General features: G+C 71.6%; 32 protein-coding genes and 1 pseudogene. 19 read left to right on the top strand and 14 right to left on the bottom strand.

Going from position 1 to position 42012, the window contains the following annotated elements; genetic code table 11:
- The 7 genes from JGS39_RS16395 to JGS39_RS16425 form a co-directional block, all read left to right on the top strand.
- Positions 1 to 1079, top strand: a 1079-nt coding sequence (locus JGS39_RS16395; protein ID WP_219569837.1) for a RidA family protein, incomplete at its 5' end; no start/stop codon positions are given.
- Positions 1076 to 1618, top strand: a complete 543-nt coding sequence (locus JGS39_RS16400) for an FAS1-like dehydratase domain-containing protein (RefSeq protein ID WP_219569838.1) — start codon at positions 1076 to 1078, stop codon at positions 1616 to 1618. The genes JGS39_RS16395 and JGS39_RS16400, both read left to right, overlap by 4 nt.
- Complete coding sequence (locus JGS39_RS16405; protein WP_219569839.1) at positions 1615 to 2061, top strand: MaoC/PaaZ C-terminal domain-containing protein; 447 nt, start codon at positions 1615 to 1617, stop codon at positions 2059 to 2061. The genes JGS39_RS16400 and JGS39_RS16405 overlap by 4 nt, the downstream gene beginning before the upstream one ends.
- A complete protein-coding gene (locus JGS39_RS16410; RefSeq protein ID WP_308120455.1) occupies positions 2058 to 3206 on the top strand; it encodes an acetyl-CoA acetyltransferase in 1149 nt (382 codons plus the stop codon). The genes JGS39_RS16405 and JGS39_RS16410 overlap by 4 nt, the downstream gene beginning before the upstream one ends.
- The gene (locus JGS39_RS16415) at positions 3203 to 3652 is read left to right on the top strand and encodes a Zn-ribbon domain-containing OB-fold protein (protein ID WP_219569840.1); all 450 of its coding nucleotides are present in this window, start codon (positions 3203 to 3205) and stop codon (positions 3650 to 3652) included. Before JGS39_RS16410 ends, JGS39_RS16415 begins: the two co-directional genes overlap by 4 nt.
- Before the next feature lie 3 nt (positions 3653 to 3655).
- On the top strand, positions 3656 to 4819 hold the full coding sequence (locus tag JGS39_RS16420) for an acyl-CoA dehydrogenase family protein (RefSeq protein ID WP_219569841.1): 1164 nt from the start codon (positions 3656 to 3658) through the stop codon (positions 4817 to 4819).
- A gap of 4 nt (positions 4820 to 4823) precedes the next feature.
- Entirely contained in the window at positions 4824 to 5675 is an 852-nt protein-coding gene (locus JGS39_RS16425; protein ID WP_308120457.1) for an HpcH/HpaI aldolase/citrate lyase family protein, read from the top strand.
- Between the two features lie 32 nt (positions 5676 to 5707).
- Here JGS39_RS16425 and JGS39_RS16430 read toward each other — a convergent pair whose 3' ends face one another.
- The 3 genes from JGS39_RS16430 to JGS39_RS16440 form a co-directional block, all read right to left on the bottom strand.
- On the bottom strand, positions 5708 to 7225 hold the full coding sequence (locus JGS39_RS16430) for an MmgE/PrpD family protein (protein WP_219569842.1): 1518 nt from the start codon (positions 7223 to 7225) through the stop codon (positions 5708 to 5710).
- Positions 7222 to 8064: a cyclase family protein gene (locus JGS39_RS16435; RefSeq protein ID WP_219569843.1), complete on the bottom strand. Its 843-nt coding sequence runs from the start codon at positions 8062 to 8064 to the stop codon at positions 7222 to 7224. Before JGS39_RS16435 ends, JGS39_RS16430 begins: the two co-directional genes overlap by 4 nt.
- Before the next feature lie 117 nt (positions 8065 to 8181).
- Positions 8182 to 9402 carry a CaiB/BaiF CoA transferase family protein gene (locus JGS39_RS16440; RefSeq protein WP_219569867.1) on the bottom strand — a complete coding sequence of 407 codons (1221 nt, stop codon included), beginning with the start codon at positions 9400 to 9402 and terminating at the stop codon, positions 8182 to 8184.
- Between the two features lie 148 nt (positions 9403 to 9550).
- Between JGS39_RS16440 and JGS39_RS16445 the strand changes: the two genes are divergently transcribed.
- Positions 9551 to 10999, top strand: coding sequence for a dihydroorotase (locus JGS39_RS16445; RefSeq protein WP_236062760.1), 1449 nt, complete (start codon positions 9551 to 9553; stop codon positions 10997 to 10999).
- A gap of 138 nt (positions 11000 to 11137) precedes the next feature.
- Here JGS39_RS16445 and JGS39_RS16450 read toward each other — a convergent pair whose 3' ends face one another.
- Complete coding sequence (locus tag JGS39_RS16450; RefSeq protein WP_219569845.1) at positions 11138 to 11980, bottom strand: DUF4437 domain-containing protein; 843 nt, start codon at positions 11978 to 11980, stop codon at positions 11138 to 11140.
- A 21-nt stretch (positions 11981 to 12001) separates the two neighbouring features.
- Positions 12002 to 13615: a class I adenylate-forming enzyme family protein gene (locus tag JGS39_RS16455; protein WP_219569846.1), complete on the bottom strand. Its 1614-nt coding sequence runs from the start codon at positions 13613 to 13615 to the stop codon at positions 12002 to 12004.
- A gap of 227 nt (positions 13616 to 13842) precedes the next feature.
- On the opposite strand from JGS39_RS16455, the gene JGS39_RS16460 reads away from it, so the two are divergent.
- A complete protein-coding gene (locus JGS39_RS16460) occupies positions 13843 to 14664 on the top strand; it encodes an NAD-binding protein (protein ID WP_219569847.1) in 822 nt (273 codons plus the stop codon).
- Between the two features lie 32 nt (positions 14665 to 14696).
- On the opposite strand, the gene JGS39_RS40905 is transcribed toward JGS39_RS16460, so the two are convergent.
- From JGS39_RS40905 to JGS39_RS16475, 4 genes and pseudogenes are all read right to left on the bottom strand, one after another.
- The gene (locus JGS39_RS40905; RefSeq protein ID WP_308120459.1) at positions 14697 to 15362 is read right to left on the bottom strand and encodes an FAD-binding protein; all 666 of its coding nucleotides are present in this window, start codon (positions 15360 to 15362) and stop codon (positions 14697 to 14699) included.
- Positions 15363 to 15438: 76 nt separating this feature from the next.
- Positions 15439 to 16134 (bottom strand): annotated as a pseudogene (locus tag JGS39_RS41915) (FAD-dependent oxidoreductase); the annotation flags it as partial.
- 435 nt (positions 16135 to 16569) lie between these two features.
- The gene (locus JGS39_RS16470; RefSeq protein WP_219569849.1) at positions 16570 to 17787 is read right to left on the bottom strand and encodes a cysteine desulfurase-like protein; all 1218 of its coding nucleotides are present in this window, start codon (positions 17785 to 17787) and stop codon (positions 16570 to 16572) included.
- 272 nt (positions 17788 to 18059) lie between these two features.
- A complete protein-coding gene (locus JGS39_RS16475; protein ID WP_219569850.1) occupies positions 18060 to 18473 on the bottom strand; it encodes a hypothetical protein in 414 nt (137 codons plus the stop codon).
- 660 nt (positions 18474 to 19133) lie between these two features.
- On the opposite strand from JGS39_RS16475, the gene JGS39_RS16480 reads away from it, so the two are divergent.
- Complete coding sequence (locus tag JGS39_RS16480) at positions 19134 to 20885, top strand: glycoside hydrolase family 35 protein (protein WP_219569851.1); 1752 nt, start codon at positions 19134 to 19136, stop codon at positions 20883 to 20885.
- Between the two features lie 68 nt (positions 20886 to 20953).
- Here the strand turns inward: JGS39_RS16480 and JGS39_RS16485 are convergent, their stop codons facing one another.
- Positions 20954 to 23392, bottom strand: a complete 2439-nt coding sequence (locus JGS39_RS16485; protein ID WP_219569852.1) for an RICIN domain-containing protein — start codon at positions 23390 to 23392, stop codon at positions 20954 to 20956.
- A 121-nt stretch (positions 23393 to 23513) separates the two neighbouring features.
- On the bottom strand, positions 23514 to 24950 hold the full coding sequence (locus JGS39_RS16490) for an RICIN domain-containing protein (protein ID WP_219569853.1): 1437 nt from the start codon (positions 24948 to 24950) through the stop codon (positions 23514 to 23516).
- A 366-nt stretch (positions 24951 to 25316) separates the two neighbouring features.
- On the opposite strand from JGS39_RS16490, the gene JGS39_RS16495 reads away from it, so the two are divergent.
- The 7 genes from JGS39_RS16495 (at position 25317) to JGS39_RS16525 (ending at position 34209) form a co-directional block, all read left to right on the top strand.
- Positions 25317 to 26300, top strand: a complete 984-nt coding sequence (locus JGS39_RS16495) for a LacI family DNA-binding transcriptional regulator (RefSeq protein ID WP_219569854.1) — start codon at positions 25317 to 25319, stop codon at positions 26298 to 26300.
- Positions 26301 to 26825: 525 nt separating this feature from the next.
- Entirely contained in the window at positions 26826 to 27752 is a 927-nt protein-coding gene (locus JGS39_RS16500; protein ID WP_219569855.1) for a carbohydrate ABC transporter permease, read from the top strand.
- Between the two features lie 4 nt (positions 27753 to 27756).
- A complete protein-coding gene (locus JGS39_RS16505; RefSeq protein ID WP_219569856.1) occupies positions 27757 to 28722 on the top strand; it encodes a carbohydrate ABC transporter permease in 966 nt (321 codons plus the stop codon).
- A 56-nt stretch (positions 28723 to 28778) separates the two neighbouring features.
- On the top strand, positions 28779 to 30116 hold the full coding sequence (locus tag JGS39_RS16510) for an ABC transporter substrate-binding protein (RefSeq protein WP_219569857.1): 1338 nt from the start codon (positions 28779 to 28781) through the stop codon (positions 30114 to 30116).
- A gap of 337 nt (positions 30117 to 30453) precedes the next feature.
- On the top strand, positions 30454 to 31494 hold the full coding sequence (locus JGS39_RS16515; protein WP_219569858.1) for a substrate-binding domain-containing protein: 1041 nt from the start codon (positions 30454 to 30456) through the stop codon (positions 31492 to 31494).
- Positions 31495 to 31582: 88 nt separating this feature from the next.
- Positions 31583 to 33175: a sugar ABC transporter ATP-binding protein gene (locus JGS39_RS16520; protein ID WP_219569859.1), complete on the top strand. Its 1593-nt coding sequence runs from the start codon at positions 31583 to 31585 to the stop codon at positions 33173 to 33175.
- The gene (locus tag JGS39_RS16525; protein ID WP_219569860.1) at positions 33172 to 34209 is read left to right on the top strand and encodes an ABC transporter permease; all 1038 of its coding nucleotides are present in this window, start codon (positions 33172 to 33174) and stop codon (positions 34207 to 34209) included. The genes JGS39_RS16520 and JGS39_RS16525 overlap by 4 nt, the downstream gene beginning before the upstream one ends.
- Before the next feature lie 77 nt (positions 34210 to 34286).
- Here the strand turns inward: JGS39_RS16525 and JGS39_RS16530 are convergent, their stop codons facing one another.
- Together JGS39_RS16530 and JGS39_RS16535 are read right to left on the bottom strand one after the other, a co-directional pair.
- The gene (locus tag JGS39_RS16530; protein WP_504740094.1) at positions 34287 to 37511 is read right to left on the bottom strand and encodes a TIM-barrel domain-containing protein; all 3225 of its coding nucleotides are present in this window, start codon (positions 37509 to 37511) and stop codon (positions 34287 to 34289) included.
- A 311-nt stretch (positions 37512 to 37822) separates the two neighbouring features.
- Positions 37823 to 38893 (bottom strand): PP2C family protein-serine/threonine phosphatase, encoded by a 1071-nt coding sequence (locus tag JGS39_RS16535; protein WP_219569862.1) that lies wholly within the window; start codon positions 38891 to 38893, stop codon positions 37823 to 37825.
- Between the two features lie 476 nt (positions 38894 to 39369).
- Between JGS39_RS16535 and JGS39_RS16540 the strand changes: the two genes are divergently transcribed.
- Both JGS39_RS16540 and JGS39_RS16545 read left to right on the top strand, forming a co-directional pair.
- Positions 39370 to 40095 (top strand): GntR family transcriptional regulator, encoded by a 726-nt coding sequence (locus JGS39_RS16540; protein WP_236062751.1) that lies wholly within the window; start codon positions 39370 to 39372, stop codon positions 40093 to 40095.
- A gap of 4 nt (positions 40096 to 40099) precedes the next feature.
- The gene (locus JGS39_RS16545) at positions 40100 to 40879 is read left to right on the top strand and encodes a sulfite exporter TauE/SafE family protein (protein WP_306083736.1); all 780 of its coding nucleotides are present in this window, start codon (positions 40100 to 40102) and stop codon (positions 40877 to 40879) included.
- 220 nt (positions 40880 to 41099) lie between these two features.
- On the opposite strand, the gene JGS39_RS16550 is transcribed toward JGS39_RS16545, so the two are convergent.
- Positions 41100 to 41939: a YhjD/YihY/BrkB family envelope integrity protein gene (locus JGS39_RS16550; protein WP_219569864.1), complete on the bottom strand. Its 840-nt coding sequence runs from the start codon at positions 41937 to 41939 to the stop codon at positions 41100 to 41102.
- Positions 41940 to 42012: the final 73 nt, after the last annotated feature.

Here is a 42012-nt window from a genome sequence, read left to right on the forward strand (position 1 = left end):
TCGCTCCCCTGTCCCCCTCCGGAGGCCCCGTTGACCGCCGCAACTCCCCGGCCGCCCGCCCGGCCGACGTGACCGTTCTCGGACGCGGGGCGGGACCTGCCGCCCAGGCCCGGGCCGCATACGGCGCGTTGAGCGCCCGGCTCACGGACCCGCACAACGCCCTGCTCACCGAGTTCGTCACCGTCGCCGCGCTCGACGCCCACCAGGAACTCGCGGCGGTCCGCGCCGCGCACTTCCCGGACGCGGCCGACTCCGCGCGCACCGTGGTGGTGGAGTCCCTCCCCGATCCCGACGCGCTGCTGGCGGTACGGGCGGGGTACCGCACCGCCGCCGGGGACGGCACCGTGCGCCTCCCCACCGTGCTGCCCGTCGACGACCACGGCGACGTCGCCCATCCGGACGACTTCCCCACCCAGTACGCGTACTGCCTGCGCAAGGCCGGACGGCTGCTGAAGAGCGCTGGACTGAGCCTCGACCACGCCGTGACGACGTTCGACTACACCACCCCCGCCACCCGCCGCGCCTATCCGTCCTGCTCCGGACCGCGCCGCGAACTGCTGGGCGGCGCCGGGGTGTTCCCGGGAGCCGGGGGCATCCTGATGAGCCGGCTGCACGCACCGGGCATCCTGGTGGCGCTCGACGTCACCGCGTCCCGGCACCCGCTGAGCTCCGTCAATCCCGGCTGGGGCCGCTACGACACACTCACCTACAGCCCCGGTGTGCTGGCCGGCCGCACCCTGTACATGTCGGGGTTCGCCGCGCTCGACATGGAGACCCAGCAGGCACTGCACCAGGGCGACGTGGTGGCGCAGACCGAGACGGTGCTGCGCGCCGTCCTGGAGGTGGTCGCGGCGGCCGGCGGCGGTCCGGAGCACCTGGTCTCCGTGGAGGAGTACCTCTGCCCGCCCGCCGTCGCGGACCGGGCCGCCGTCACCGCCGCCCGTACGCGGATCCTGGGGGCCGCGTCCCGGCCCGCCGTCACCTCCGTCGGCTGCGCCACCCTGCTGCGGCGTGAGTTCCTCACCGAGTTGTTCCCCACAGCTGTCCTGCCCGCTCCCGCAGAGGAAGGTACGAGGTGACCACACCCAAACTGCTCACCGAGGAACTGCGCGCCCAACTGACCGGACGCACCGCCGTCTACACCGCCCCCGAGGTCCTGGGGCGGGCCGCGATCCGCTACTTCGCGCTCGCCACCGGAAACGCCGACCCGCTCCACCTGGACCCCGACTACGCGCGCGCCCACGGCCACCCCGACGTGATCGCCCCGCCCACCCTGGTGTGCGAGACCAACCAGTACGCGGGCCTGCCCCCGGACGAGGACGGCTACCCGGGGCACACCTGGGGCATCTCCCTGCCCGGCACCCGGACCGTGCGTGGCGGCAACTCCTACACGTTCCACCGGCCGGTGGGGCCGGACGACCTGATCACCGCCACCTGGACGCTCACCTCCGTCACGGAGCGCACCACCGGCGACGGTCTGCCGATGCTCGTGGTGCGCTCGCACTGCGCCTACACGTCCGGCGACGAACTGCTGGCGGAGAACGAGGAGACCGTGCTGTACATCGCCCTCGCCCCGGCCGACGACGTGCCCGCCGCGGACGAGGGGAGCAGCCGATGACGGGCCCGCAGCTGATGCCCGGTGCCGTGGTCCCACCGTTGCGGCGCGACTTCCCGCTGTCCCGGATGGTCGCCTACGCGGGCGCCACCTGGGACTGGCACCGTCTGCACTACGACACCGAGTACGTGACGGCCCGCGGGCTGCCCGCACCGGTCGTCGACGGCCAGGTCCTGGGCGCTCTCCTGGCGGAACAGCTGCAGCGCTGGCTGGGACCGCAGTGTGTGCTGCGCACCCTGCACTTCCGGTTCGCACAGCCGGTGTTCTCCGGGGAGAGCGTGGTGTGCACCGGCCGGGTCACGGCGGTCGGCGACGACGGCCTCGTGACCGTCGAGCAGCGCGTCGAGGTCGCGGGGCCGAGAGCCCGCACGGCTGTGGCGACCGCCGGGGCGACGCTGACGCTCACCCCGCCGCCGGCCTCTCCGGTCGGCGGCGGCCCCTCGTGACAGCCGCGATCGTCGGGGCGGCCACGTCCGATCTGGGCGTGACCGGTCTGCCCGCCCTCGCCCTGCTCGCCCAGGGCGTCACCCGGGCACTGGCCGATGCCGGCCTCGCCCTGTCCGACGTGGACGGTCTGGCCACGGCCGGCACGGGCCGGTTCGCCGCCACTCAGGCCGCCGACTACCTCGGCATCCGGCCCGCCTGGACCGACTCCACGTTCGCGGGCGGCAGCGCCTTCGAGATGTACGTGGCGCGGGCCGCGCAGGCGCTGGCGTCCGGGCAGTGCCGCACCGTCGTCATCGCGTACGGCTCCGACCAGCGCTCGGCCCGCCGCCGTTCGCTGACCGGGCCCTACGACGCGGCGTCGCCGGAGGCTCAGTTCGAGGCGCCGGCCGGCCCGCTCTTCCCCGCCTCGCACTACGCGCTGGCCGCCCGGCGCTATCTGCATGTGCACGGCCTCGGCCGACGGGTGCTGGCCGAGGTGGCCGTGGCCGCCCGCGCGTGGGCCCTGCTCAACCCCGAGGCGTACCGACACACGGCCGGACCCCTGACGGTGGAGCAGGTGCTGGCCGCGCCGATGCTGTCCAGTCCGCTCACCACCGCCGACTGCTGCCTGGTCACCGACGGCGGCGGCGCCCTGGTCCTCACGACCGCCGAACGGGCCCGCGACCTGCCGCGTCCCGGCGTGCTGGTACTGGGCTACGGCGAGGCTACCTCCCACGCCGGGTCGGCCGGCCCCGCCGACCTCCTGGACACCGGCGCGCGGGCCGCCGCGGACCGGGCCTGGGCCGCTTCCGGCCTCGGCCCGCACGACATGGACGTCGTCCAGGTGTACGACTCCTTCACCATCACGACGCTGCTGTCGCTGGAAGCCCTCGGTCTCTGCCCGCCGGGCGGCGCCGGCGCGCTCGTCGCCGACGGGCGCATCGGCCCCGGCGGCGAGCTGCCGCTCAACACCTCGGGCGGCGGGCTGTCGTACGGGCATCCCGGCATGTTCGGACTGTTCCTGCTGATCGAGGCGGTACGGCAGTTGCGCGGGGAGTGCGGGGCCCGCCAGGTCCCGGGGGCTCGGACCGCTGTGGCACACGGAACCGGGGGAATCCTCTCGACCCACGCCACCGTGGTGCTCGCCCGGCAGGACACGCGATGAGTGGCACGACAGGGGCATCCTCCCTGCCCGGTCCTCCGCCCGCCCCCGCCGACGCCGTCACCGAGGCGTTCTGGCAGGCGACGCGGGAGGGGACGCTCAGCGTCCAGCACTGCCCGGCGTGCGGCGGCCACCAGCATCCGCCGCGGGTGCTGTGTGTGCACTGCGGCGGCATCGACGGCCTGCGCCAGGTGCCGGTGCGCGGTGCGGCGGTGCTGGACTCGTTCACGACCGTGCACCGCGCGCCGGACGGCCGCGCGGTGCCGTACACCGTGGGCCGGGTGCGGCTCGCCGCGGGGCCGGTGCTGCTGGTGCCGGTGCTCGGCGACCCCGACTCGTTCCGCTGCGACCAGCCCGTACGCCTCGTCTGGCTGTCCCTGCCCGACGGCCGGCGCCAGCCCGCCTTCACCCCGGCGCCCGACGCGCCCCCCGACGAACCGGAGCCGTGAACCGTGGACTTCGCCCTCAGCCCCGAGCAGGAACTGTTCCGCCGCACGCTGCGCGACTTCGTCACCCGGGAGATCGAGCCGGTCGCCACCGAATGGGAGGAGTCCGGCCGGCATCCCGCCGAGATCATCGAAACCATGCGCACGATGGGCCTGTTCGGGCTCACCGTGCCGGAGGTCCACGGCGGTCTGGAGGTCGATATGGTCTCCTTCGCGCTGGTCTTCGAGGAGATCTCCCGGGGCTGGATGGGCATCGCCGGCATCCTCGGCTCGCACTCGCTGGCCTGCCTGCTGATCGCCCGGAACGGCACCGAGGAGCAGCGCACGCGCTGGCTGCCCCGGATGGCGACCGGTGAGTGCCGCAGCGGGATCGCCCTGACGGAACCCGACGCCGGCACCGATCTTCAGGGCATCCGGACCACCGCCCGCCTCGAAGGCGGTCACTACGTGGTGAACGGCGCCAAGACCTGGATCACCAACGCCCGCCACGCCGGTGTGCTGCCCGTGCTGGTGAAGACGGACCCGCAGGCCCGGCCCGCTCACCGGGGCATGAGCATCCTGCTGGTGGACACGGCGACCGAGGGGTTCACCGTCACCCGTGACCTGCCCAAGCTGGGATACAAGGGCACCGAGACGTGCGAACTGCTGCTGGAGGACCTGCGGGTGCCGGCGGACTGCCTGCTCGGCGGGGTCGAGGGACGGGGCATGCAGCAGGCACTGTCCGCGCTGGAGACCGGCCGGATCAACGTGGCGGCGCGTTCGGTGGGCATCGCCCAGGCGGCACTGGACGCGGCGCTGTCGTACACGGCGGGACGGCACGCGTTCGGCAGCCCGATCCATGACTTCCAGGCCGTGCAGTTGCGGCTGGCCGATATCGCCACGCGGCTCCAGGCGTCGCGGCTTCTCGTGTACTGGGCGGCGTCCCGGGCGGACGGCGGGGAGCGGGTGGACACCGAGTCGGGGATGGCGAAGCTGTTCGCATCCGAGACGGCGATCACGGCGGCGCTGGACGCCATGCGGCTGCACGGGGGATACGGCTACTCGAAGGAGTTCGTGGTGGAACGGCTTTACCGGGACGCGGCGTTGATGAGCATCGGGGAAGGCACCAACGACATCCTGCGCACCGTGATCGCCCGCCGGCTGACCTCCGGCGCGACCAGGATCGGGTGACCCCGTGGCCCGTTCCTATCTCTATGTGCCGGCCGACCGGCCGGGGATGCTGGCCCGCGCCCTGGAGCGCGGCGCGGACGCGGTGATCGTCGATCTGGAGGACGCCGTCGCCCCGGACGCCAAGGACGCGGCGCGAAAGGCCGCCGCCGACTGGCTCGCCGGGATCTCGCCCGGGGGGCCGACCGAGGTGTGGGTCCGGGTCAACCCCGGTCCGACGGGGCTCGCGGACGCCGCCGCCGTCGTCTCACCCGCCCTGCACGGCCTGTGCCTCGCGAAGTGCGAGAGCCCGGCCGATGCGGCGGCCGTGGACGGGGTTGTGAGCGGGCGGGAGGCCGCGCTGGGTCTCGCGCCGGGGTCCGTCGCGCTGTCGCCGCTACTGGAGTCGGCCGGGGCGGTGCTGGCGGCGCCCGCGCTCGCGGCCTGCTCCAGGGTGGCGCACCTCCAGGCGGGCGAGGCAGATCTGAGGGCCGAGATCGGCATGGAACCCGGCCCGGACGAGCGTGAGTTGCTGCCGATCCGGGTCTCGCTCGTACTGGCCTGCGCGGCCGCCCGGGTGGGCCCTCCGGTCGGCCCGGTGAGCACCGACTACCGCGACACCGAGGCGCTGCGCAGGTCCACCACGGCGCTGCGCGCCCTCGGCTACCGGTCCCGGGCCTGCATCCATCCGGCGCAGATCCCGGTGGTGCACGAGGTGTTCACTCCGTCCGAGGCCGAACTCGGCGCCGCACGCGCCCTCGTGGACCGGTTCGACACCGCGCTGCGCGCCGGCCGGCCCGTCATCGTCGGCGCGGACGGCCGCATGATCGACGAGGCCGTGGTGCGCGCGGCCCGCCGCACCCTGGCGGCGGGCCGCTGAAGTGGCCGGCCCGGGGCTCGGACGCCTCCGGGTCAGCCCCGCGACGGCTCCGGAACCTCGGGCGGATCCGGAACCTCCGGCCGGCATCCGTCGACGAGCTCTCGGGCACACCCCTTGCCCGCTCCCGGCAACACACGTACGTAGGCGGCCAGTTGCTGCGCCCGCCCGGCCCCGAGTACCGGCTCGGCGCCCAGCCGGTACTTGGTCTCCAGCTCCTCCGGGGTGAGCGGGGCGGCCGGGCCTCCGCGCGAACCTGGCACCCGGTGCTCCCAGCGTGTGCCGTCCTGGGTGGTGACCCGCAGGACGGCACTGAAGGCGTGCGGGAACTCGTCGTCGCATACGGCGTCCCGGACGACCTCGACGCGCGCGGCGAGCGCCCGGCGCCGCGGGTCCTCGAACGCGCCGGGGCTGAAGTCGGCGAGGTGCAGGCCCAGTCCGGAGTTCTCACCGGCGAGCAGGGCAGCCGCGACGGTGTACGGGCCGGAGAACTTGGCGTGGTAAGGGGTGCGGGGGCGGACCTTCTCCTCGCGCGGTTCGCCGATGGTGCGGCGGGGCGCGCCGGCGACGCCGAGTTCGGCGGTGGCGATGGTGTCCGGGTCCAGGCCGCGGGCCCGCAGGGCGAGGGCGCAGTCGATGCCGGGATGGGTGAAGTGGTTGGACGGGTAGGGCTTGTAGACGGTGCGCAGGTACTGCCAGTTGGCGGTGTCGTGCATCGCGTCGAGGCCCTCGGTGAGGGGTTCGGCGTGCCACTGGTCACCGAGGAAGGCAGTGAGGAAGCCGAAGCGCCCCTCGATGACGGTGGGCGGGCCGGTGACACCTTCGGCGGCGAGCTGTGCGGCGGTGACGCCGCAGTGGGCCGCCCAGCCGCAGTGCACGCGCTTGACGCTGCCGCCCGTCCGGTTCGCCTCGATCACCCCGGCCCCCATGGAGCAGGCGATGCCGATGGCATCGGCGATGCCCTCGGCCGAGAGGCCGAGCAGCACGGCGGAGGCCACGGCGGCCCCGACGGTCCCGCAGATCGAGGTGGCGTGCAGCCCGCGTTCGAAGAACACCGAGTTGCGCAGCGCCGGATCGTAGGACGCCATGCCGAGCCGTACGCAGATCTCGCCGCCGGCCGCGAGCGCGGCGGTGAGGGCGGCGCCGTCCGCTCCCTCTGCCTCGGCGACGGCCAGGGCCGCGGGCAGTACGGCGGCCGTGGGGTGCAGGACGGAGGGCAGATGCGTGTCGTCGAAGTCGAGGGCGTGTGCGAGTGTCCCGTTGACCAGTGCGGCCCGGTCGGCCGGGAACCGGTCGCCGGTACCGATGACGCCGGCCTCGGGGTGTCCGCCGGACCGCCGGGCGGTGCGCAGAGCGGCCCGGTGAGGTGCCGCTTCGTCCCTCTCGCCGGTGTCCGGGCCGAGGGCGGCGAGGCAGTTGCCCAGGAAGTCGAGGATGCGACCGGTGGCGTCGGCGGTGACCTCCTCGGGCACACCGTCCCGGCAGCCGGCGGCGAACGCGGCCAGTCGGGCGGCCAGGCCGGGGGGTGCGGCCGGTGCGCTGGTGGCGTTCACTCGGCAGCGTCCTCGGGGAGCAGGGCGAGCGGGCGGGCGGGGGCGCCGGTCGCTCCGACGAACGGCAGCGGGGCGAGGACGAGCAGGAACTCGGCGGCTCCCGTGGCGGCGAGCGCGTCGAGCCGCATCGTCTCCACGATGTTGATCCCGGACTCCACCAGCAGCGTGCGGTGCACCGGCAGCGTGGCGTGACCCCGGCCGGGCGCGATGTGCTCGAACGCGATGGTCTCGCCGCCGACGAGGGCGGGGCGGCGGGCGGCCAGCCACTCCCCCGCCGCTGCGCCGGGCCCGGGGGCACCGCCGGTCTGGCCGGTGAAGACCGCCGTGTCCGCCCAGTGCCGCGACCAGCCGGTGCCGATCAGGACGGCCTCGCCGGCGGCGACGGTGACGCCCGCGGCGCTTTCGGCGGCGGCGAGGTCGTCCGGGGTGATCTCGTACCCGGCGGGCAGCACGGGCACCCCGTGCAGCCGGGCGACGTCCAGCAGGACGCACCGGCCGACGTACGGGGTGAATTCGTCGATACCGAGGCGGGCGAAGCCTTCGTGGCTCTGCTGCTCGGCGGCCGCGAGCCCCCCGTACAGCAGTCCGTCGTGGGAGACATGGGCGAGCGCGTCGACATGGGTGCCTACGTGTCCGCCGGTGATGACGATCTCGTTGGCCGCCGAACCGCCGTCCTCACGCACCATGTCGCCGTGGCGGCGCTCCAGCAGGAGGCGGAATGGCGGGTGGTTGGGCGACTGGGGCATGCCGCGCCGCATCGGCTGCGCGAGGTCGACGACGCGCGCTCCTGCGAGGGCGTGCCAGAGCGGTGTGGGCAGGACGCCGGGGGCGCCGGACATGGAGTTCCCTTCATCGGGCTTCTCGGTGGGTGCGCCGGCGGGGGCCGTATGCGCGGGTGGCTTGGCGAGGTGATGTCATCCGGAGCCGCTCATCCGGAGCCGCTCACTCGGAGCCGCTCATACGGCTCCCTCGTCGATGAGCACCTTGAGTTCGTCGGCCGTCAGGCCCAGCCGTCCGCCGTACACGGCTTCGTTGTCGGCGCCGTGCGGGCGTCCGGTCCAGCGGATCGAGCCAGGGGTGGCGGAGAGCCGGAAGAGGACGTTCTGCATGCGCAGCGGGCCGAGTTCGGGGTCCTGAACGGTGGTGATGGAGTCCAGCGCCCGGTACTGCGGGTCGGCGAACACGTCACGGATGTCGTAGACCGGGCAGACCGCCGCTTCGGCCTCGGTGAAGGCGGCCATGACGTCGTCCAGGTCACGCGCGGCGATCCAGCTCCCGACGTGGGCGTCGAGAAGGTCGGCGTGGGCGGCTCGGCCGGAACCGCCGGCGAACCAGGGTTCGTCGATGACCTCGGGGTGGCCGACGAGGCGCAGTACCCGTTCGGCGATGGACTGCGCGGAGGTGGAGACGGCCACCCAGCGGTCGTCACGGGTGCGGTAGGTGTTGCGCGGGGCGTTGTTGGCGGATCGGTTGCCCGTGCGGGTCGGTACGGTGCCGAGCTGGTCGTACGCGGATGCCTGGGGGCCCAGCAGCGTCAGCAGCGGTTCGATGATGGCGAGGTCGACGACCTGCCCCTGGCCGCCCTGGAGCGTCCGGTGCAGCAGCGCCGTCTGGACGGCTGACGCGGCGACCAGGGCGGCGATGCCGTCGGCCAGGCCGAACGGAGGCAGGGTGGGCGGGCCGCCGGGTTCCCCGGTCACGGCGGCGAAGCCGCTCATCGACTCGGCGAGGGTGCCGAAGCCGGGCCGGCGCGCGTACGGACCGAACTGGCCGAAGCCTGTGACCCGGGCGATCACGAGGCCGGGGTTGACCTCGTGCAGCCGCTCGGGGGCGAGGCCCCACCGCTCCAGCGTGCCGGGGCGGAAGTTCTCGATCAGGACGTCCGCATGCTCGACGAGGCGCAGCAGGAGTGCGGCGCCCGCCGGCCGGGAGAGGTCGAGGGTGGCGGTGTGCTTGTTGCGGCCGAGCATCTTCCACCACAGACCGGTGCCGTTGCGGGCGGGGCCGTGGGTGCGGGCAGGGTCGGGGCGCCGTGGGTGTTCGATCTTGATGACGTCGGCCCCGTAGTCGCCCAGGAGGGTGGCGGCGAGCGGTCCGGCGAACAAGGTGGCGCAGTCGAGCACGGTCAGTCCGGCGAGCGGACCCGGAGGGGGCACGGGGCCGGCTCCGGAAGGGATGCGGGACGGCACAGCGGCTCACACCTTTTCAGTCAAGCCTGTTTCTCCTTGCGGAACAGCGTTACCAAAAGCTAGCATGCGGCACGCTCGCACAGAAGAGAAACGATGTTTCCCCCAGGGGATCCGGGACCGGAAGGCGGCAGAGGACTTGGCACGCTACGACCTGCTCGTGAAGAACGGCACGCTGGTCCAGCCATGGACCGGCGAGATCCGCGCCGACCTCGCGGTCCGGGACGGGGTGGTGGCCGCGATCGGCGACGACCTCCCCGCATCGGACGCCGAGGAAGTGCTGGACGCACAGGGCAAGATGGTGTTCCCGGGCGCCGTGGACGCCCACTTCCACCTAGGCATCTACCGGCAGCTGGGCGTCGACGCCGCGGAGGAGACACGCTCCTCGCTGGTCGGCGGCGTCACCAGCGTGCTGTCGTACTTCCGTACCGGGGAGCACTACCTCAACCGGACCGGGCCGTACGCTGACATCCTGCCCGAGGTCCTCAAGGCGGTGGAGGGCCGGGCGCACACGGACTACGGCTTCCACCTCGCCCCCATGGACACCGCCCAGACGGGCGAGATCCCGGCGCTGGTGGCCGACGCAGGGGTGAGCTCTTTCAAGTACTACATGTTCTACAAGGGGTTCAACCTCTCCGCCGACTCCCGCGACGCCCGCGGCTTCCGGATGACCGGTGAGGGAGAGGAGTACGACCTCGGCCACCTCTACCAGCTGATGGAGGCGGTCGCGGCGGCCGACGCCGCCCGTCCGGACGGCCGGGTCTCGCTCTCGCTCCACTGCGAACAGGCCGAGCTCATGCGGCTGTTCATCGACCGGGTCCGCGCGGCGGGCGATCCGCAGACGCTGCGCGCCTACAGTGAGGCCCGTCCGCCACTCACCGAGCGCGTGGCCATCGGGGAGGCGGCCACACTCGCCCACGCCACCGGCTGCCCGGTCAACCTGCTGCACCTGTCCAGCGGGGAGGCACTCGACGCGGCACGTGCGGCCCGCGCCGCCGCACCCGGAGCGGACATCCGGGCGGAGGTGACCCTCCATCATCTGTGCCTGGACCACGAGAGTCTGGATGCGGCCGGCGCCGGTCTCGGCGGCAAGGTGAATCCGCCGATCCGTACGCCCGCGGACAACGAGGCGCTGTGGGCGGGTGTCGCGGACGGCACGGTCGACTGGGTGGCCTCCGACCACGCGTGCTGCATGGAGGAGAGCAAGGGCGACGCACTGTGGCCCGCCCTGCCGGGGTTCGGCGGGACCGCCCTGCTCTATCCCCTGCTGCTGTCGGAGGGTTACCACCGGCGGGGAGTGCCGCTGCGCCGGATAGCCGAGCTGGCCTCGGCCTCACCGGCCGCCGCCTACGGCCTGACCGGCCGCAAGGGCTCGTTGATGGTGGGGCACGACGCGGACCTGGTCGTCGTGGACCTGGACGCCGAGCACACCGTCACACCGGAGCTGTTGCTGTCCGGCCAGGACCACTGCCCCTTCGATGGGCGCACCGTGCGCGGCTGGCCGGCCGCGACGGTGCTGCGCGGGCAGATCGCCTACCGCGACGGCGAGGTCACCGGGGCGCCGCAGGGCCGGTACCTCTCCCGCTGACCCGGCGGACCGACACGGCCGACGCCCCTGTTCGGACCGGCACAACAGCCGGTCCGAACAGGGGCGTTCGCCGTGCGGGACGTACCACCTCCGGCGGGGCCGGCCGCGTCACCGCGATCCGCCCCGCCGGAGGGTCCGTCACATGCCGTCGCGGGTCCACTCACCCCGGGAACGGGAACGCAGCGGCATGGTGGAGGGCTGCGGTGCCTGGTGGGGCTCGTAGTTCTCCGCCTCACCGCCCCAGTTGATCCACTCCTCGGTGGTGTACCAGTTGATGAGTTCACCGTCCGAGCGGATGATCCAGGTGGTGTCCTCCTCCGCGACGAAGTGACCGTGTTTGACGAACGGCGGGCGGAAACAGTAGGTGCCCGGGTCGATGTCGCCGAAGTTGTAGGTCATCCGCCCGGCGAGTGTGTAGAACTCCTCGTAGCAGGGGTGGTGGGCCAGGCGGTGATCCGTCCAGCCCTTGGGAGCGAGGATCAGCCGGGTGTAGAAGCCGGTCTTCTCGTCACGGTGCAGCAGCTTGATGAACAGCGGCGAGATCGGCCCCACGGTCGGGGCGGCCACCCACTCCATGTCCTCCGGGTCCCGCACGGTGACCTCACCGTCGGCCTCCACCGCACGCTCACCGTCCAGGGCGAAGTCGGCGGGGCCGTACTCGCGCCAGTGCAGCACCCGGCTGCCCGCGTCGATCGACACGGCATCCATCGGCACCCCGGTGGGCACCTGGACGTACCCTCCCGGCCCCAGCGGTGTGTCGCCGTAGGTCAGCCGGCCCGACACGACGAAGAACTCGGTGTCGGCGGCGGGCACACCCGCTCCGCGTGACCAGTCGGTGTCGAACTCGAGGGAGAGCGCGCTGGAGCCGTCCTCCTCGTCGGTGCTGAGCCGCCGCTCGCGCACCTCGCCCGCACCTCCCGGCAATTCGGCCACGTGCCATACGTAGTCGTCCTCATGGATGAGTTCCACATGCGGGCGCACCGCGCCACCGCCTTTCGCTTCTCATGCCGTACTGGGATCTTGTTGCGGCCGCAACGGGGCTGCCCCGTCACGGAGTTCGCGTTTGAGCACTTTGCCCGCCGAGTTGCGCGGGAGCCGGTCCACGGCCTCCAGCCGACGCGGCAGCTTGTATCCGGCCAGCCGGGGACGCAGGAAGTCCGCGAGGTCCTCGACGGCGGCCGGGACGGCGCCGGGCGCCCACACCACGAAGGCCGTGACCCGTTCGCCCCACACCTGGTCGGCCGTTCCCGCCACCGCGCACTCGGCCACGGCCGGGTGGTGCAGGAGCGCCTCCTCCACCTCGCGCGGGTAGACGTTGAGGCCGCCGGAGACGATCAGGTCCTTCTTGCGGTCGACGATGGTCACGTACCCCTCGTCGTCCATGGTGGCGACGTCGCCCACCGACAGCGCGCCGTCCGGGGCGGTACAGGCGGCGGTCGCCTCGGGGTCGTCGAGGTACCCGGCCATCAGGAAGGGGGAGTTGCTGAACAGTTCGCCGGGCTCGCCGGGCGCCACGGCGCGGCCTTCGTCGTCGACCACGCGGACCTCGGTCAGATACCAGGCCCGACCGACCGAACCGGCCTTGCGGCGGGCGTCCACCGGACGCAGGTCGGTGACCACGCCACCCTCGGTCGATCCGTACAGTTCATGCACCCCGCAGAGCGGAAACGCGTCCAGCACCCACTCCTTCAACTGGACCGGCAGAGCGGCGGCGTTGAAGTACAGCGTGTCCAGGGCGTCGAGACGGTGCCGGGCGGGTGCGTCCTCGCCCAGCGCCCGGAGGGTCTGCGCATGCGTCGGCACGAGGAACACGGACTGGACCCGGTGCTCCTCGGCCAGGGAGAGCATGCGGGCGGGGTCCCAGCGGGGCAGCATCACGACGGTGCCACCGGTCAGGACCGGCGCGAAGCCGAACATGAACCCCGCCCCATGGCTCATCGGGGCGACCGCCAGGCTCGTCCGGCCGGCCCCCAGCCCCCACTCGTGCGCCGAGAGCAGCGCGGTCAGTGCCCGGCCCCGATGGGTGAGCAGCGCGCCCTTGGGACGGCCGGTGGTCCCGGAGGTGTACTGGATACAGAAGACGTCTTCGCCGCCGACCCGCACCAGCGGGTCACGGTCGGGTGCGGTGGCGAGCGCCTCCTCGTACGCACGCCCGGGGCCGGGCGCGCCCACAGTGAGCACCAGGGCGATCCGGTCGGCACTCGCCGAAAGGGCGTCGAGCATTTCCTCGGCCCGCTCGCCCTGGACGATCAGGGCGCGCGCCCCGCTGTGCCCGACGATCCAGGCAACCTCGGGGCCGGTCTGACGGATACCCAGGGGCACCATCGGCAGTCCGGCCTTGGCCAGGGCGGCGGCCACCTCGGGGTACTCCAGGCGGTTACCCAGCAGGACCGCGACCGGATCGCCCGGTACCAGGCCGGCACCGAGCAGCGCCTGGGCGAGCCGGTTCGACCGCGCGTGGACCGCGGCGAAGGTCAGAGTGCGTTCCCCGTCGACGACCGCGGTCCGGCCGGCGGAGTCGAGGGCGCGATCGCGCACGCCGTCCGCCATCGTGACGGTGACACCGCCGGCCATGATCCGCCGGACCGGGTCGGGCAAGGATGGTGCATCAGGCATGACGACGTCCTCCGCGGGCCCAGCGGTGATCGGAGATGAGCACCTCTCTTGTCTACTGCCACGGTTCCACCTACGTCAACATAGTTTCCCTGATGGAAACACGCTGCGCATGCACCGTACGACCCTGCGGCACAGGGCCGACGCAGCGGTCAACAGCCCTTCGGTACTGGCGCGTCGACGTTCCGTACGCCACAGTGGAACACTGTTTCCTTTTGGAGGTGTGTCGGGTGCGCTATGTCGTGATCGGCTGCGGCAATGTCGGCGGGGGCGTCGCGCGGCTGCTGCGCGCGGACGGGCACGAGGTGGTGGGCACCACCACCTCCGAGGAGCGACGGGCCGAGGTGGCCGAGGTGTGCGGTGCGGCGGTGGTGCTCTCCGGCCGGGACACCGAGGCGATCCGGCGGGTCGCCGAGGGGGCGGACGGGCTGGTCCTCACGGTCAGTCCCCGGCTGCGACGGGCCCTGGACCCGGCCGCCCGGGCAGCTGAGTACGCCGACGCGCTGGTGGCGACCGCATGGGCGGCCGCGACGGCCCACCCCCGGGTGGTGATGGCCGGATCGGTCTCCGTCTACGGCGACGCCGCCGGCCCGGTCGTCGACGAGAACACGGCGCCGACCACGAGCGAGGACGCATCCCCGCGGAGTTTCCTGGCGGCCGAGGCCGCCGTGCTGGCGCTGCCCGGTGGCGCGGTCGTACGGCTCCCCGACGTCACCGGGCATCCCGGAGACCTGGACGACACCGCGCGGGTGAGACTTGCCCACGAACACCTCGGTGGCACCGTCCCGTTCGCGGCCGGAGCCCTGCGCCACCGCATCGACCACCAGGACGCCGCGGGCGCGCTCGCCTTCGTCCTCACCGAGCAACTGAGCGGCCTCTACAACGCCGTGCCCGACACCACGGTGCCGCCCACCAACGCCGAGTCCTTCGGCAAGGTGTGCGCGGCCGCCGGCCTTCCCCCGCTCACCTTCGGGGAGCAGATCCGCACTCCGGCGCACCCGATCTCCTCGGCACTGCTGCGCCGAACCGGGTTCACGTTCCAGCACTCGTGAGACCACCGCCGGCGGCCGGACCCCGCCGGGGCTCAAGCCGTCGGCCCCGGGGTGGCGGGCCGGCCCGCCAGCGCACGTCCGAGAATGCGGCCGAAGGCCATGGCGGGAGTGAGACACATCCCGGAACAGAAGGAGTTGCCGTTGACCGCCGCCGACCCGATGACCTCGCCCACCGCGTAGAGCCCCAACAGCGCACGACCGTCCTCACGGAGCACCCGCAGGCGGGTGTCGACGTCCAGTCCCGCGAAGGTGATGACGGTGACCGGCCGGTTCTCCACCGCGTAGAACGGCGGCTCCACCAGAGGCGCGGGCAGGTGGGTCCGGCCGAATTCCGGGTCACGCCCGGCTGCGACGAAACCGTTGTAGCGGGCCACCTGCCAGGCCAGGCCGCCCGGTGCGATGCCGGCCAGGCGGGCGAGGCCGGGGACATCCGGCGCACGGTGCAGGCCGGGGCGCCGGCCGCAGACCGCGTCGAACTCCTCCGGGGTCCAGCCGTGCACCATGGGCCGAGACGTACGCAGCGCCCGGGCATCGAAGACCGTCCAGAAGGTCATCCGGTCCAGACGGGCCAGGGCGCGCTCCTTGCGGTCGATGGACGGATCGTCCTCCGCGGTCCAGCGCCGACCGTGCACATCCACGTACACCTCCCACGGCGGCCGTTCGGGGGCGACGAGCTGAGGGCGGTGCACCCAGTCCACGCGGAGCGTTCCGGGCTCGGGCGGCAGGCCGCCGAAGGTCGGCAGGTACTTCCCCCGGCCCTGGATACCGGCCCCCCACCGAGCGGCCCAGACGGATTCCGTCGCCGGTCGCGGTCGGCGCCGCCGACGTGGTCAGCGGAGCGTTGTCCAACTCGGCGAAGAGTTCGGGGTCATGGCCGAATCCTCCCGTCGCGAGGACGACGGCCGGCGCGCCGAAGATCCGGCCGCCCTCGGTCCGCACCCCGGCCACCCGGCCGTCCGGGTCAGCACAGAGCTCCGCCGCCCGGGCCCCGCAGAGGAGCCGGACGGCCCCGGAGGCGAGGTGCGGGGCGAGCAGCCGCCGCAGCACCGTCAACAGGGCCAGCCCACCTGGTACTTCGAGCGCGTGAACCGTGCGCGGGACGAGGTACTGCTCGTGTCCGTGGACGATGCGCGGCGTCGTCGGGTCGACGGCGAAACCCGCGTCGAGCAGCCACTCCAGCACGGACGGCTGCTCCGCGAGCGACAGCCGGGTCAGGTCCTCGCGCCCGGTTCCGCCACTGATCCTGGCGATGTCCTGCCAGTGCCGCTCGGGATCGTCCTCGATACCCCGCGCACGCTGGAGCGAGAAGCCACCGGCCGAGAGATGACCGCCCGACCACGGCAGGGCCCCGCCGATGTCGGCGGTCTTCTCCAGGAGTACGACGTGCGATCCGCCCTCGGCCGCCGCGATCGCACACGCGATCCCACCGGGGCCCGCACCGACCACCACGATGTCCGCTTCCCTGCCCACAGACAACCTCTCCCCGCTATCGGACCGGCGGCCGGCCAACCGAGAAGCGTTCCGCTCCAGGAGACACCGTTTCCGACCGGAGCGGATCGGTCAAGATGCCGACGAGAAGACGACGGACGCGGACGCGTGGCGACCGTCGGCCGGGCCACAACCCGCGGTGGATAGTGACGTCATGGCACCCGCTGCGGACGGCCCCTGACCGAGCGTGGACGCGGCACGGACACCGGCACTGATCGCCGCGGACCTCGCGCCTTCTGCCTGCTGCTGAAGGTGGTCAACTCGCAGGCGTACGGCCCCGATGTGGTCGAGCTGGTATCTGACGTGACCCGCGCCGCACAGGCCCCCGCACCGGCGCCCACGCCGCGGACCTCCCACCGCGCCTCGGGCTGAGGACCAGGGAGCCGGCGGCAGGGCGGAGCCCTGGTCCTTCCCGGGTCAGCCGCGCGGCGTCTGCGCGAGGAAAGCGGCCAGACTCTCCAGCAGCCGGTCGGCGTCCTCCTCGCTGTTGTACGGGGCCAGGCCGATCCGCAGCCCTCCCGCGTCACCCAGCCCCAGGTGGCGCGAGGCCTCCAGGGCGTAGAACGAGCCTGCCGGTGCGTCGACCCCGCGCTCCGCCAGGAACCGTGACGCGTCCGCCGCCGACCTCCCCGGGAAGGTCACAAGCAGCGTCGGGGTGCGCCGGACCGCGCGCGAGTGCACGACGATGCCGTCGAGAGCGGACAGGCCCTTCTCGATACGGTCCCGCAGGGCGTCCTCGTGGGCCTCGATCTCCTCGAAGGCCGCGGCCAGCCGCTCCGGGCGGGTGCCGTCGACTCCCGGTGCGAGCGAGGCGAGGAAGTCCACCGCGGCCCGGGCCGCGGCCAGGAACTCGTACGGCAGGGTGCCCAGCTCCAGCCGCTCCGGAACCGCGTCGGTCGACGGCAGCAGTTTGTCGGGCCGCAGGGTCTCCAGCAGTTCGGGGCGGCTCGCCAGCACGCCCATGTGCGGGCCGAGGAACTTGTACGGGGAGCAGACGAGGAAGTCGGCGCCGATCGTGTCCAGGCGGACGGAGCCGTGGGCCGCCAGGTGCACGGCGTCCACGTGCAGCAGCGCGCCCGCCCGGTGGACGAGCTCCGCGATCGCGGGCAGGTCGGGGCGGGTGCCGATGAGGTTGGACGCCCCGGTGACCGCGACCAGGCGGGTGCGCGCGGACAGTACCTCGGCGAACCGGGCGGGCGGCAGCTCCCCGCTGTCCGGCTCGAAGTCGACCCACCGGACCGTCGCGCCGACGGCCTCCGCCGCCTGTACCCAGGGGCGGATGTTGGCGTCGTGGTCGAGACGGCTGACCACCACCTCGTCCCCCGGCCCCCAGTCCTTGGCCAGGGTCCGCGCCAGGTCGTACGTGAGCTGGGTGGAACTGCGTCCGAACACGATGCCGCGCGGCTGTGCCCCGACCAGGTCCGCGAGCGCCGCCCGCGCCCCGGCCACGATCGCCTCCGCGTTCCGCTCGCCCTCGTTCTGCGTGCCCCGTACGGCGAGCGGACGGGACAGTGCCTCCACGACCGCGTCGATCACCGGCTGCGGGGTCTGGGTGCCACCGGGCGCGTCGAAACGGGCCGACCCCGCCGACAGGGCCGGAATCTGCGCGCGGAGTGCGGGGACATCGAGGGGCATGCGGTTCTCCTGGACATGAGCGGGGCGGGACCGGACCTCGACGGCCCAGGGGCGGCTCGCGGCAGCGGCTTCCGGGATTGATCCTGCCTTGTGTGTGTACGGGACACGCGCCCGGGTCGGCTACGCGTTGCGCGAGATCCCCGGGGGACGGCGACCCCGCACACGGCGAGCCCGGGAGAGTCCTGATCGGGCGTCCACCTCACGGGCGGGTCGCGTCCGCGCCGTACCCTCGCTTCGCATCGGTGGGGCTCATGAGCCGGTGGTTCGACCGATCACGCCCGGATCCACCGCCTCAGCGCCTCGACCGTGTTCTCCGGCGCCGTGTTGAAGCACAGCCGGATACCGGGCGCCGCCTCGGTGAGGACGTTGAGCAGTCGCTCGAACAGCAGGGTGTTCTCCGGCATCATGCGTACGCCACCGCCGACCATCGCCAACCCGAACGCATGCCGGCCCAGATACTCCCGGACGGTCGCCTCGGCGTGGTCCGCGGAGGTGTCGATCAGACACGCGACCACATCGAACCCCGACTCGCGCAGCGCCGCGTTCCCGGCCTCGACCCGGGCGGTGAACGCCGCCTCGTCGATGCCCTCGGGCATCCGGCTGTAGTCGAGCGCGCGCGGATGCACCCCGATGGACAGGACCTTCGTGTCTTTCGGCAGCGGCGCTGACGTCGTCGGCCGGCCCATGGGCGATGCCCTCCCTGTTCGCGTCACGTGATCTGCCCGGTCTACCACGGAAGCCGGACGGAGACCCCGCTCCGCCGGAAATCCCCGCCGGCACACCGGAGATGACGACCCCGGCCGCCGTTGGTGGCGGGCCGGCCGCTTTCCTCCGGGCTGTCAGCGCCGGACCGCTTCACGCCGCGGTCTTCAGGTCCGTGCGGGCAGGCCGGGTGGGGAAGGCACACGGGCGGCTGTCGAGCGGCGGCCCGGAACGTCGCGCCCCTGCCGGCCCGACCGTGGCTGAGAACGTAAACATACGAGCACGTACCACCCTGTCGATCCCGAGCCGGCGCGGCACGTCCAGCGACAGCGCGTCAATACGTGTGCATTCCTGTTAACTCTCGAAAAGTCGGGGGAGGCGCTCCCTCTCGATGGTCCGCGCACGCCGAAGTGGGCGTGACCTGGAACGTATGGACGCGTAGCATCATGGTTGCGTAAACACGTTCCAGATCCGAGTGGCGGTCGGTCTTCTGCCGCGCCACGCAGCGCGGCCGCCCCCGGCAGGGTGCCGCAGGGACGGATCAGACCCCGGTGAACACTTGCCACAGCAATCATGTTTACGCAAACATAGCGATGGCAGGCTTCTCGACAGCGCATCCCACCCCAGCACAGGAGCACCCGTACATGCCTCTTCTCCAGATCGACGGCGGCGGCTTCACCCTCGACGGCCAACCGTTCCGGCTCCTGTCCGGCGGGATGCACTACTTCCGTACGCACCCCGAGCAGTGGGCGGACCGGCTGCGCAAGGCCAGGCTCATGGGCCTCAACACCGTCGAGACCTACGTGCCCTGGAACCTGCACCAGCCACGGCCCGACAGCTTCAGCCTCGACGGTGGCCTCGACCTGCCCCGGTTCCTCGACCTCGCGGCCGCGGAGGGACTGCACGTGCTGCTCCGGCCCGGCCCGTACATCTGCGCCGAGTGGGAGGGCGGCGGCCTCCCGTCCTGGCTGCTCGCCGAACCGGACATACGGCTCCGTTCCCGCGATCCCCGGTTCCTCGCCGCGGTCGACGACTACTTCGACCGCCTGCTCACGCCGCTCCAGCCGTATCTGGCTTCCCGGGGCGGCCCCGTCCTGGCCGTGCAGGTGGAGAACGAGTACGGGGCCTACGGCGACGACACCGCCTATCTGGAGCACATCGCCGCCTCGCTGCGGCGCTCCGGGGCCGACGTTCCCCTGTTCACCTGTGACCAGCCCGCCGACCTGGAACGCGGCGCGCTGCCCGGCGTCCTCGCCACGGCCAACTTCGGCAGCCGCTCCGGTGACGGTCTGGCCGCCCTGAGGGCCCACCAGCCCAAGGGGCCGCTGATGTGCACCGAGTTCTGGATCGGCTGGTTCGACCGCTGGGGAACCCACCACGTGGTGCGCGACCCCGGCCACGCAGCGCGGGAGCTGGACGAACTCCTCTCCACCGGGGCCTCGGTGAACTTCTACATGTTCCATGGCGGGACGAACTTCGGCTTCACCAACGGCGCCAACGACAAGCACACCTACCGTCCCACCGTGACGTCGTACGACTACGACTCCCCGCTCGACGAAGCCGGCGACCCGACGGAGAAGTTCACCGCCTTTCGCGACGTGATCGCCAAGTACGCCTCCGTGCCGGACGCTTCCGTTCCGCCGCCCGGACCCAAGCTCGCCCGGCGGACCGTGTCCCTGACCGAGAGCGCCGCGCTGCTGCCGCAGGCCACGGTGTTCGGGACGGCCGTCGAGGCGCACCGGCCCCTCACGATGGAGGAGCTGGAGCAGGACTTCGGCTTCGTCCTGTACGAAACGACCCTGCCGCTCAAGGGCTCAGCCCTTCTCGAGATCGAACAGGTCCGCGACCGCGCCCAGGTATTCGTCGACGGGCAGCCCGTCGGTGTTCTGGAGCGCGAGAACCACGAACACGCCCTTGCCTTCACGGTTCCCCGGGCCGGCAGCACGCTCACCGTCCTCGTCGAGAACCAGGGACGGGTGAACTACGGAACGGGCATCCACGACCGCAAGGGCCTGCTCGGCAAGGTCCTCCTCGACGGCGCCGAACTCGCGGGCTGGACCAGCCGGCCCCTCCCCCTCTCGGACCTGGAGGGCCTCCCCTTCACTCCCGCGGCCGCCGCTCCCGTCGGGCCGGCCTTCCACCGGGGAGTCTTCGACGTGACCGACCCGGCCGACACCTTCCTCCACCTCGACGGCTGGACCAAGGGCAACGCCTGGGTCAACGGCTTCGCACTCGGGCGCTACTGGTCGCGCGGCCCGCAGCGGTCCCTGTACGTCCCGGCTCCGGTGCTGCGTCCGGGAACGAACGAGGTCGTCGTGCTGGAACTCCACGCGGCGCACCGGGCCCGCACGGCCGAGTTCCGTCCGACACCCGACCTGGGACCCACCGAGGAGTAGCCACCGACGGTACTCGGGCCGCAGGCGCGGGCCCGGTCCTTCGACCGGGCCCGCACTCTGTCCCGGCCTCAGCCCAGGCGCAGTTGCTGCGCCCCGGTGCCGTCGCAGGCGCGCTGCACGACCGCCGCACCGTCCGTCGTGGCGGCGCCGTCCACACCCAGGCACCTGGCGCTGTGCCGGGCTGTCAGTGTGAAGTACCCGTCGCTCGTGCCGCGTACGGCCCATTCCTGGTTCCGGCCGTTGTTGCACGTGTACTGGAGGACGACCGCGCCGTCGGCCGTGGAGACGTCGCTCACGTCCAGACACTTGCCGCTGTGGCGCGCCACGACGTTCACGTATCCGTTGCCGGTGGGACGGAGGGACCACTGCTGGTTCGTGCCGGCGTTGCAGCCGTACTGGACGACGGCCGCCCCGTCACCCGCGCTCGCGCCGCTGACGTCGAGACACCGGGAGCTGTGCCGGAAGGACAGGGGCTTCCAGGTGTCCGCCGCCGCGGACGGGAAGGTCCAGGACTGGTTGGCGCCGGTGGTCGGCCGGTAGACGCCGACCGGCGCCCCGTCGCCGGTGGAGGCGCCGGCGACGTCCAGGAGCGTGCCGCTCGCCGCGTTGATCAGGGTGTTGTGGCCGTCGCCCGTGGTCGAGCGGATCCACTGCTGTGCGGTGGACGAGCCGGGTGCGGCGAAGGTGAGTGTTCCGCCGGAGACGGCGAGCGCCTTGCCGGTCTTCGCGTTGGTGACGCGGTAGGCGGCGGTGCTGCCCCAGTCGGTGGCCGACAGTTTGGTGAAGGTCCACTGCTGCGCGGTGTCCGCGGGCGCGGACGTCCGCTGGACGGGCGTGCTCGTGCCGTTGACGGTGGCCACGGCCAGCGCCTTGCCGCTGTTGTCGTTGAGCAGCCGGCGCGGGGTGCCGCTGGGTGCGGTGGCCGTCGCCTCGTTCACGCCGGTGACCGTGGGCAGGACGAACGTGGTGACGGAACCCGGGCCCACGGTCACCTTGAGCGTCCTGCCGGTCACTGCCGCGTCACTGTCACGCTGGAGGTCGCGGGTGCCGTCGGTCGTCCACCGCTCGACGGGCCCGTTCGCCGCCGTACGGAAGCCGTCGAGGTTCAGGGTGAGTTCGCGCGGCTCGCCGGTCGAGTTGGTGTGGACCACCACCACGCCGTCCCCGCCCGGCCGCACCGCGGCCAGGGTCTGCGGGTCGTCGGTGTCGACGATGCGCGCGCCGGGGCGCACGAAACGGCTGTAGTTCGCCATCGCCCAGTACTTCTTGTTCTTGCGGAGGGGCTCCGTGGCCGCGTCCTCGGGGGTGAAGTCCGTCTGTATGAGGCCCCAGTTCGAGTTCTCGTGGGCGGGCGTCATGTTCTCGTAGTCCTCGACGGCCTGCCACAGGACCCAGGCGCTCGGCTCCAGCTCCCGGATGTCGTCGTTGATGTGCCGGGCGAGGTCGAGAGCGGGGCTCATGTCGGTGAAGCTCTGCGGGGCGCTGCCTCCCGTGTCCACCTCGGACATCCACAACGGCGTGGCCTCGCCCTTGGCCGTGTCCCGGGCCCCTGTGCGGCCGTTCGTCCCGTAGGTGTGCGCGTTGAGCCGGCCGACGGCCTCGCGGACGCCGGGGGCGTACGACTCCCAGTCGGAGCGGAACTTCTCCGGGTTCGTCTCGTCCATGGCGGCGATCGGGGTCTTCACGCCCTTGGCGTCGAGCGCGGCGCGCAGGGTCGTGATCATGCGGGCCTGCGAGGCCGGGTCCCAGTGCGAGCCCTCCTGGCGGCCGCCCGCGTGCCAGTAGTCCGTGTCGGGCTCGTTGACGGGTGAGACGGAGTCGAAGGTGACTCCGGAGGCGGACTGGGCACGTTGGAGAGCGCCGGTGAGATAGGCGGCGAAGCGGTCGTACTGGTCGGCCCGGAGGTTGTCCTGCCGGCCGTCGGCGGCACCGGAGACGAGCCCGCTGTTGGTCATGAAGTACGGCGCGGAGTTGGAGAACGCCTCGAAGGTCTCGGCCCCGCGTGCCTTGGCGGCGGTGAGCCACCAGCGCTGGTTGGCGTCGGCGCCGGGATTCCAGTGGTCGGCACGGTTCGGGTCCCACCAGCCGGGGGCCTCCGGGCCCGGCCGGTTCCAGTAGCCGGGGACGGCCGCGCCCGGCCGCATGTACGGGGTGGTCTCGGGGCTGTCGCCACCGCCGATGTTGTAGCGGGCGATCGTGAAGCCCAGTCCGTCGGCACCGTAGAGCGCGTCGGCGAGCGCGTTGCGCTGTGCGTCCGGCCAGCCTCCGGTCACGTTGGCGAACCAGGCGAGGGCGGTTCCCCATCCTTCGAAGGCCTGGTGCTGGTAGCTGGGATCGAGGCGCACGGTCAGCGCCGCGGCGGGGCCGTCCGCGGCGCTCGCCGGTGACGAACCGGTGCCGACGGCTGTGACGGCTGTCGCGACGAGGGCCGCGGCGGCCCCGAGGGCGGCCAGGCTCCTGGGTTTGCGGCTCCGACGCGACGCCGGTCGGCTGCGGATGCAGAACACGCGTACTCCTTCACGTGGGGGTGGGGTCGATCGAGTTCCGTCATTGCGCCTCCTGGCCCGGGGCCAGGAGGCGCAATGACGTGTGGGTCCGGGGCGGTGCCGGACCCGGAGGATGGCGCGGTCAGACTGCGGAACGCCGCCACTTCTGGTTGTCGCCCGCGTTGCAGGTCCACTGCTCCAGGGCTGTTCCGTCGGCCGTCGACTGGTTGACGACATCGAGGCACTTGCCGCTGGGCCGGGCGACGAACTCGACGTGGTCGGCGGTGTCGGTCGTCCGGACCTTCCACTGCTGGGAGGCGGAGCCGTCACAGGTGTTCTGGACGGCGAGCGCGCCGTTCGCGGTCGAGGCGCCTGCGATGCCGAGGCACTTCCCGCTGTGCCGGGCCATGATCTGGACATAGCCGTTGCTCAGCTTCTTGATCCAGAAGTTCTGGTTCACGCCGCCGCCGCAGCCCCACTGGATCACTTGGGTGCCGTCCGCGGAGTCGAAGTTCGCCACGTCGGCGCACTTGCCGCTGTTGCGGGCGGCCAGGGTCTCCCACGGCACGTTCATTCCGCTCACGGTTCCCGCGGCGGTGTCTACGGTGATCTGCGGGGAGTAGTCCATCTTCATGGTGGTGCCGGTGGGGAAGGTGAGTGGGAGCCAGACGTACTGGGAGTCGTTGACCATGCCGCCCATGGAGCCGCCCCAGCGGTCGCCCATGTAGAGGAAGGAGGTGCCCTTGGTGCCCTGGACCGGGAGAACGAAGGCGGTCTGGCTCCGGTAGGTCGTCGGGTCCCCGACATCCTTCAGATCGGTCCAGGAACCGGTGATGCTGTCGGCGGTGGCGTACTTCTGCTGGTTCGGGGCCCAGCCCGTGGCGCCGGAGGTCAGGAGGAAGTACACGCCGTCCCGCTTGAACATGGCGGGCGCCTCCCGCCACTGCCCCGGCCAGAGCTTCTGGACCTGCGACTCCACCGCGGTGTAGTCCGCGGTCAGACGGTAGACGTGCAGGTCCGCGTTCTCGTTGGCCGCGGAGACCATGTAGCCGGTGCCGTCGGTGTCGACGAAGGTCGAGATGTCGCGGGACATGTGGCCGAGCGGCCGGAAGCTGCCGCGCCAGGCGTAGTCGCCGTCCACCGTGGAGGACACCGCGACGGCGGCGCGCGCCTCGCCGTAGTCGGAGCCGTTCTCCTTGTGCATCCACATCACGAACTGCTTGGTGGATGCGTTGTAAATGACCTTGGGCCGCTCGATGTTGGCCCAGTCGAGCTCCGGATCGGTGGCCTCGGTCAGGACGTGGTTGCGGAACTCCCAGGACTTCAGGTCCGTGGAACGGTATACGGAGACGTACCGGAAGGTGTTGTCGGTGTTGCGGTCCTCTCCGAACCAGTAGTAGTACTGCCCGACCTTGATCACACCGCCGCCGTGCGCGTGTACGGGGTTGCCGGCCGGATCAGTGAACTGTGTGCCGTTGGCGATGGTCACCGGGGCCGCGTGAGCGGTGCCGCCGGTGGTGAGCAGGGAGAAGAGGAGGGCGCAGATCAATGCCGCCGTCCTGGAGATCTTCAGTCGCATGGCGCGACACCTCGTAGTCTCTCGTCGGACTTGTATTCCGCGCGGTCGGCGCGGCAGACGGCCGCCGCGGAAGCACGGAGCGGCGGGGTGGGGGGAGACGGCCCGTCGGGCTGTGTCGAGCACCGTTGCCTACGTGATGTTTTCGTAAACACGATGTAGCCGGAAGTGTGGGAGGGCGCGCGGAAGCCTGTCAAGGATTCGGACGAAAGCGACCACCTTTTGACCCGGGGGACCTGTTTGCGTCAACATGCGTGCGTGGGGGCGCAGTCTGCACGCGCCCCCAAAACCTCTGCGAAGGAGCGGTCGAAGGTGGCGGACAAGGCAACCAGGACGCCGCGCTCCCGCCCGCCGCGGAAGTGGCCGTCAATGGCGGAGGTAGCGGCAAAGGCGGGCGTCTCGTCGCAGACGGTCTCCCGCGTGGCCAACAACCACGACAACGTCGACGAGGCGACACGCGCGAGGGTTCTCGCCGCGATGCAGGAGCTCGGCTACCGCCCCAACGCGGCGGCACGCGCGCTGGTCACGGGCAAGTTCGGGGCGATCGGCGTCGTCAGTTTCGACGTGGGCGCGCACGGAAACGCCCGTACGCTAGGCGCCATCGCGGACGCGGCGCGCGAGGCGGGGTTCTCGGTCAATTTCATGGGGATCCGGGCGCAGACCGAAGCCGCCGTGCGCCAGGCCTTCCGTCATCTCATGCTGCAGTCCGTCGACGGCATCGTGCTGGTGGAGTCGCAGATGCTCGACACGACGTCGCTGCACCTGCCGCCCACCATGCCGGTGGTGGTGGCCGACGGCGACACGGGGCACCAGTACCCGAACGTCGACTTCGACCAGGCCAGCGGCACCCAGAGCGTGGTCAGCCACCTTCTGGAGCTCGGCCATCGGACCGTGCACCACGTCAGCGGTCCACGCGATTCCTTCGCCGCCCGGCGGCGCGCGGAAACGTGGGAACGGACGCTCGTCGCGGCGGGTGCGCCGGTACGTCCGACCCTGTACGGCGACTGGACCCCCGAATCGGGCTACCTGGCCGGCCGGACGCTGGCCCAGATGCCGGAAGCCACGGCCGTCTTCGCGGCGAACGACCAGATGGCGCTGGGGGTCCTGCGGGCGATGCACGAGGCGGGGCGGTCCGTGCCGGGCGAGATCAGCGTGGCCGGCTTCGACGACGTGCCCGAGGCACCGTTCTTCGAACCCCCGCTGACCACGGTCCACCAGGACTTCGACGTGGTGGGCCGGCACTGTGTGACCCTGCTGCTGGAGCAGATCGAACGCCGCGGCAACGGTCCGCGGCGCCTCGCCGTCGAACCAACCCTCGTGGTCCGGGCCAGCACCGCACCGCCGCCCGCCTGACGCCACCTTCCGGGCCCGCTCCCGGCGCTGCCGCCATGGGCCGGGAGGCGGACCGCTTCGGCGTGCCGAGCCTGTCGCTCGGGTGCGCCATCCCGAGCCGGGAGGCGGGCCGCTCCGGCGCGCCACCACCGGTCAGGGAGCCGGCCGCTTCGGCGTGCACCGGCCCCCGCCGAAGCAGGGCGGGGCACCTCCCTGCCCCCCACCAGCCATGACACTCGCAGCACCCGGGGACTTCCGCGCCCACGGACCGCCCCATCGCGCCCTGCTCCACCTCGCGGGCTGACGTGGCCCGCCCTGCCCGGCTTGCGCTCCCGTCGCACAACTCGCGGCCTTCTTCACTGAATCAGGTTTGATCGCTGCTTCCTTGTGCTTGACGCCCATCTTGCGGTGATGCAACCATCGGGGCACACCGATGATTACGTAAACATCAACCATCGAGACGATCCTCTTCCGGCCTTCCGTTCAAGGCCCCGACTTCCTCCGACCCGTTCAACGACCAGTCGGTCACCGACGCAAGGAAGCACCATGACGCTCCTGTCGACCTCTGCGCAGGCGGTCCCGCCGCCGCGCCGACGAACCCGTTTCCGTGGCCGGAAGGAGGCCTTGGTCGGCTGGGGTTTCGTCGGTCCCTTCGTCGCGGTCTTCGGGCTCGTGTTCCTTGCCCCCATCGCATACGCGCTCTACCTCAGCGTCTTCCGGGACCGGCTGATCGGGGGAACCTCGTTCGTCGGCCTCGACAACTACAGCGAGGCGCTCGCCGACCCCCGGTTCTGGGAGGGGCTGGCCCGGGTGGGCCTCTTCCTCCTGGTCCAGGTACCGGTCATGCTCGGCATCGCGCTGCTCATCGCCCTGGCGATCGACAGCGGCCGGCTGTACGGCACGGCCTTCTTCCGCGTCTCGGTCTTCCTCCCGTACGCCGTCCCCGCCGTCGTGGCCAGCCTCATCTGGGGGTTCATCTACGGCACCCGGTTCGGCCTCGTCGGCAACATCAACGACACCCTCGGCGTGACCCTGCCCGACCCGCTCTCCCCCTCCCTGGTCCTGGCCGCCATCGGCAACATCGTGACCTGGGAGTTCGTCGGCTACAACATGCTGATCTTCTACTCCGCGCTCAAGGTCGTGCCGCGCTCGCTCTACGAGGCCGCGGCAATCGACGGTGCGGGCGAGTGGCGCATCGTGGCGTCGGTGAAACTTCCGGCGATCCGCAGCGCCCTCGTCATCGCCACGATCTTCTCGATCATCGGCAGCTTCCAGCTGTTCAACGAGCCGAGCATCCTCCAGAAGCTCGCCCCCAACGCCATCACCAGCGACTTCACCCCGAACCTCTACACGTACTCGCTGTCCTTCGCGGGCCAGCAGCACAACTACGCGGCGACCGTGGCCATCGTGATGGGCGTGATCACCGCGATCATCGCCTACGCGGTCCAGCTGCGCGGCATGCGGAAGGGCTGAGCCGATGACCACCTCCCTCACCACTGCGGCGGCGACCGGCGGCGCCGAACCCGCCGGCGCCGCTGCGGTGACCGCGTCCCCGAGCGCCGCGCCGAGACGCGGGAAGCGGCTCCCGCACACCCCGCTCAACCCCCGGCCCAGCCTCGCGCTGACGCTCCTCACCGGCCTGGCCCTGGTCTACACCCTGCTCCCGCTCGCCTGGCTCGTCATCAACGCCACCAAGGACCAGAAGGGACTGCTCGACTCGTTCGGGCTCTGGTTCGCCGACGACTTCAACCTCTGGGACAACGTCACCCGCACCCTCACGTACGACGACGGGGTCTTCGTACGCTGGCTGCTCAACACGCTCCTCTACGTCGCCGCGGGCGCCGGCGGAGCCACCGTCCTGGCCGTTCTCGGCGGATACGCGCTGGCCAAGTTCAACTTCCCCGGCCGCAAAGCGGTCTTCGCCGTCGTGCTCGGAGCCGTGGCGGTCCCGGGCACCGCCCTGGCCGTCCCCACCTTTCTGATGTTCAGCAAGATGGGCCTCACCAACACCCCGTGGGCCGTCATCATCCCGTCCCTGATCTCGCCGTTCGGGCTCTACCTGATGTGGGTGTTCGCCGCCGAGGCCATTCCCACCGAACTTCTGGAAGCCGCCCGCGTGGACGGCTCCGGGGAGCTGCGCACCTTCTTCACGATCGCCCTGCCGCTGCTGATGCCGGGCACCGTCACCGTCCTGCTGTTCTCGATGGTCGCGACCTGGAACAACTACTTCCTGCCGCTGATCATGATCAAGGATCCCGACTGGTACCCGCTGACCCTCGGGCTCAGCGCCTGGAACTCCCAGGCCCAGACCGCCGGAGGCGAGGCCGTCTTCGACCTCATCATCACCGGTTCCCTGCTGACGATCGTGCCGATCGTGGTGATCTTCCTGCTGCTCCAGCGGTTCTGGCAGTCCGGCCTCGCCGCGGGCAGCGTCAAGGAATAGACGCCCCCACGACCTCCTCTCCCACTCCACCCGCATCACCGACCAGGAGCACAGCCATGAGAACGCACACCACCCGCAGACTGCTCGGCGCGCTCGCCGTGGCCTCCGCACTCGCGCTGACCGCCACGGCCTGCGGTTCCGACGCCGGGGACGGCGACGGGGGCAGCGGCCCGAAGGACGTCAAGTCCGCACTGGAGAAGGGCGGGAAGGTCACGGTGTGGGCCTGGGAACCCACGCTCAAGAAGGTGGCGGAGGACTTCGAGAAGAAGTACCCGAACGTCGACGTCGAGCTGGTCAACGCCGGTACCGGCGACAAGCAGTACACCGCCCTGCAGAACGCGATAGCGGCCGGCTCGGGTGCACCAGATGTCGCGCAGGTGGAGTACTACGCCCTGGGCCAGTTCGCCATCGCCAAGTCCGTCGAGGACCTGTCGCCCTACGGTGCGGGGAAGTTCGGCGAGACGTTCACGCCCGGTCCCTGGAACGCGGTCACCCAGGACAAGGCGGTCTACGCCCTGCCCATGGACTCCGGCCCCATGGCCTTCTTCTACAACAAGAAGGTCTTCGACAAGCACCACATCGAGGTGCCGACGACGTGGGACCAGTACGTGGAGGCGGCCCGTACCCTCCACAAGGCCGACCCCAAGATCTTCATCACCAACGACACCGGTGACGCCGGAGCGACGACGAGCCTCATCTGGCAGGCCGGCGGCCGCCCGTACAAGACCGACGGTACGAAGGTCACCGTCGACTTCGGCGACGCGGGCACCGAGAAGTACACGGCCACCTGGCAGAAGCTCCTCGACGAGAAGCTGGTCGCGCCGGTCAGTTCCTGGAGCGACGCCTGGTACAAGGGCCTGGCCGACGGCTCCCTGGCCACCCTCTCCATCGGCGCCTGGATGCCGGCCAACCTCACGTCCGGAGTCGCGGCCGCCTCGGGCGACTGGCGCGTCGCCCCGCTGCCGCAGTGGACGAAGGGTGACAAGGCGAGCGCGGAGAACGGCGGCAGCTCGCTGGCCGTTCCGAAGGCCGCCAAGAACAAGGAACTCGCCTACGCCTTCACCGAGTTCGCCACCACGGGGGCCGGCGCCACCACCCGCGTCTCGGAGGGCGCCTTCCCGGCCACCAGGGCCGACCTGGAGTCGAAGACGTTCCTCGACGCCCCGTTCCCCTACTTCGGCGGCCAGAAGGCCAACCAGGTCTTCGCCGAGTCGGCCCGCAACGTCAGCACCGACTGGTCCTACCTGCCCTACCAGGTGTACGCGAACTCGGTCTTCAACGACACGGTGGGCAAGGCGTACGTCTCCTCCAGCAAGCTCACCGACGGTCTGAAGACCTGGCAGGACGCGAGCGTCAAGTACGGCAAGGACCAGGGCTTCAGCGTCAACGACTAGCTCACCGCACCACATCTGTTTGAAATTGTCGCACCCCCAGTTCGCCCGGCACGCCTTCGAGCTCGTTGGCACACCGGTCGAACTGGGGGATTTTTATTGCCCATTCACGGATATGGACGGTTGGAATAACGGACTCATCTCGTCCCGCCGTACACCTTGACGTTCCAGGCTTCACGTCGTTTTATGTAGCTACATGTTTGAACCTGTTTGATTTCAGGATCCAGGTTCCTCCGGCAAGGCGCTCTTCCAGCCCCGCAGCCCCTTCCTTCTCTCCTCTCGTACCGACCTCCGCGCGCCTGCCGGGCGGTAGGTCGCCGTCAGCACCTAGGAGCTCCCGATGTTCCGTTCCACCCCCAGCCGCGCGGCCGCAGCCACCGGTCTGCTGCTGACCCTCGGTCTGAGCACCGCGTGTTCCTCCGGCAAGGAGGCCACGACGGACAGCCCGGCCGCCAAGGCCGACGGCGCCCTCTCGATCACGTACCTGCAGAAGCAGGGCGACCAGGAGTACTTCATCGGTGAGGCCGCCGGCGCGAAGGAGAAGGCGAAGGAGCTGGGCATCGACCTCAAGGTGGTCAACCTGGGCAACGACGCCAACAAGACCGTCAGCGAGGTGCAGTCGGCTGTCGCGCAGAAGGCGAGCGGCGTCGTCATCGTCGTTCCTGACCCGGCCGTCGGCCCGCAGGTCGTACAGACCGCGAAGGAGGGCAAGGTCGCGCTGCTGACGTCGGACGACCAGATCTGCGCCACGGGCCCCGACCCGGCCGCCTGCGGCAAGGGCGACCTCGTACCGCGGATCGGGTTCAGCGGTACCCAGATGGGCGAGGAGGTCGGGAAGCGGGCCGCCGCCGAGTACAGGAAGGCCGGCTGGAAGGCCTCCGAGACGCGGGTCATCTCGGCGTGGAAGCAGGACGTCACCGTCTGCGGCGACCGGATCACCGGCTCCAAGAAGGCGTTCGAGGCAGCCGTTCCCGGCGTGAAGAACATCGACGTCCCCACCGACAACACACCCACCGGCGCCCAGGACAAGATCGCCGCGACGATCACCGCCAACTCCGGCGTCAAGAACTGGGTGGTCTGGGGCTGCAACGACGAGAACGTCATGGGCGGCGTGACCGCGCTCGCGAACGCGGGCATCGGCCCCGGCCACGTCATCGGTGTCGGGCTCGGCGCCTACCTCGCCTGCAAGGAGTGGCAGTCCGACAAGCCGACCGGCATGAAGGCCGCGCTCTTCATCAACGGCAAGGACGTCGGCGCCCTGGCCGTCCAGACCATGTACGACAAGCTCAGGAACGGCAAGGACTTCCCTGCCGAGGCCTTCGCCCCCACCACCATGGTCGACCACGCGTCGTGGAAGGACGCCGGAGTCACCTGCAGCTGAGCAGTTCCCCGCGGGCGGGCGTCACGCACCCCGCCGACGAACCGCACCATGCCCCTGCCTGCACCGTGCCTTCGAGGTGAACCGACCCATGAACCCAGTGCAAGACCCGGCCGCCGCGCCGGAGCCCCACGGCAGTCCGCCGTCGGCGGAGCCCCATCCGATTCCCGTGGCGGTGTCGGGCGTCACCAAGCGCTTCGGCACGGTGCGGGCACTCGGCGGCGTCACGCTCGAGTTCCCCGCCGGACAGGTCACCGCGCTGATGGGTGAGAACGGCGCCGGCAAGTCCACGCTCCTGAAGATCCTCACCGGTGACCATCAGCCCACCGAGGGAGCCGTCGTCGTGAACGGGAAGCCGCTCGCGCTCGACTCCCCCGCACGCGCACGGGCCGCCGGGATACGGATCATCCCCCAGGAGCCCGAGATCATCCCCCACGTCTCCGTGGCGGAGAACGTGTACGCCGGCGCTCTCCCGCGCACCCGCGGACGGCTGCTGGACCGGGCCGGACTGAACCGGCGTATCAAGGCCGACCTGGACCGGCTGGGGTTCGCGCATGTCCTGGACCCCGCCCTGCTCGGCTCTCAGCTCACCCCCGCCCAAAGGCAGTTGGTGGAGATCATGCGCGCGCTGACCGGCGGCACGACAGCGCGGCTGATCGCGTTCGACGAACCGACGTCGTCACTCTCGGAGCGCGAGGTCGACGCACTCTTCACGCTCATCCGGCGGCTCCGCGACGAGGGCATCGCCATCGTCTACGTCTCCCACCGCATGCGGGAGATCTTCCAGCTGGCCGACCGCATCGCGGTGCTGCGTGACGGCAGCCTGGTCGGCGTCCAGGACGCCGGGGCCACCCACGAGGGCGAGCTCGTGCGCCGGATGGTGGGCCGCGATCTGTCCGCCGCGTTCGTCCGTCAGCGCGTGGCGGTCGAGCGGTTGGTCCTCGACGTCCAGGACCTCACGACCGACGATGTCACCGGCATCTCGCTCCAGGTACGGGCGGGCGAGGTCGTCGGTCTGGCCGGCCTGATCGGGGCCGGCCGCTCGGAACTCGCCCTCGCACTCGCGGGCGACGCCCCCATCCACAGCGGCAGCGTCACCCTCGACGGCACGCCGCTGCGCAGTGGCCGGCCCGGCGAGGTGATCAGGGCGGGGCTGGGACTGGCACCCGAGGAGCGCAAGGCCCAGGCGTTGTTCCTGCGGCAGTCCATCAAGGACAACACGTCGCTCGTGGTGCTGGACCGGCTGCGGCGCTTCCGCTTCGTCCGCCGCGCGGCCGAGCGCCGCCTCGCGCAGGAGTACACCGACCGGCTTCGGGTCCGCGCCCCGTCCATCGACCACGAGGTGGGCAAACTGTCGGGCGGCAACCAGCAGAAGGTGGTCCTGGCCCGCTGGCTCGCCCGCAAGCCGAAGGTCCTGGTCCTCGACGAGCCGACCCGCGGCATCGACGTCGGAGCGAAGTCGGAGATCTACCGGATCATCGCCGATCTCGCCGCCCAGGGCGTCGCGTTGCTGGTCATCTCCTCCGAGCTCCCCGAACTCCTCGGCCTGGCCGACCGCGTCGTCGTCATGCAGGGCGGCCGGATCACGGGCGAACTCGACCGCGGCGACGCCACCGAAGAATCCATCCTCCAACTCGCCATGGCCGACGACATCGTCGGCCCCGCCCCCGGAGCATCGTCATGACCCTCACCCGTACCCCTTCCCCCGCTGTGAAGGGCTCCCCCGGCGACGGCACCGCTGCACGACGGCCGAAGTTCCTCGCCGGCCCGGGCGGACAGAACATCAGCCTGATCGGCGCACTCGCCGTCGTCCTGGTCCTGTTCGGTGTCCTCAACGAGAACTATCTGAGCCTGTCGAACATGCAGGTCATCGCCGAGGCGGCGACCATCACCGGGCTGCTCGCGATCGTCCAGACCGTGGTCATCATCTGCGGCGGCCTCGACATCTCCGTCGGATCGCAGGTCGGCGTCGCCTCCGTGGTCAGCGCGATGACCTTCACCGCCACCGGATCGGGAGCGTTCCTCGGCATGGCCGCCGCCGTCGGCGTCGGGATGCTGATCGGCGCGCTGAACGGCATCGTGATCGTCTACGGCCGGGTGAACCCGACCATCGCCACGCTCGCCGGCCTCGCCGCGTACAAGGGGCTCGCCCAGCTCCTGTCCGACGGACGCGCCCAGGGTTACGTCCTCAACAACGACGTCTTCATCTTCCTCGGCCGCGGCAAGATGGCAGGCCTGCCGGTCATGGTCTGGATCCTGATCGTCGTGGCCGTCACCGTCCACCTGCTGCTCAAGTACACCGACATCGGACGCAACCTGTACGCCATCGGCGGCAACGACACCGCCGCCCGCCTCGCCGGCATCAGCATCAACAAGTACCTGATCTGCGTCTACGCGCTCATCGGCGTCGTCGCCGCCATCGCCGGCGTCCTGCTGACCGCCCGTACCGGATCGGGCCAGCCCGTGTCCGGCAGCGAGGGACTCGAACTCAAGGCGATCACCGCGGCCGCGCTGGGCGGCGCCGCGCTCAAGGGCGGCAAGGGCGGGATCGGCGGGACCCTGCTCGCCGTGGCGCTGCTCGGCTGTCTGGAGAACGGTCTCACCGTCCAGGGCATCAACACCTTCTGGCAGAACGTCGCCCAGGGCGCGCTCCTCGTCATCGCCGTCGTCATCCAGCAGCGACGCAGCGGCGAGAGGGCGGTCGGGCTGCCCCACTGAACGCTCGCGCGCCGCAGCCCGTACCGCTTCCTCTCCCCTTCCTTCCCGCTGTCCGGACTCCGCGGGCCGGACCCCCGCTACCGCACGGTCACCGTGACCGGCTTGTGCACGGACTGGCCCGGGAGCGTGACGGTGAGGACTCCGGTAGCGGCGTCCCAGTGGTACGCGTCCGCGGTGAGCCGCACCCCGCGCGCGGTGACCGCGGTGGGGGCGTGGGTGGTGCCCAGGAGGGAGAGCGTCCACCGGCGGTTCTTCACCTGGCCGTGGAAGGAACCCCTGGCCGCGCCGATCGACACGGTCCGCAGCGAGCCCTTCTCGTGATACGTCACCGGCGTCGTGGCGCTCCGCTGCTTCTGCTTCGTGGTGCCGTCGTCCTCGTACAGACGGTACGAGCCCGAAGCGCCGGTGGCGATGGACAGGGTGACGTCGGTCAGCGGGTTGCGGTCGTTGTCGGTGACGTTCGCGGTGCGGGTGGGCATGATGCCGCCGGCCTTGATGAAGACGGGCATCGTGTCAAGGGTGGTGGTGACGGACCGGGTGGTGCCGCCCCGGTAGGTCTTGCCGGTGAAGTAGTCGGTCCACTGCCCCGGCGGGAACCACACCGAGGTGGTGGCGGACTCGCCGGGCGTGGTCACCGGGGCGACCAGGACGTCGGAGCCGTAGAAGTACTCACTGCCGGCCGCCGCGTACGCCTCCGGCTCGTCGGGGTACTCCAGGTAGGCCGGGCGGACGATCGGCACTCCGGTACGGTTCGCTTCCGCGGCGAGGCCGTAGGTGTACGGAACCAGCTTCTCGCGGAGGTTGAGGAAGGCGTCGGCCGACTTGCGCGCTGCCGGGCCGTACTGCCACGGGAGCCGGTCGCTGTGGTTGCTGTGCAGTCGGTCGATCGGCTGGAAGGTGCCGAACTGGACCCAGCGGGCGTACAGGTCGTCGGGGAGCTTGTGCGTCCCCTTCTCCGAACCGGCAATGCCCGTCGTGTCGTTGTGGCCGCCGATGTCATGGGTGATGGACGCCATTCCGGTCGCGGCGGACTCTCCCGGGGTGTATCCGACCTCCAGGCGGAGGGTGCCCCAGGTGGATGCGGTGTCGCCGGTGAAGTGGACGGTGCTGCGCTTGTCCGCCCAGGGTCCGGTCGGCAGGGCCTGCTGGCCGGAGTACCCACCGGCCTGGAGCGAGCCGTAGGCGCGGGAGAGGACGAAGCCCCGGCCGATGGCCTCGGCGGATGTGTCGGCGTACTGCTGGTTGATCCAGGCGTCGGGCGTCACTCCCTTCAGCGAGGACTGCGAGGAGTCGCAGCACCAGTCCAGCCACCAGAAGTCGTTGCCCTGCCGGTCCATGGTCCGGTGCAGGTCCATGTAGGCCTTGAGCTGGTCCGGGTCGCCGAAGTCGAAGACGTAGCAGTCGTCGCCGCAGCCGCCCTTGACCAGCTTGCCCTTGGCGGTGGACTGAGCCTGGGAGAACTGAGGGTCCGTGGCCTGGATGCTCGGGTGCACATTGAGCGTGTTGTGCAGCCCCTGAGCCCGCGACCAGTCGAAGAAGCCCTTGGGGTCGGGGAACTTGGCCGGGTCGATCTCCCAGCCACGCCAGGTGTCACCGGCCTTGAAGTCGGTGTCGGTCACCAGGACGTCCAGGGGCACGCCCTCCGCGCGGAACGCCGGCAGGATCCTGTCCTGGTAGTCGGCGGCCGTCCGGTCGATGTACTCGGAGTACCAGACGCCGTACGCCCAGGTGGGCAGCAGTGCGGGCGGGCCGGTCAGAGTGGCGAGGTCCGTGAGGCCCCGCTTGTAGTCGTGCCCGTATCCGAAGACGTAACCGTCCTGGTAGGGGGCGCCGCCGTGGCCGGGGCGGGGGCGTACCTTCTTCGCCGCGGTGTCGTACAGGGCCGACGGGGAGTCGTCGAGCAGGTACCAGCCGTCCCGGTTGAGCAGGCCCGGTGTGGTGACGGGGGCGGCTCCTTCGCCGGTCACACCGTCCAGGCCGCGGCGGTATCCGCCGAGCGCGATGTGCGGCTGCGGCGCTGCTTCCGCCGGGGCCGCCAGGGCCGCCAGGGCCGCCAGGGCCGCCAGGGAGAGGGTGTCGATGTTGACGTGGCAACTGGCCGGATCGGGGCAGCCGAGGGTGACATCGTTGTCGCCCGCCTTGAGGGTGACGGGGACCGCGGCCGTCTGCCAGTCGTCCCAGTCCTTCGTCGCCGGGAGCTCCAGGGTCGTGGCCGGTCCCGCGGCCGCCGTCGTCACGGTGGCGGTGCGGGTCCGGTGGAGGCCGTCGCCGCCCTGCCCGTTGGCGTAGCGCGCCCGGAGCGTGTACGTGCCGTCGGCGGGCACGCCGACCACGTGCGCCGTGACGCTCGACCCCTTGGCGAGTTCGGCGACGAAGCCGTTGCCCGCGTATCCCGGGTGGTCGAGGGCGCCGGTGGCCGTACCGCCGATCCGTGCCGCCTCCGCCTCACAACTCACTCCGAAGAGGCAGTTCTTGATGGCGGTGCCGGCGGCGGACGGGTACCCGTCGTCGGGGCGGAGCAGGGCGACACTGTCGACGTTCACCGATCCCGTGTCCGAGGCGGTCCGCGTCAACGCGATGGTGTGCGGGCCCTTGTCGAGCTTCACCTCCGCCGTGGCCGTGGCCCAGCTGTCCCAGTCGGCCGTGGCCGGGAGGCTGACTTGCCGCGGCGCCCCGCCGTCGACCGAGAGGGACAGGGTACGGGCCTCCGTCTTGCCGTCTCCGCCACGGGAGTTGGCGTACTTCAGGGCGAACCGGTAGGTCCCTTCGGCGCTGACATCGATGTCAGCGGACACCGAACTGCCGGTTGCCTCGAAGCCGGCGGCAAAGGCCGCCCCGGTGTGGCCGCGGTGATCCGATGCGGTGCCGACCCCGTCGAGCCGCAGATCCTCCGCCTCGCACAGCGCACCCGGCGCGCAGACGAGCCGCTGCCAGGGGGTCGCGGTCACCGGCCCCTCTCCCGCGTCGAGTCGGACGGAGAGGTTCTGCGCGTCGAACGGCCCCGAGCCGACCCGGTAGCGCAGGGTCATCGCACGCGTCGAGACGGTCAGCCAGCCGTCCTTCGTCCGCGCGGTGTACGCGGTCGGAGTGAATCCGTCGCGCCCGATCGCGTTGAACGTCGGATCGTCGGTGAACGCCCCGTCGCCGGCGTACTCAGTACGGATGAGCGTCGGCGAGAGGATCTCGAAGCGGGCGTCCCCGGAGGTGACGGTCGGGATCGGGTCGCCGTGGCCGCCTCCGGCGGAGGCGGAACCTGCGCCGGTCAGGGTGGTCGAGGCAGCCACGGCGAGGGCGGCGGCCACACTCGCTCTCCGCCGCACCCCTCGTGGAATCCTGCTTCTGCTCATCGATGCGGGCATGGCACGCAACTCCGTTCTCCTGCACGCCGACTGAGGGCGGCCTGCACGCCGACTGGTGGGCGGCATCGCTGCCGCACCCATGATTCCAACGTTGCAAATCACTGGTTCGGCACGTAGGACACCACGCCCTCTCGCGTGGTGTCCACAACGGTGCGGCAAAATGCGGCGGGCTCTGCGACCTCAGCGCTACGGGAGCCGGGCGGGTGGCACGACCTGGCACTTTTGTCCGTATGAGGTCGCGCGCCGCCCTTCGGTCACGACGCCTGCTCGAACTGGAGCAGCAGGAGTACCGAGTCGTCGTCACGGCCGCCGCCCGTGTGATGGTCCACGTCGGCGCGCAGCTCCTGCAGCGCCCGGTCCGGACCCGGGTGGGAGAGCGGGCCCCCGGCCCGGTCCTGGAGGGGGTAGAACTCGCCCCGGTCGTCGCGGGCTTCGCTGAGGCCGTCGGTGTAGAAGAGAATCCGGTCCTCCGGGGCGAGGACGACCCGGGCGACGGCGGGGCCGGGGGCCTGAGGTGCGGCGAGGCCGGAGAGGCCGAGAGGCAGTGTGTGCTCGGCCGGCCGGGCGAGTTCCAGGTGCCCGTCCGCGCGCCGTATCAGCGGAGCGGCGTGGCCGTAGTTCAGAAGGTCGACCGAGCCGTCGTCGCGGGCCTCCGCGATGACGCCCGTGACGAACCGCTCTCCGTCGGTCCGGGTGGCGAGGGCCTCCTCGATGCGCGGTGCTATCTCCCGCAGCCCCAGTGGGCCGCTTGCCGCGTCCCGGAAAGTGTGCAGGACGACCGCAGCGGTCCGCAGCGCCTCGATGCCCTTGCCCTGGACATCCGCGATCATGACGCGCACTCCGTCCTCGCAGGGCACGGCCTGGGAGAGATCGCCGCCGACCCTCGCGGACCTGGTCGCGGACAGGTACGAGTCGGTCAGCGTGAGGGGACCGACCTGCGCGGGCAGCGGGGGCACCAGGACGTCCTGCACCGCCTCCGCGACCTCGCGTACGTCGACCAGGTCCCGCTCGGCCTGCCGGCGGACGCTGCTCACATAGCAGGCGGCGGCCGTGACGAAGACGATGCCGCCCAGGGCCACGAGCGTCCTGGTGTGCCCGAGGTGGTCGTCGGCGAGCGCGCTGACCAGGCAGAGCGCGGCCGAGAAGGCTCCCACACCAAGGACGGTCCGGGCGGTGCCGCGAGCGGCTGCCAGAGCGGGCCCGGCCGTGAAGAAGGGAAGCAGACCGAATCCGGGGCCCGCGAGGATCGAGGCGGTCGCCACGACCCCCATCGCAGCCACGGGGATCACCCATGGCTGATCGGCCGTTTTCGCCTGGGTGCGCATCTGATCGTCCTTCCCTGAGCCCGGACTTCACCGAGGCCTCACCGAGAGGCCGGACTTCGCAAGGGGGCTCGACTTCACCAGGGGTCCGGAGTCTCCGCGCGGCTGCCGAGGCGGCGGCACACGGCTCTGCCGGTGTCTTCCGCCGTCCGGCGCGCGACGGCGCCGCAGTCCGGAGCGGAGCGGCTCGCCGTCTGACGTACCAGCCTAGGGTGCCCGCTCCCCGGCATCATGAGGCGCCCGGCCTCGACGAGCGGGACGTTCGGCCCGGCCCGCCGGGACCACCGGCCCGGGCCGGAAATCCTCGGCACGGCGGGCGGCCCTCGCCGGCCCTCCCCCACGACAGCCCGGCGTTGCTCCTCCGACCCGCTACAGAACCGCAGGTCAGACGTTTCCCCAGGTCACAGAGGGTGGCGTAACACCGGCGAAACACGGGGACGGGTACGGTCTGCACCCCTGAACAGATGAGGGAGGCGACCATGGCCACGACCACGGGCCGGGCAGCACAGGCGCGGCGGGCCGCCGACGCGTTGCGGCAGCGCATCGTCGCCGGTGAGTTCGAGGACGGCAGACTCCCCGACGAACACGTGCTGAGCCGGTCGCTCGGCGCCTCGCGCAACGTCATCCGGGAGGCGCTGAACCTGCTGCGCGACGAGAACCTCGTCGTCCGGCGGCGCGGCATCGGCACCCTCGTCACCGCGCACACGTACCGGCACGGCCTGGACCGTCTGGCGGGGCTCGCGGAGGAGCTCACCTCCTACGGCACGGTCTCCAACGACGTACGCGAAGCACAGGTCGTCCCGCGGCCGCCCCCGGCGATCGCCGGGCGTCTCGCCCTGCCCCCTGGGTCGGAGGCCGTGTACATCGAGCGGCTGCGCCGGCTCGACGGCAGCCCACTGTCCCTGGACTCCACATGGCTGGCGCCCGACATCGGGCGTCCCCTCCTCGAACGCGACCTGGCAGGACAGGACTTGTTCGCGCTGATCGAGGAGGCGACCGGGGCCGCCCTGGGCAGCGCCGAGGTCACCGTGCACGCGGTCACCGCCGAGCCGGACATCGCGCGGGTGCTCGATGTCGCGGACGGTGCCGCGCTCTTCGCCATCGACCGGCTCACCCGGCTGTCCGACGGGCGGCCGGTCGACGTGGAGTCCCTGCGTGTGCGGGCCGACCGGTTCGCGCTGCGCGCCGTACTGCCGAGGAGCTGAACCGGTGGTGGCTCACCCGGACGCGGCCCACCTCGTCCTCCTGGCTCTCACCGGGCTGATCGGCGGTATCGGGATCACTGCCATCGGCCCCGGCGGCGTACTGCCGACGATCGGCCTGTTCCTCCTCACCGGCCTGTCGCCGTCCGGTGTCGCCGGCACCGCGATCGTCACGCACGTCGCCACCGGCATCCTGGGCACGGCGGCCTATACGCACTCGGGCCAGTTGAAGGCGGCGGCCACCCGCCGCTGCGCCGCCGTGCTCGCCCTGGCGGCGCTGGCCGGCACCCCGCTGGGCGTGCTGTGCAACACCCTGGTCGAAGGACGCGGCTTCGGACTGCTGCTCGCCTTCGCGGTCACCGTCACCGGAGTGCTGGTGTGGGTACGCGACCGGCGCGCCCCGCACGTGCCCGACGACCTCGCGGGCCCCGGCGTTCCCCCCGTCCGCACGGCGGTGGTCGGTTTCGCCGTGTCGCTGGCGGCAGGCCTGTTCGGGCTCGGCGGCCCGATGCTCGGCGTGCCCCTGCTCGTCGTCTGCGGACTGCCTGTGCTCGCCGCACTCGCCGCGGCACAGGCCCAGTCGATCGTGATCGCGAGCGTGGGCACGGTGGCGTACGTGGTGCACGGCGACGTGGACTGGCCGCTGGCCGCTCTGGTGGGGGTGCCGGAGCTGGCCGGGGTCCTGATCGGCTGGCGCATCGCACACCGGATTCCGGCCCGCCGCCTCAAGTACGCCCTGGTCGTCTGCCTGTTGGCGATGGCGCCTTACTTGGCGCTGCACACCTGACCGCGACGTTGACGAAGTCGGCGGTCTTGCCCACGCTGGTGCCACCTCGTGGGGACAGGTCGACGTCGGTGGCGGGTTGTCGACATGTCGTAAGGACGGCGGCAGGAGGGGCCGTTGACGGCTCCGCCCCGTCCGCCGTTCCGCGGCGGACGGGGCGGCGGTGTGGGGCGAGCGGACAGGTGCGGGCGGGCCGTGGTGGTCGGGACGCCGGCGCCTCGCGTCAGCTGCCCGGGCGGCCCGTATCGAAGTACCGGTTCAGCGGCGGCTCCTGTGCGAGTACGGCGCCGATGGTGAACGCGAAGGTGAGCGCCCCGCACACCACGATCAGCCAGGACAGCATGGTGAGGACCAGCCCCAGTGAGCCGTACTCCCCCAGGGCCCTGTTGAGTGCGCCCGGCATGTAGAGCCGGGCCGTGAGCCCGAGCGCGCTGGTGGCCGCTGCGCCCAGGAGAGCGCCCGGCAGGAGCGGCAGCCACCCGATCCGGTTGGCCAGCAGGAGGTGCTGGGTCCACAGCCACACGCCCGTACTCACGGCGAAGAACACCGGGACGCCCACCCACATACCGGCCCCGAAGCCGTTGCGGAGCGGCGCCTGGAGGAGCACCACGAGCAACAGCGCCAGCAGCCACACCGCCCATCGCCAGGCCGCGATCCTGGTCCCGGCCCTCGGGAGGGCCCAGGCCCGCTCGCACACTCTGGCCATGGCCCGGCTGAAGCTCGTCGCCGACACCAGTGCCACGAGCCCGCCGACGATTCCGGTGGTCTCGCGCAGCCCGTCCGGCGAGGACCGGCCCAGGACCTGTTGCAGTTCATGGTCGGACGGGCCGGCCAGCCCGAACATCGCGCGCAGGGACTCGCGCAGCTGATCGCGGACGCTCTGCGGGGCGAAGGCCGCCAGCGCGAACAGCAGAGGCACGGCAGCCAGGAACGCCTGGGCGGCGAGGCGGGTGCCCGCGTCCAGCAGGTTGCCGCTCACCAGTCGGCTCGTGAGCTCCGCGAGAACGGGGAACCGGGTCTCCGCCCCGGTCCTGAAGTCCTGCACCCGACTCGTCCACGACATTCCGCCTCCCGACCCCGCCCCGACGCGTCCAGCCCCCATTGGACGCAACCCCGGGCTGCCGGGCCACTCCGCC

The sequence above is a fragment of the Streptomyces poriferorum genome (assembly GCF_019399235.1).
In the GTDB taxonomy this organism is placed as follows: Bacteria; Actinomycetota; Actinomycetes; order Streptomycetales; family Streptomycetaceae; genus Streptomyces; species Streptomyces poriferorum.

Bases quoted from the DNA above. Each gene is read 5' to 3' on its own strand.
- JGS39_RS16405 (WP_219569839.1), top strand. From the start codon at position 1,615: ATGACGGGCCCGCAGCTGATGCCCGGTGCCGTGGTCCCACCGTTGCGG.
- JGS39_RS16415 (WP_219569840.1), top strand. From the start codon at position 3,203: ATGAGTGGCACGACAGGGGCATCCTCCCTGCCCGGTCCTCCGCCCGCC.
- JGS39_RS16435 (WP_219569843.1), bottom strand. From the start codon at position 8,064: ATGTCCGGCGCCCCCGGCGTCCTGCCCACACCGCTCTGGCACGCCCTC.
- JGS39_RS16455 (WP_219569846.1), bottom strand. From the start codon at position 13,615: ATGCCTGATGCACCATCCTTGCCCGACCCGGTCCGGCGGATCATGGCC.
- JGS39_RS16470 (WP_219569849.1), bottom strand. From the start codon at position 17,787: ATGCCCCTCGATGTCCCCGCACTCCGCGCGCAGATTCCGGCCCTGTCG.
- JGS39_RS16475 (WP_219569850.1), bottom strand. From the start codon at position 18,473: ATGGGCCGGCCGACGACGTCAGCGCCGCTGCCGAAAGACACGAAGGTC.
- JGS39_RS16480 (WP_219569851.1), top strand. From the start codon at position 19,134: ATGCCTCTTCTCCAGATCGACGGCGGCGGCTTCACCCTCGACGGCCAA.
- JGS39_RS16490 (WP_219569853.1), bottom strand. From the start codon at position 24,950: ATGCGACTGAAGATCTCCAGGACGGCGGCATTGATCTGCGCCCTCCTC.
- JGS39_RS16495 (WP_219569854.1), top strand. From the start codon at position 25,317: ATGGCGGAGGTAGCGGCAAAGGCGGGCGTCTCGTCGCAGACGGTCTCC.
- JGS39_RS16500 (WP_219569855.1), top strand. From the start codon at position 26,826: ATGACGCTCCTGTCGACCTCTGCGCAGGCGGTCCCGCCGCCGCGCCGA.
- JGS39_RS16505 (WP_219569856.1), top strand. From the start codon at position 27,757: ATGACCACCTCCCTCACCACTGCGGCGGCGACCGGCGGCGCCGAACCC.
- JGS39_RS16510 (WP_219569857.1), top strand. From the start codon at position 28,779: ATGAGAACGCACACCACCCGCAGACTGCTCGGCGCGCTCGCCGTGGCC.
- JGS39_RS16515 (WP_219569858.1), top strand. From the start codon at position 30,454: ATGTTCCGTTCCACCCCCAGCCGCGCGGCCGCAGCCACCGGTCTGCTG.
- JGS39_RS16520 (WP_219569859.1), top strand. From the start codon at position 31,583: ATGAACCCAGTGCAAGACCCGGCCGCCGCGCCGGAGCCCCACGGCAGT.
- JGS39_RS16525 (WP_219569860.1), top strand. From the start codon at position 33,172: ATGACCCTCACCCGTACCCCTTCCCCCGCTGTGAAGGGCTCCCCCGGC.
- JGS39_RS16535 (WP_219569862.1), bottom strand. From the start codon at position 38,893: ATGCGCACCCAGGCGAAAACGGCCGATCAGCCATGGGTGATCCCCGTG.
- JGS39_RS16540 (WP_236062751.1), top strand. From the start codon at position 39,370: ATGGCCACGACCACGGGCCGGGCAGCACAGGCGCGGCGGGCCGCCGAC.
- JGS39_RS16550 (WP_219569864.1), bottom strand. From the start codon at position 41,939: ATGTCGTGGACGAGTCGGGTGCAGGACTTCAGGACCGGGGCGGAGACC.